This window comes from Streptomyces deccanensis (genome assembly GCF_022385335.1).
GTDB classification, from domain to species: domain Bacteria; phylum Actinomycetota; class Actinomycetes; order Streptomycetales; family Streptomycetaceae; genus Streptomyces; species Streptomyces deccanensis.
The window spans coordinates 344,666-402,117 of sequence record NZ_CP092431.1 but is presented as its reverse complement, the minus strand read 5'-3'; the positions used below and the strand labels follow the sequence as shown (position 1 = coordinate 402,117).

52 protein-coding genes (2 of these 52 running past the window's edge) are annotated in these 57,452 nt (G+C 71.6%); 33 read left to right on the top strand and 19 right to left on the bottom strand.

Features of this window, described 5'->3' with window-relative positions:
• Positions 1–213, bottom strand: partial view of an alpha/beta hydrolase gene (locus L3078_RS01880; RefSeq protein ID WP_239750197.1) — the 5' end (the start) only. Its footprint begins 564 nt before the window's first position; only the first 213 of its 777 coding nucleotides appear in the window; its start codon is at positions 211–213; its stop codon lies off the left edge, out of view.
• Positions 210–1,544, bottom strand: coding sequence for an MFS transporter (locus L3078_RS01875; RefSeq protein ID WP_239750196.1), 1,335 nt, complete (start codon positions 1,542–1,544; stop codon positions 210–212). Before L3078_RS01875 ends, L3078_RS01880 begins: the two co-directional genes overlap by 4 nt.
• A 217-nt stretch (positions 1,545–1,761) precedes the next feature.
• Between L3078_RS01875 and L3078_RS01870 the strand changes: the two genes are divergently transcribed.
• Together L3078_RS01870 and L3078_RS01865 are read left to right on the top strand one after the other, a co-directional pair.
• The gene (locus L3078_RS01870; RefSeq protein WP_239750195.1) at positions 1,762–2,781 is read left to right on the top strand and encodes a LacI family DNA-binding transcriptional regulator; all 1,020 of its coding nucleotides are present in this window, start codon (positions 1,762–1,764) and stop codon (positions 2,779–2,781) included.
• A gap of 483 nt (positions 2,782–3,264) precedes the next feature.
• On the top strand, positions 3,265–4,233 hold the full coding sequence (locus L3078_RS01865) for an alpha/beta hydrolase (RefSeq protein ID WP_239750194.1): 969 nt from the start codon (positions 3,265–3,267) through the stop codon (positions 4,231–4,233).
• Positions 4,234–4,237: 4 nt separating this feature from the next.
• Here the strand turns inward: L3078_RS01865 and L3078_RS01860 are convergent, their stop codons facing one another.
• Positions 4,238–4,714: a hypothetical protein gene (locus L3078_RS01860; RefSeq protein WP_239750193.1), complete on the bottom strand. Its 477-nt coding sequence runs from the start codon at positions 4,712–4,714 to the stop codon at positions 4,238–4,240.
• A gap of 121 nt (positions 4,715–4,835) precedes the next feature.
• Between L3078_RS01860 and L3078_RS01855 the strand changes: the two genes are divergently transcribed.
• Positions 4,836–6,044 (top strand): serine hydrolase domain-containing protein, encoded by a 1,209-nt coding sequence (locus tag L3078_RS01855; RefSeq protein WP_239750192.1) that lies wholly within the window; start codon positions 4,836–4,838, stop codon positions 6,042–6,044.
• A gap of 31 nt (positions 6,045–6,075) precedes the next feature.
• Here the strand turns inward: L3078_RS01855 and L3078_RS01850 are convergent, their stop codons facing one another.
• On the bottom strand, positions 6,076–6,570 hold the full coding sequence (locus L3078_RS01850; RefSeq protein WP_239750191.1) for a MarR family winged helix-turn-helix transcriptional regulator: 495 nt from the start codon (positions 6,568–6,570) through the stop codon (positions 6,076–6,078).
• A 272-nt stretch (positions 6,571–6,842) separates the two neighbouring features.
• Positions 6,843–7,886: a LacI family DNA-binding transcriptional regulator gene (locus L3078_RS01845; RefSeq protein WP_239750190.1), complete on the bottom strand. Its 1,044-nt coding sequence runs from the start codon at positions 7,884–7,886 to the stop codon at positions 6,843–6,845.
• A 350-nt stretch (positions 7,887–8,236) separates the two neighbouring features.
• Here L3078_RS01845 and L3078_RS01840 point away from each other — a divergent pair, with 350 nt between their 5' ends.
• The 5 genes from L3078_RS01840 (at position 8,237) to L3078_RS01820 (ending at position 17,670) form a co-directional block, all read left to right on the top strand.
• Positions 8,237–9,184, top strand: coding sequence for a carbohydrate ABC transporter permease (locus tag L3078_RS01840; protein ID WP_239750188.1), 948 nt, complete (start codon positions 8,237–8,239; stop codon positions 9,182–9,184).
• Complete coding sequence (locus L3078_RS01835; RefSeq protein WP_239750187.1) at positions 9,181–10,002, top strand: carbohydrate ABC transporter permease; 822 nt, start codon at positions 9,181–9,183, stop codon at positions 10,000–10,002. The genes L3078_RS01840 and L3078_RS01835 overlap by 4 nt, the downstream gene beginning before the upstream one ends.
• Positions 10,003–10,057: 55 nt before the next feature.
• Positions 10,058–11,329 carry an ABC transporter substrate-binding protein gene (locus tag L3078_RS01830; RefSeq protein ID WP_239750186.1) on the top strand — a complete coding sequence of 424 codons (1,272 nt, stop codon included), beginning with the start codon at positions 10,058–10,060 and terminating at the stop codon, positions 11,327–11,329.
• 97 nt (positions 11,330–11,426) lie between these two features.
• Entirely contained in the window at positions 11,427–14,570 is a 3,144-nt protein-coding gene (locus L3078_RS01825; protein WP_239750185.1) for a family 78 glycoside hydrolase catalytic domain, read from the top strand.
• Positions 14,571–14,622: 52 nt separating this feature from the next.
• Positions 14,623–17,670 (top strand): alpha-L-rhamnosidase, encoded by a 3,048-nt coding sequence (locus L3078_RS01820; protein WP_239750184.1) that lies wholly within the window; start codon positions 14,623–14,625, stop codon positions 17,668–17,670.
• 209 nt (positions 17,671–17,879) lie between these two features.
• Here the strand turns inward: L3078_RS01820 and L3078_RS01815 are convergent, their stop codons facing one another.
• The 8 genes from L3078_RS01815 to L3078_RS01780 form a co-directional block, all read right to left on the bottom strand.
• Positions 17,880–18,710 carry a hypothetical protein gene (locus L3078_RS01815; protein ID WP_239750182.1) on the bottom strand — a complete coding sequence of 277 codons (831 nt, stop codon included), beginning with the start codon at positions 18,708–18,710 and terminating at the stop codon, positions 17,880–17,882.
• A 135-nt stretch (positions 18,711–18,845) separates the two neighbouring features.
• Positions 18,846–19,670, bottom strand: a complete 825-nt coding sequence (locus L3078_RS01810; protein WP_239750180.1) for a DUF1684 domain-containing protein — start codon at positions 19,668–19,670, stop codon at positions 18,846–18,848.
• A gap of 151 nt (positions 19,671–19,821) precedes the next feature.
• Complete coding sequence (locus tag L3078_RS01805; RefSeq protein ID WP_239750179.1) at positions 19,822–20,706, bottom strand: TauD/TfdA dioxygenase family protein; 885 nt, start codon at positions 20,704–20,706, stop codon at positions 19,822–19,824.
• Positions 20,707–20,733: 27 nt separating this feature from the next.
• Entirely contained in the window at positions 20,734–21,552 is an 819-nt protein-coding gene (locus L3078_RS01800; RefSeq protein ID WP_239750178.1) for an ABC transporter ATP-binding protein, read from the bottom strand.
• The gene (locus tag L3078_RS01795; protein ID WP_239750177.1) at positions 21,539–22,603 is read right to left on the bottom strand and encodes a taurine ABC transporter substrate-binding protein; all 1,065 of its coding nucleotides are present in this window, start codon (positions 22,601–22,603) and stop codon (positions 21,539–21,541) included. The genes L3078_RS01800 and L3078_RS01795 overlap by 14 nt, the downstream gene beginning before the upstream one ends.
• A gap of 110 nt (positions 22,604–22,713) precedes the next feature.
• Positions 22,714–23,475 carry an ABC transporter permease gene (locus L3078_RS01790; protein ID WP_239760168.1) on the bottom strand — a complete coding sequence of 254 codons (762 nt, stop codon included), beginning with the start codon at positions 23,473–23,475 and terminating at the stop codon, positions 22,714–22,716.
• Between the two features lie 514 nt (positions 23,476–23,989).
• Positions 23,990–24,883 (bottom strand): class I SAM-dependent methyltransferase, encoded by an 894-nt coding sequence (locus tag L3078_RS01785; protein WP_239750176.1) that lies wholly within the window; start codon positions 24,881–24,883, stop codon positions 23,990–23,992.
• A 111-nt stretch (positions 24,884–24,994) separates the two neighbouring features.
• On the bottom strand, positions 24,995–26,170 hold the full coding sequence (locus L3078_RS01780) for a ligand-binding sensor domain-containing protein (protein ID WP_239750175.1): 1,176 nt from the start codon (positions 26,168–26,170) through the stop codon (positions 24,995–24,997).
• A gap of 233 nt (positions 26,171–26,403) precedes the next feature.
• Between L3078_RS01780 and L3078_RS01775 the strand changes: the two genes are divergently transcribed.
• Together L3078_RS01775 and L3078_RS01770 are read left to right on the top strand one after the other, a co-directional pair.
• On the top strand, positions 26,404–27,945 hold the full coding sequence (locus L3078_RS01775) for an AMP-binding protein (RefSeq protein ID WP_239750172.1): 1,542 nt from the start codon (positions 26,404–26,406) through the stop codon (positions 27,943–27,945).
• Positions 27,946–28,272: 327 nt separating this feature from the next.
• Entirely contained in the window at positions 28,273–29,199 is a 927-nt protein-coding gene (locus L3078_RS01770) for an ADP-ribosylglycohydrolase family protein (protein ID WP_239750170.1), read from the top strand.
• Positions 29,200–29,215: 16 nt separating this feature from the next.
• On the opposite strand, the gene L3078_RS01765 is transcribed toward L3078_RS01770, so the two are convergent.
• Both L3078_RS01765 and L3078_RS01760 read right to left on the bottom strand, forming a co-directional pair.
• The gene (locus L3078_RS01765) at positions 29,216–29,677 is read right to left on the bottom strand and encodes a pyridoxamine 5'-phosphate oxidase family protein (protein ID WP_239750166.1); all 462 of its coding nucleotides are present in this window, start codon (positions 29,675–29,677) and stop codon (positions 29,216–29,218) included.
• 96 nt (positions 29,678–29,773) lie between these two features.
• The gene (locus L3078_RS01760; RefSeq protein WP_239750164.1) at positions 29,774–31,021 is read right to left on the bottom strand and encodes an MFS transporter; all 1,248 of its coding nucleotides are present in this window, start codon (positions 31,019–31,021) and stop codon (positions 29,774–29,776) included.
• Between the two features lie 116 nt (positions 31,022–31,137).
• Here L3078_RS01760 and L3078_RS01755 point away from each other — a divergent pair, with 116 nt between their 5' ends.
• Entirely contained in the window at positions 31,138–32,103 is a 966-nt protein-coding gene (locus tag L3078_RS01755; protein ID WP_239750162.1) for a D-2-hydroxyacid dehydrogenase family protein, read from the top strand.
• On the opposite strand, the gene L3078_RS01750 is transcribed toward L3078_RS01755, so the two are convergent.
• Entirely contained in the window at positions 32,031–32,594 is a 564-nt protein-coding gene (locus tag L3078_RS01750) for a rhamnogalacturonan lyase family protein (protein ID WP_239750161.1), read from the bottom strand. The two genes, L3078_RS01755 and L3078_RS01750, sit on opposite strands and share 73 nt — an antisense overlap.
• Before the next feature lie 285 nt (positions 32,595–32,879).
• On the opposite strand from L3078_RS01750, the gene L3078_RS01745 reads away from it, so the two are divergent.
• The 21 genes from L3078_RS01745 to hypE all read left to right on the top strand — a co-directional run bounded on the left by L3078_RS01745 (position 32,880) and on the right by hypE (position 52,129).
• The gene (locus L3078_RS01745) at positions 32,880–33,569 is read left to right on the top strand and encodes a M24 family metallopeptidase (protein ID WP_239750160.1); all 690 of its coding nucleotides are present in this window, start codon (positions 32,880–32,882) and stop codon (positions 33,567–33,569) included.
• 115 nt (positions 33,570–33,684) lie between these two features.
• Positions 33,685–34,134 (top strand): spore-associated protein, encoded by a 450-nt coding sequence (locus L3078_RS01740; protein ID WP_239750159.1) that lies wholly within the window; start codon positions 33,685–33,687, stop codon positions 34,132–34,134.
• Between the two features lie 137 nt (positions 34,135–34,271).
• Entirely contained in the window at positions 34,272–35,240 is a 969-nt protein-coding gene (locus L3078_RS01735) for a TIGR01777 family oxidoreductase (RefSeq protein WP_239750158.1), read from the top strand.
• A 154-nt stretch (positions 35,241–35,394) separates the two neighbouring features.
• On the top strand, positions 35,395–36,012 hold the full coding sequence (locus tag L3078_RS01730) for a TOPRIM nucleotidyl transferase/hydrolase domain-containing protein (protein ID WP_239750157.1): 618 nt from the start codon (positions 35,395–35,397) through the stop codon (positions 36,010–36,012).
• Positions 36,013–36,128: 116 nt separating this feature from the next.
• Entirely contained in the window at positions 36,129–36,443 is a 315-nt protein-coding gene (locus tag L3078_RS01725) for a DUF6400 family protein (RefSeq protein WP_239750156.1), read from the top strand.
• The gene (locus tag L3078_RS01720) at positions 36,430–36,687 is read left to right on the top strand and encodes a hypothetical protein (protein WP_239750155.1); all 258 of its coding nucleotides are present in this window, start codon (positions 36,430–36,432) and stop codon (positions 36,685–36,687) included. Before L3078_RS01725 ends, L3078_RS01720 begins: the two co-directional genes overlap by 14 nt.
• 174 nt (positions 36,688–36,861) lie before the next feature.
• Entirely contained in the window at positions 36,862–38,712 is a 1,851-nt protein-coding gene (locus tag L3078_RS01715) for an enoyl-CoA hydratase-related protein (protein WP_239760167.1), read from the top strand.
• A gap of 63 nt (positions 38,713–38,775) precedes the next feature.
• Positions 38,776–39,864, top strand: coding sequence for an NADH-quinone oxidoreductase subunit B family protein (locus L3078_RS01710; RefSeq protein WP_239750154.1), 1,089 nt, complete (start codon positions 38,776–38,778; stop codon positions 39,862–39,864).
• A gap of 87 nt (positions 39,865–39,951) precedes the next feature.
• Positions 39,952–41,736 (top strand): nickel-dependent hydrogenase large subunit, encoded by a 1,785-nt coding sequence (locus L3078_RS01705; RefSeq protein WP_239750153.1) that lies wholly within the window; start codon positions 39,952–39,954, stop codon positions 41,734–41,736.
• Entirely contained in the window at positions 41,733–42,266 is a 534-nt protein-coding gene (locus tag L3078_RS01700) for a hypothetical protein (protein ID WP_239750152.1), read from the top strand. The genes L3078_RS01705 and L3078_RS01700 overlap by 4 nt, the downstream gene beginning before the upstream one ends.
• Entirely contained in the window at positions 42,263–42,919 is a 657-nt protein-coding gene (locus tag L3078_RS01695; RefSeq protein ID WP_239750150.1) for a DUF5947 family protein, read from the top strand. Before L3078_RS01700 ends, L3078_RS01695 begins: the two co-directional genes overlap by 4 nt.
• The gene (locus L3078_RS01690) at positions 42,916–43,608 is read left to right on the top strand and encodes a DUF6084 family protein (protein ID WP_239750148.1); all 693 of its coding nucleotides are present in this window, start codon (positions 42,916–42,918) and stop codon (positions 43,606–43,608) included. The genes L3078_RS01695 and L3078_RS01690 overlap by 4 nt, the downstream gene beginning before the upstream one ends.
• Positions 43,605–45,092, top strand: coding sequence for a hypothetical protein (locus L3078_RS01685; protein WP_239750145.1), 1,488 nt, complete (start codon positions 43,605–43,607; stop codon positions 45,090–45,092). The genes L3078_RS01690 and L3078_RS01685 overlap by 4 nt, the downstream gene beginning before the upstream one ends.
• The gene (locus L3078_RS01680) at positions 45,089–45,643 is read left to right on the top strand and encodes a hydrogenase maturation protease (protein ID WP_239750144.1); all 555 of its coding nucleotides are present in this window, start codon (positions 45,089–45,091) and stop codon (positions 45,641–45,643) included. The genes L3078_RS01685 and L3078_RS01680 overlap by 4 nt, the downstream gene beginning before the upstream one ends.
• A gap of 11 nt (positions 45,644–45,654) precedes the next feature.
• Positions 45,655–45,759 (top strand): DUF6893 family small protein, encoded by a 105-nt coding sequence (locus L3078_RS44855; RefSeq protein ID WP_420864028.1) that lies wholly within the window; start codon positions 45,655–45,657, stop codon positions 45,757–45,759.
• Positions 45,760–45,916: 157 nt separating this feature from the next.
• Positions 45,917–46,315 (top strand): hydrogenase maturation nickel metallochaperone HypA/HybF, encoded by a 399-nt coding sequence (locus tag L3078_RS01675; protein ID WP_239750143.1) that lies wholly within the window; start codon positions 45,917–45,919, stop codon positions 46,313–46,315.
• 3 nt (positions 46,316–46,318) lie between these two features.
• A complete protein-coding gene (gene hypB / locus L3078_RS01670) occupies positions 46,319–47,152 on the top strand; it encodes a hydrogenase nickel incorporation protein HypB (RefSeq protein WP_239750142.1) in 834 nt (277 codons plus the stop codon).
• Positions 47,149–49,539 (top strand): carbamoyltransferase HypF, encoded by a 2,391-nt coding sequence (hypF, locus tag L3078_RS01665; protein ID WP_239750141.1) that lies wholly within the window; start codon positions 47,149–47,151, stop codon positions 49,537–49,539. The genes hypB and hypF overlap by 4 nt, the downstream gene beginning before the upstream one ends.
• A gap of 31 nt (positions 49,540–49,570) precedes the next feature.
• Positions 49,571–49,936: a HypC/HybG/HupF family hydrogenase formation chaperone gene (locus L3078_RS01660; protein ID WP_239750140.1), complete on the top strand. Its 366-nt coding sequence runs from the start codon at positions 49,571–49,573 to the stop codon at positions 49,934–49,936.
• Positions 49,933–51,060, top strand: coding sequence for a hydrogenase formation protein HypD (hypD, locus tag L3078_RS01655; protein WP_239750139.1), 1,128 nt, complete (start codon positions 49,933–49,935; stop codon positions 51,058–51,060). The genes L3078_RS01660 and hypD overlap by 4 nt, the downstream gene beginning before the upstream one ends.
• Positions 51,053–52,129 (top strand): hydrogenase expression/formation protein HypE, encoded by a 1,077-nt coding sequence (gene hypE, locus L3078_RS01650; RefSeq protein WP_275593113.1) that lies wholly within the window; start codon positions 51,053–51,055, stop codon positions 52,127–52,129. Before hypD ends, hypE begins: the two co-directional genes overlap by 8 nt.
• A 100-nt stretch (positions 52,130–52,229) precedes the next feature.
• Here the strand turns inward: hypE and L3078_RS01645 are convergent, their stop codons facing one another.
• From L3078_RS01645 to L3078_RS44500, 3 genes are all read right to left on the bottom strand, one after another.
• On the bottom strand, positions 52,230–52,595 hold the full coding sequence (locus L3078_RS01645; RefSeq protein ID WP_239750138.1) for a hypothetical protein: 366 nt from the start codon (positions 52,593–52,595) through the stop codon (positions 52,230–52,232).
• 117 nt (positions 52,596–52,712) lie between these two features.
• On the bottom strand, positions 52,713–53,408 hold the full coding sequence (locus L3078_RS01640) for a hypothetical protein (RefSeq protein WP_239750137.1): 696 nt from the start codon (positions 53,406–53,408) through the stop codon (positions 52,713–52,715).
• Positions 53,409–53,591: 183 nt separating this feature from the next.
• Positions 53,592–54,425 (bottom strand): calcium-binding protein, encoded by an 834-nt coding sequence (locus tag L3078_RS44500; RefSeq protein WP_275593112.1) that lies wholly within the window; start codon positions 54,423–54,425, stop codon positions 53,592–53,594.
• 550 nt (positions 54,426–54,975) lie between these two features.
• On the opposite strand from L3078_RS44500, the gene L3078_RS01625 reads away from it, so the two are divergent.
• Positions 54,976–57,452, top strand: the 5' portion of a protein-coding gene (locus tag L3078_RS01625; protein WP_239750136.1) for a HAMP domain-containing protein. Its footprint extends 1,792 nt past the window's final position; 2,477 of the gene's 4,269 nt are visible here — the first part of the coding sequence; it begins with the start codon at positions 54,976–54,978; its stop codon lies off the right edge, out of view.

Genomic DNA, 57,452 nt, shown 5'->3' with positions numbered 1-57,452 from the left:
CCCGTGGCCGGAGAGGTCGAACCGCACCGACGCGATGCCCTCGGCCGCCAACAGCCGTGACATGGCGACGAAGTTCGGCAGTTCGATCCGGTTGGAGGTGAAGCCGTGGACGAACACCACAGTGGGGTGGCGGGCCTCCGGCGGGCCTGCGGGGATGTGCAGCGTGGAGCGCAGTGTCAGGCCTGCGTGGCGGAAATCGTGGTGACGGATCAAGGCGCGGCCTTTTCGGTCGTGTCGGGAGTGGGAGCGCCGCTCGGGGCAGCGGGTTCCTCGGACGGAGCGGCGTCGGCGGGCCCCTCGGACCGGGCGGCCCGGGCCAGGCGTGGCACCCAGACCAGACCGATGGCCGCGGAGAGCACGGCGGTGCCGAGGAGCAGGCCGAAGAACAGCCCGGTGTGGCCCAGCGCGAGAGCGGGTGTGCCCAGGGCGGCCAGTCCGGCGAGAGCGCGGGTGAAGGCCATGGTCACACCGGTCGCGGTGGCCCGCAGCAGGGTGGGGAAGAGTTCCTGGGACCAGACCTTGTAGATGGACTCGCCGGCGAAGGCGTTGCCCAGGCCGGAGACGAGCATGACGGCGACCAGGGTGAATTCGCCGGGTCCGAACAGCGCGGGCAGGGCCCAGGCGATGACGATCAGTGCGGTCCCGGCGGCGAACCAGGCATGCCGGGCGGGCCGGTCGACCACGCGCATGAACACCAGTCCCGCGACGAAGCCCACCGGGAGTCCGAGGAGCGTCAGCTGCGAGTACCGCGCGACCTCCCCTCCGGCCAGCGCGGTCCACAGGAAGGTGCCGAACTGACCGAGCGTGTTCGCGCCGAGGTTCCAGGTGGCGTAGTAGAGGCCCGTCGCGAGCAGGGCGTAACCGGTCGGGGCCCGGAAGAGATCCCGGACGCGGCCGAACTCGACGTCCGCGGAAGGGGAGTCGGGCCGGGTGTCGGCGGCCCGGCGCGCGGCGGCCCACTCGGCCGACTCGCTGAGGGTGAGCCGCAGGAGCAGGACGACGACGGCCACGACCAGCAGATGGGCGAAGAGGATTCGGCCCCCGAGCATGCCCTGCGCTCCCATGAAGGAGCTGAGCAGCAGGACGGCCACGATGCCGGCGAGCCAGAGCATGCCGGAGAACACCACCATGGTGCCCTTCCTGCCCTCCGGCGCCTCCTCGTTGACGAGCGCGAGCGACACGGGCAGGTCCGCGCCGATGGCGAGACCGGTGGCGATCACACCCGCGAACAGCAGCGCGGGGCTCGCCGCCGCCAACAGCAGCAGGACACCGACCGCGTACAGGACGAGCGAGCAGGTGAAGACCGTCCGGCGGCCGAACCGGTCGCCGAGCCGCCCGCCGAACAGCGCACCGGCGGCGAACGCCATGGTCTGCAGTCCCAGCAGCGATCCGATGGCCCCGGGCGCGAGTTGCAGCGGTGCGGCGTAGTAGCCGCCGATGGCGATGCCCGACGTCACCAATGCGGCGGAGTCCAGATAGGAGGCCATGCCGGCGAGCGTCGCCGTCTTCCAGGGATTGCTCGTGCGGAGTGTCGGGCCAGACATGGGTCCTCTTCACTGAGTACCGGGGACTGCGCCGGTGAGGGACTGTGCCGGTGGGGGGACTGCGAGTGTGGGGAGTGCCGAGTACGGCAACGGAAAATGGCTACACAGTGTTACTTAAACGCGCCACTTAAACGTGTAGGTTGACTGAGCGGGTAAGCTAGCCCGCGATCGCGGGGTTTGGCAAGAGGTATGTCAGAGGGTGTCGGAGGGGGAACGCATGGCCGGGACGTCCAGAGGCAGACGGGTGACGAGCGGCGACGTCGCGAAGGAGGCGGGAGTTTCGCGGGCGACGGTCAGCTACGTCCTCAACGACTCCCCTCACCAGAAGATCGCCGAGGCGACCCGCAAGCGGGTGTGGGAGGCTGCGGCCCGCCTCGGGTACGCGCCCTCGGCGGCGGCCCGCGCGCTGCGCACGGGACGGTCCGACATCGTGCTCGGGGTGCTGCCGGACTGGCCGATCCACCATGTGCTCGGACGCCTCATCCAGCAGCTGACCAACGCCTTCGCCGAACACGAACTCACCTTCCTCGTGCACTCCTCGGCGGGGCCCGCCCGCCCCCTGCGGGACGTCTGGAAGGCCCTGACGCCCGCCGCGGTCCTCGCCCTGAACGAGTTCCCCCAGAGCGAGGCGGAGGCCATGCGCGCGGTCGGCATCGAGGTCGTCATGGCGATGCACGGCTCGCCCACGGAGGAAGCCGACCCCCCGCTGGGGACCCCACTTGTCTCCGAGGAGCCGATCGGCGCGCTCCAGGCCCGCCATCTCGCCGCCTCACACCGTCGCCTCGGCTACGCCTACCCGGACCTGCCACGGCTCGACGTCCTCGCCCAACCCCGGCTGGACGGCGTCCGGCAGGTCTGCGAGGAGCGCGGCCTCCCCGAACCCGTCGTCCGCAGTGTCCCGCTGGAGCTGGACGGTGCCACGGAGGCGGTGAAGGCCTGGCTGGCCGCCGACCCGCCGGTGACGGGCATCTGCGCCTTCAACGACGACATCGCCATGGCCGTGCTGCTGGGCGCGCAGGCGCTCGGGCTGAACGTCCCACGGGACCTCGCGGTGATCGGCGTCGACGACATCCCCAGCTCCGCCCTCCTGCGACCGTCCCTGACCACGGTCGTCCGCGACACGGACACGCTCGCGCGGGGCCTGGCCCGCCGCGTGGTCGACGCGATCGACCGGAAGGAGCCGCACATCGGACGGATCGAGGATCCGCTCAGCATCGAGCTACGGGAGTCGGGCTGAGGGGGCCCTTGCGGGGGCGGAAGGCGGGGTTGGGGGGCCTGCGTCGGTGTGCGTCGGCCTAGGTGGGATGGGAGGACTGGGCGGCACCGACTCCGGTGGTCGGTGAGGTCCGGTTTCGTCGCGCTCCGTGAGGGGGTGGACGGTGGACGGCGCGGGCGGTTACGGTTCCGCCCGTCCTGCTTCGGCGCCCGGTGTTCGTGCCGGGACGGAACGGAACGGCTGGGGTGTGCTCGGCTGTTCGGTCGGAGGGACACGTCCGTACGGCCCTGGTGGGAACGAGCCCACGAGCGTCGGGCCGCACCACCCACCACTCGGCGTTTCCGGCGCGCGGAACGCACTTCTCCGGGGCCCGGGAGTGACGCCGCCGCCACGGCCCTCGGCACCGCCCCCTCCGCACCAACCGAACCGAACCGTCGCCATATGTCGGTGCCCTTGCCGACGGAGGGCGCGTGCATGTCGACGATCAACTTCCAGGAGGTTCAGATGACCACACCCCCTCCGCCCTTCGACCCGGAGCTGGCCGCCGCTCTCGTGGAACTCGGCGACCAGGTGCCGACGAGCGCGACCCCGGAGGACATCCCCGCGGCGAGGGAGCGGCTCAACGGCGACGTCCCCCTCCTGTCGAACGACGAACTGAGCTGTGGCGGGCTCTTCGACGTCCACGAGCGGGCCGTGCCGGGCCCTCCGGGCGCGCCGGACGTCTCGTTGCTCATCTGCCGGCCCACCTCCGTGCCCGGCCCCCGCCCGATCGTCTACTTCACCCACCCCGGCGGCATGATCGTGGGCAACAACCGGCTGGGTCTGCCGCTGGACTGGGCCGAGGAGCTGGGCCTGGTCGTGGTGTCGGTGGAGTACCGGCTCGCTCCCGAGAACCCGCACCCGGCATCCGTCGAGGACTGCTACGCGGGTCTGCTGTGGACGGCGGCCCACGCCGAGGAGATCGGCGGCGATCCGGACCGCATCGTGCTGGCCGGCGGCAGCGCAGGCGGTGGACTCGCCGCGGCCCTCGCCCTCCTCGCGCGAGACCTCAAGGGCCCCCGCGCCATAGGTCAGTTGCTGATGTGCCCGATGCTCGACGACCGCAACGACACGGGGTCCGCCCACCAGATGGCCGGGCTCGGCGTATGGGACCGGACCGCCAACGAGACCGGCTGGAACGCCCTGCTGGGCGACGCGCGCGGCACCGACGACGTGTCGCCGTACGCCTCTCCCGCCCGCGCGGTCGACCTCTCGGACCTCCCGCCGGCCTTCATCGACGTCGGGTCCGCCGAGACCTTCCGGGACGAGGACGTCATGTACGCCTCCAGGATCTGGCAGGCCGGAGGACGCGCCGAACTGCATGTGTGGCCGGGCGGTTTCCACGGCTTCGACGGCCTCGTGCCGCAGGCCGCGCTCTCGGTCGACGCCCGCGAGGCCCGACTGCGCTGGCTCCGGCGGCTCCTGGGGGAGTGACGGCTCAGGAGCGCGGCTGACGAAGTGACGTCCCCGTCTGTTCGACCTCCACGTCGTCGCTGAAGGCCCCGGCCGTCGACACGCCCCCGAGGAGCGCGGTGGCCAGTGCCACCGCCATCGCGAACGTCCGACGGCGTGGCCACGAGGGCCGCCTGCTCCCCGGCGTCGGCGTCGGCGTCGGCGTCGGCGTGGGCTCGGCGGGCGGCCCGCACGCGATGGCCACGCGCGCGTCCAGCCACGCCTCCGCCTCCTCGCCCCGCACTCCGCAGGCCGCCACGAACGCGGCGACGAGCTCCTCGCGCGGCAGGCTGTCGCGGCCGAGCATGGTCGCCGCCGTGGAGTAGGGCAGGACGTGGCCCGCTTCCGTCGCCCGGTGTTCCAGCCGGCGGTAGCTGAGACCCGACCACGCCTTGAGGCGGCGGAGCGCCGCCACGAAGGCGACCGCGTCGGTGTCCGGCGGTGTAGGCGGTGCTGTCGTCATCCTGGTTCCCCCTGTTGACCTGGACGTACACGGGCTCGCACAAGCTCGAACACCATCATGGCTTGAGAAGCGGCGGGAGCGATGGCCAACCTCGGGACGGATTCCCGATGTTGGAGGTCACATGAGTACGACTCCGTTCCGCCGCCGGCGCGACTGCACCCGAAATCGCGATCGCCCCGGCCGCAGCCGCCGTACGGCCCTCGGCACCGCCTTCGCAGCCCTGCTGATGCTCGGCGGGTGCGCCGAAGGACGCGGCGCCGAGGAGTCGGCGGCGCGCACCCCGAAGCCCCGGCACCGCACCGGAGAGTCGGTCGCCGACTTCCTCCGCCGTACGCTGCCCGCCGGGCCAGGCGGCTCCGTGGTCGCCGCTCGCGGCGACCGGCTGGTGCACTGCGGGGGATTCGGAGCGGCGGACCGCGCCGCGGGCACGCCCGCGAGCTGCCGGACCGTGTACGACGTCATGTCGATCACCAAGCAGTTCACCGCGGCCGCGATCGTGAAACTGGAGGTGATGGGCCGGCTCCGGGTGAGCGATCCGATCAGCCGGTTCCTCGGACGCGGGCAGGCCGTGCCCGAGGACAAGCGCGGCATCACGGTCGAGCACCTCCTCACCCACACCTCGGGTCTGGTCGAGGAACTGGGCGACGACTACGACCCCGTGTCGCGTGAGGAGTTGGTGCGCGGGGCCCTGTCGTCCGAGCTGCGGTCCGCCCCCGGCGAGGCGTTCCACTACTCCAACACCGGCTACAGCCTGCTCGCGGCGATCGTCGAGGAGGCGTCCGGGGAGACCTACGAACGGTTCCTGGCCCGGCACCTGTTCGCCCCGGCAGGGATGGAACAGACCGGGTACGTTCTGCCCCGCCGGCCCCGGCACCTGGTCGCGGTCGAGTACGACAGCGAGGGACGCGCCCAGGGCAGGCCCTTCGACCATCCCTGGGCCGCCGACGGACCGTACTGGAACCTGCGCGGCAACGGCGGCATGCTCTCCACCGCCCACGACATGTTCCGGTGGCACCGCGCGCTGCTCGGGGACGAGATCCTGCCGGCGAGGGCCAGGGACAAGCTCTTCGAGCCTCGCACGGCGGAGCCGGAGTCGGAGAACTGGTACGGGTACGGCTGGAGTCTGCGCGACACCCCGGCCGGTCGGCTCGCCTGGCACGACGGCGGCAACGACTGGTCCCTGGGGCTCCTGAGCCGGTCCCTGCGCGACGGCGTCCTCGTGTTCTGGATCAGCAACCACGCCTACCGCGACGGTAGATGGAACCTGGAGGACCAGGCGGAGGCACTGACCGTGGGCATCGCGGACCGCGTCCGCGCGGAGGGCGACTGACCGATACCGGGTCGCCGTCGCGCCGGAGTGGTCAGGGCAGCCGGGGGAGCACGTCCCTGGCCGTGTGGCTGAGGATGCGCAGGTCCTCCGCGAACCGCGCGCGATCCGCCTCCGGCAGCGGGCTCAGGAAGTACTTCTTGATGTTCTCGACGTGGACCTCAGCGGCGCGCACCGTCGTCTCCTCACCCAGCGGGGTCAGCCGTACCAGCTTCCCGCGCCGGTCGGCGGGGGACTCCGCCCGGGTCACCAGCCCTGCCGCCTCCATGCGGTCCACCAGGCGGGTGGCGCCGCCGGTGGTGAGGACCTGCTCCTGGGCGACGGCCCGCATGGACAGCCCCGGCTCACCCGCTCGCCCGAGGATCAGCAACACCTCGAACATCAGATGGCTGATGCCGCACTCGACCTCGAGTGCCCGTCCGAGGATGTACTCCAGCCGGTTGGCCGCCCCCTGCAGCCGCCCGAACGCGAGGACGAGTTCGTGGTCGGCGGCCTCCTTCGCCGTACTGATGCCTGCTTGTCCACTCACGGCCGCGCCGCCCCTCTCCCGATTCCGATCCCGATCCGGACCCCGATCCGGATTCCGGTCCCGACAGCCACCGTACCGATCATGCCGGGGCGAGGAGGACGGCGGAGACCCGGCGCCCGGCTCGGCCGCGGCCGCCGCACGTCCCCCGTCCCGCCGCCGCTGTCGTCGTCCCGGCTTCGCCCTACGATTGGGTAACGTTTCCCACGACGGGCGACGGGCGACGGGCTCCGAGCGGCAACCGGCGATCAGCGGACCGGTGACGCCCCCCCCAGTCACCCCGCGAAGCGGGCCGTGGACCGGCGTGCCACCAGCCTGGGGGAGAGGACGACCTTGGTCGACGGGCGGGCGCGGTCGGCGATCCGTTCCAGGAGGAGGCGTACCGCGTTCCGGCCCATCTCCTGGCCCCGCTGGTCGACGCTGGTGAGCGAGATCGGGCCGTAGGCGGCGAACGTGGTGTTGTCGTACCCGGCCACCGAGAGGTCGCCGGGTACGGACAGACCGGCCTCGGCCATCGCGTCGAGGACGCCCATCGCGGCGATGTCCGCGCCGGCGAAGAGGGCCGTGGGCCGGGCCGGGGCGGGACGGGCCAGCAACTCCCGCGCCGCCCGGTGGCCGCCCTCCTGGCTGTAGCTGGTGGAGATCACGTCGATGAACTCCTCCAGCCCCTCCACCCGCATGGCCTGCCGGTAGCCGTCCGCGCGCCGGGCGTTGGGCATCTCCGCGAGACGGGTCGGATCGGTCTCGTGGTGCTCGATGTGGGCGATCCGGCGATGACCGAGACCGACCAGATGCCGGACGACCAGGGCCGCGCCCTCGGTGTCGTCGTCGGCCACGGTGTCGTAGGCGGGCGAGGAGCCGTGACGGCCGACGACGACGGTGGGGACCACGCCGGCGACGTGTTCCAGGTGGGCGCGGGACGAGACCGGGGCGACCAGCACGAGACCGTCCATGCCGCGGTCGATCATCGCCTCGGTGACCCGGGCCTCGGCCTTCTCGCCGTTGCAGCCCGGCCCCAGGAAGACCTGGTAGTCGGTCTCCTCCAGCGAGTCGGTGATGCCGTCGAGGATCTCCGGGAAGAACGGGTTGCGGATGTCGGGCAGCATCACGCCGATCGTGTACGTCTGCCCCCGCAGGCCCCGGGCGCCCGCGTGCGGCCGGTAGCCCAACTCCTCGATCGCCCGGCGCACTTTGTTCTGCATCTCGGGGCTGGCCCCGTAGGCGTTGCGCAGCACCTTGGACACGGAGGTGACGGACACCCGGGCGTGTCGCGCGACGTCGACGATGGTGACCCTGCGCTGCGGTGCTGTCGGCTCCATCCGGTCCTTGCCTCTCGGGAGATCGTCCGGCCGAGTGTAGGCCGGAACGCGCAGGTCGAACGAGGGTCCGGGTCTCGTGGGCCGAGAGTGCCGGGAGGTGCGGGCGGCCGTGCCGGTGACGTCGCCGCAGTGTGCGCGACATCTTGACGTCACGCGGGACGCTCCTTAAGGTCTGGCACACCCTTTGGGAAACGTTACCCAAATCCGTAGCGCTTTCTCGTGGCCCGACAGCGGGCCGCTTCTCCAGTCAGCTCCGAACACCGTCGGGAGAGCCGACGCGTCCCGCGCGGCGCGGATCGGCGGATCGGCACACACGTGATGTGAATCGTTTCAAGAAAGGGGGTTCGTCGGTGGCTCTGGCCCCGCACAAGCGGCTCGTCGACAAGGACCGGCCTCCGGTCGCGGCACCGGATCCGCGGCCCCGGCCCGCGCGCACGGCCCCGCCGTGGTGGTTCGCCCTGCCGGCGATGCTGCTGTTCGCCTTCGTCGTCCTCGTGCCGAGCGTCCGCGGCGTGTACTACGCCTTCACCGACTGGGACGGGCTCGACCCCGACTTCTCCTTCGTCGGCCTGGACAACTTCGCCGCGATGCTCGACGACCCGGACGCCAAGCAGGCCGTCTGGCACACACTGCTGATCGCGGTGGCGATCACGGTCGTCCAGAACGCGGTGGGGCTGCTGCTGGCCCTGGGGGTCAACTCCGCCATCAAGTCCCGCAACCTCCTGCGGGTGTTCCTGTTCGCGCCGGCCGTGATCACCCCGATCGTGACCGCCTACCTCTGGCGGAACCTGCTCGGCCCGGACGGCGCCGTCAACAGCCTGTTCGGTGCGGTGGGCCTCGGCGGATGGCGGCAGGACTGGCTCGGTGACCCGGAGCTGGCCCTGTGGTCGGTGGTCGGGGTAACCGTGTGGCAGTACGCGGGCTACTCCATGGTCATCTTCCTGGCCGGGCTCCAGTCGGTGCCCAAGGAGATCCACGAGGCGGCGTCCATGGACGGGGCGGGCCCGGTGCGCCGTTTCTGGTCGGTGACCCGGCCCCTGCTCGCCCCGGCCCTCACCATCAACCTGATGCTGTCGATCATCGGCGGGATCAAACTCTTCGACCAGGTCTACGCGTTGACGGGCGGCGGGCCCGGCCACGCCACCGACACCATCTCGACCCTCATCTACAAGGACGCCTTCACCCTCGGCGAGTTCGGCTACAGCATCGCGCTCGCCGTCGTCCTCACGATCATCGTGGCGGTCGTCTCGGCCGGTCAGTACGCCGCCCTGTCCCGCAACGAGAGGGCCGCGTCATGAAGCGCTACGGCCGCCGCACCCTGGCGCTGGAACTGGCGATGATCGCCGCCGCCCTGTTCGTCGGCTTCCCGGTGTACGTCCTGGTCAACCTCGCCGTGCGCCCCACGTCGGACACCTCCTCGCCGATCAGCCCGACCACCTCACCCACCCTCGACAACTTCACTCAGGCCTGGCAACAGGGAGCGCTGGGCGGGGCGTTGGCCAACAGCCTGCTGGTGACGGTGTGCAGCGTCGTCGTCGTGCTGGCCGTGTCGTCGCTCGCCGCGTACCCGCTGGCCCGGATCACCGCCCGCTGGTCCCGGGGGACGTACCTGACGATCCTGCTCGGTCTCGCCCTCCCCTTCCAACTCGCCTCCCTGCCGCTGTACCAGACCATGCGCGACCTGGGCCTGCTCGGCACCCCCTGGGCCCTGGTCCTCTTCTACGCCGGCCTCCAGGTGCCGTTCACCGTCTTCCTCTACGTCGGCTTCCTGCGCGCCCTGCCCGGCGACTTCGAGGACGCGGCCCTGATCGACGGCTGCACACCCCTGCAGAGCTTCCGGTACGTGGTCCTGCCGATGCTCAAACCCATCACCGTCACGGCCCTCGTGCTCAACACGGTCGCCGTGTGGAACGACTTCTTCACCCCGTTGCTGTACCTCAGCGGCAGCGCCCAGCAGACGCTGCCGGTCGCGATCGCGGGCTTCGTCGGCCAGTACGTCACCGACTGGAACCTCATCTTCGCCGCGCTGGTGATCAGCATCCTGCCCGTCCTGCTCGTCTACTTCCTGCTGCAGCGCAGCATCATCAACGGCTTCGCGGGAGGGCTGAAGGGATGACCCCGACGCCCGACCGTCCCTCAAGTCCGGTGGCACTTTCCCCGAGGGGGACCTCATGAAGACACGCACACTCCCGGTCACGGTCGCCGCGGTCACGTCCATGGCGGTGCTCGCCGCCTGCAGCGGCGGCACCAAGGCGGGCACCGAGAGCGGCTCCGGCGGCTCGAAGACGCTGACCGTCGCCTCGGTCGACCAGGGCTCGATCGAGGACGTCGTCAAGGCGTTCGAGAAGGCCAACCCGGGCGTCAAGGTGCGGTACACCACCAGCGGCGCCGACCAGTACCAGCAACAGATCCGCACCCAGCTGTCCTCGGGCACCGCGCCCGACGTGCTGTCGGTCTGGCCCGGCAACGGCAATCCGGCCGCCACGTACGTGCTCGCCAAGCCGGGCTATCTGCGCGACCTGTCGGACCGGCCGTGGGCGGCGAAGCTGCCGGACGCGATGAAGTCCGTCGCCCAGTACGAGGGCAAGACCTACAACGCGGTCTTCGGACAGAACGGCATCGGCGCCGTCTACAACGAGCAGGCCCTGAAGAAGGCCGGGCTCACCGCGCCCGACACCTGGAAGGACCTGCTGGCCTTCTGCAAGGCCGCCAAGGCCAAGGGCACCCCCGCCTTCGCGCTCGGCAACCAGGACAACTGGGTCACCCAGCTCGTCCTGTACGCCCTGGTCGCCACCACCGTCTACGGCGAGGACCGGGACTTCGACAAGAAGATGCAGGCCGGCGAGGTCACCTTCGCGAAGTCGTCGTGGGCCACCGCCCTCGACAAGTACATGACGATGGAGAAGACCGGCTGCTTCCAGAAGAATCCGCTGGGCACCAACTACGAGGCCAGCCAGCAGCTCGCCGCCACCGGCAAGACCCTCGGCATCGTGCAGGGCAACTGGGTGATCGCCCTCCTCCAGCAGAAGAACCCGAAGGGCACGTTCACGCTCAAGGCGCTCCCGGCCACCGACGACCCGGCCCAGACCCTGGTACCCGCCGCCGCGGGCGCCGGGTACGGCGTCAACGCGAAGGCGAAGAACGAGGAACTGGCCCTGAAGTTCGTGGACTTCGTGATGTCGGCGGGCGGCATGAACACCTTCGTCAAGAAGCAGGGCGGTCTGCCGTCCCTGTCCGACACCGGCTTCGCGGCGGACCCCTCGCTCGCCGAACTGTCGGAGTTCATCGAGTCGGACCGCACGGTCCCCTTCATGGACCAGCTCTGGCCCAACCCCAAGGTCCAGCAGACCATGCTGAGCGGCCTCCAGGAGATCTTCAGCGGACAGTCCACGCCCGCGAAGCTCCTCGACGAGATGGACGCCGACTACAAGTCCGGCAGCTGACCGACGCGCCGTCGGCCGCGCCCCGCGGCCGACGGCTCTCTCCGCCGACTGAATGAAACGTTCAAACCGACAGTGAACAACCGATCGGAGGTTCGGCATGCCCGATGTCCCGAGTGAGGCGTTGAGCCGTAGACAGGTGGTGGGCACGATCGCCGTCTCCGCGGCGGGTCTGGCCTCGCCCGTCGTTCCCGGGCTGCCCGTGGCGGCGGCCCGCGCCGACGGGGAGGACGACCGCCGTGGAGCGAGAGTCACCGGGCTCGCCGTCGACGGCCGTGAGGACAGTCCGCTCGGCGTCGACGACCCCGCCCCCCGGCTGAGCTGGCGCGTGACCGGAGCCCACGCCGGCTGGACCCAAGCCGCCTACCGCATCCGCGCGGCACGCTCGGAGAAGGACCTGGACCGGGGCCGCCTGCTCTGGGACAGCGGCAAGGTCCGCTCCCCGGACCAGACCGACATCGCCTGGCACGGACCCGCGCCCGCCTCCCGCGAGCGGGTGGTGTGGCAGGTGCGGGTCTGGAGCACCGACGGCCACGCGACACAGTGGAGCCGGCCCGGCACCTGGGAGACGGGCCTCCTCAAGCGCTCCGACTGGGGCGACGCCCGCTGGATCGAGTACCCGGGCCGCACCCTCGACCAGCCCCTGCCCGTCTTCGCGCGCGCCTTCCGGGTGAGCCCGCGAGGAGGGAAGGTCGTCCGGGCGAGGCTGTACCTCTCCGGCATCGGACTGCACGTGGCCCACCTCAACGGCGAACCCGTCACCGACGAGGTGCTCGCCCCCGGCAACTCCAACTACCAGCTCTCCACCGAGTACCGGACGTACGACGTCACGCGCCTCGTCCGCACCGGCGACAACACCCTCGGTGTCGAACTGGGCCACGGCACCGCCCTGGTGACCCGGTCCGTCACCAACCCCACCACCGGCCGCACCGCCCCGTACAGCTGGTGGCAGAGCCAGACCAAGGGCGCCGGCACCCTCGTCGAGCCCGTCGCGCGGGGCGCCACCACGGTCAAGGTGAGCAGCGTCGCCAACTTCCACGTCGGCGGCACCGTCAGCATCGACACCGGCGACGGCGGCGAGCGGCTGGAGTCCCGGACGATCACCGCGATCGGCACCGCGGGCGCCGACGGCACCGGCATCACCTTCGAGCCCGGTCTCGACGCCGGGCACGACAGCGGCTCCGGCGTCGTCGGCTCCGGCAACCCCCTCGCGAGAACCGACCCGAGCGCGGGCGCCGCCGTCCCGCCCCGGCTGATCGCCCGCCTGGAACTCACGAAGGCCGACGGCACCGTCGAGACCGTCGTCAGCGACCGCTCGTGGCGGGCGGCGCTCGGCCCGAACGTCACCGCCAACTGGTACTCCGGCTCGGACTACGACGCCCGCCGCGAACAGCCCGACTGGACCGCGCCCGGCGCGGACCTCGGCGCGTCGGCACGCCGGCGCGACGGCACGGGCATGGGCTGGACCGACGCGGGCATCGCACCGCCGCCCAACCTCACCACCGAACTGGTGTGGCGGTCCGCCGAGCCGCTCAGGATCGTCGACAGGATCCGTCCGGTCGCTGTCACCCAAGCGCGTTCCGGCGTCTGGGTCTTCGACTTCGGACAGAACTTCGCCGGCTGGCCACTGCTCGACCTCGACGGCCCGCTCCCGGCCGGGACCACGGTCAAGCTGTACCCCGGCGAGTCGCTGAAGGCCGACGGTACCGTCGACCAGGCGTCGCTCATGGGCGGCGGCCCCGCCCGCGGCACCGACCTGTTTGCCACCTACACCACGTACGGCGATGAGCGGGGCGAACGCTGGCATCCGCAGTTCCACTACTTCGGCATGCAGTGGCTCCAGGTGACCGGCCTGCCGGAGGACTACGTCCCCACCCTGGACACCGTGACCGGGCTGCAGATCCACGCGGACGTCCCGGACGCCGGCTCCCTGCGCACCTCCGACGACCGGATCAACCGCGTCCACCGCATGTCCCGTTACTCGATCATGAGCAACGTCATGTCCACCTTCACGGACTGCCCCGGCCGGGAGAAGCTCTCCTACCCCGCCGACTACGTCCAGCCCTTCGGAGCCGTGCACCGCACCTTCGGCTACGCGGCCTACCTGCGCACCACCCAACGCCACCTGGTCGAGGGCCAGTCCCGCGCCGGGGACGACATCGGCAACGTGGCGCTGAAGACCCCCGTGTACGACTGGGGGTACACCGGCCGGTTCGGCGACGAGATCAACTGGGGCAACGGCATCGTCCTGGTGCCCTGGCTGGCGTACGAGACGTACGGCGACACCCAGACGATGCGCCGCCACTACCCCCGGATGCAGGAGTTCCTGAACTACATCCGCACCAGGAAGGCGGGCACCGGCGCCGACGCCCACCTCGTGGACGCGGCCCTCGCCGACTGGATCGCCGACGAGAACACCTCGGGCCGCATCACCGGAACCTGGGGCTACCACCAGGTCGCCGACCGCATGGCCCGGATGGCCGCCCTGATCGGGCGCGACGCCGACGCGGCCGAGTACCGCAACCTCGCCGCCAACATCAAGGACGCGTTCAACGACGCCTTCTACAACACGGCGCTCGGCCGGTACACCGCCGAGGGCGACCGGGGCGCCGCCGGCGCCACGCAGGCCGCGCAGGCACTCGCGCTCGACGAGGGCCTCGTCCCCGACGGCGAGCGCGGCAGGGTCCTTCAGGCACTCGTCGAACTGGTCCACGCCCACCGCCCGTTCGGCGGCGGACCCCACTTCAGCGGGGGCACCATCGGGCTCGCCCCGACGGTCAGGGCCCTGCACGAGGGCGGTCACGACGACCTCCTGTGGGAGGTCCTCCAGGAGGACACCCGCCCCAGCTACGGCCACTTCATGGCGCCCACCACCGCCAACCCCCGGGGCCTGACTACCATTCCGGAAGACTGGGACATCGGCGCCTCCAAGAACCACATGATCCTGCTGCAGATCGAGGAGTGGTTCCACAGCGGCGTCGTCGGCATCCGCCAGGTGCCCGGCGGCGCCGGATACCGTGAACTGGTCATCGACCCCCGCCCCGTCGGCGACCTCACCCACGCCGAGGGCAGCTATCGCACCCCGTACGGCGTGGTGTCCGCCCGTTGGACCCGCGAGGACGGACGCTTCCGACTCGACGTGGAGCTCCCGCCGAACACCACGGCGGAGATCCGGTTGCCCGCCCCGGACCACCCTGCCCGGGTCGTCGGCTCGGGACGCCACACGTTCACCACCCGCTTGTGACCAGAACCCGAGAGACCGAACAGCCGGTGCCATGTCGATAGGAGCCAGTGTCATGGCCGAAGGAACGAGCGCTGCGGAGGAAGCGTCCCCCGCCCGCCCGCAGGAGGGCCCCGTACGGGGACTCACCGTGGAACACCGCACCGCACCCCTCGGTGTGGACGCCGACCACCCGCGCTTCGGGTGGCACACGCGGTCCGACACCCGGGGTTGGCGGCAGGGGGCGTACCAGATCCTCGTCGCCAGTTCCGCGGACCGGCTGACCGCCGGCCACGCCGACGTCTGGAACAGCGGACAGGTCCCATCCGCCGACTCCGTCGCCGTCCCCTACGCGGGCGAGCCGCTGCGGCCCTCGACCCGCTACCACTGGTCCGTCGCCGTCTGGGACGCCGAGGGCCGCCGGGCGGGCAGCGAGACCTCCGTGTTCGAGACCGGCCTGATGAGCACCGACGGCGTGACAGGGTGGGACGGCGCGCAGTGGATCGGGATGCGGGGGAAGACCCCCGGCTCGCCCGGCGCGCCCATGCTCCGCAAGGAGGCACCCCTCCACTTCGGCGGAGACCGACGGGTGCGCGAGGCGCGGCTGTACCTCTCGGCCCTCGGCGTCTACGAGGCCCACGTCAACGGGGAGCGGGTGACCGTCGACCACGACGGCGCCCCCACCCTCGAACTCCTGCCGCCGGGCTGGACGAACTACGACACCCGCGTCGACTACCTGACCTACGACGTCACCCGCCACCTGCGCCACGCGTCCGACGTCACGCTCGCGGTCGTCCTGGGCAACGGCTGGTACAACGGCCGGGTCTCCGACGGCAGCACGTACTACTCCGAGGACGGCAATGCCCTCACCGTGAAGGCGAAGCTGCTGGTCGAGTACACCGACGGCACGACGCAGACCGTCGTCACCCGCCCGGACGACGGCTGGCGGGCCACCGACACCGGACCCCACCGGGCCGACGACATCTACGACGGCCAGACCTACGACGCCCGCCGCGAGCTGACGGGCTGGACCGCGCCCGGATTCGACGACAGCACGTGGGCGGACGTGGAACGCGTCGCCTTCGAGGACAGGTACCCGGACGTGCGGCTGATGGCCTACCCCGGGGAGAGCGCGCGCTTCGTCGACCGCTGGGACCAGCGACCGCGGTCCGTGACCGTCGCCACCGGAGTGACCGGCGAGGACGTCAGTCCGGGCGGCCGGGGGCGCGTCGTCGTGGACCCGGACCGCACGGTGACCGACCCCGCGCGGGCGGCCGGCGCCGAGGTCACCCTCTCCGCCGGTGAGACCGCCGTCTACGACCTCGGCCAGAACATGGTCGGCGTGGCCCGCTACGGGGTGCGCGGACCGGCCGGTGCCCGGGTCGAGTTCCGGTTCGGCGAGATGCTCAACGACGACAGCGCCGGCGCGGACGGCCCCGAGGGCTCGCTCTACCGGGCCAACCTCCGCAGTGCCGAAGCCACCAGCACCTACATCCTCAAGGGCGACCCGGAGGGCGAGACCCATCAGGACACGCTGACCTTCTACGGCTTCCGCTACGTGTCCGTGACGGCGTCGGAGACCGTCACCATCACCGGGCTGACGGGCAAGGTCGCCACCTCCGCCCTCCGCGAGACCGGGACCGTCACGACGAACGATCCGGATGTCAACCAGCTGGTGAGCAACGTCCGTTGGGGACAGCGCGGCAACTACTTCTGGGTGCCCACCGACTGCCCGCAGCGCGACGAACGCCTCGGCTGGACCGGCGACACCCAGGTCTTCGCCACCACCGGCCTCTACAACGCCGACGCGAGTGTCTTCCTCAGCCACTTCCAGGACACCGTCGTCGACTCCCAGGCCATCTACGGCGCGGACCGGGCGCAGTACACCGGCGTAGCCCCCGGCGGACGGTACAACTTCCCCGGCGGCGGCAGCGGTTGGGCGGACTGCGGGGTCGTCCTGCCATGGACCGTGTGGCAGATGACCGGCGACACCACCGTCGTGGAGCGCAACTGGCCCTCGATGACGCGCTACCTGGACTGGATCCGGCAGCAGACCGGCGACACCTACGCCGGCCAGGGTTCCCTCACCGGCGACTGGCTCGCCCCGCAGAAGACCAGCACGCAGCTGATGAGCGACGTCTACTACGGCTACTCCACCCAGTTGATGGCGAGGATGGCCCGCGCGACCGGCAGGGCGGCGGAGGCCGAGGAGTACGAGCGGCTCTTCGGGAACATCAAGCGGGCGTTCGTCGCCAAGTACCTGAGCACCGACGGCGATCGCGTCACCGTGAGGTCAGGGCTGGGCAAGGCCTCCCCGATCGAACCCGGCTCCGACCCGGACGAGAGGACCGAGGACAACAGCCAGAGCGCGCTACTGTGGATCCTCAAGCTCGGCTTCTACGAGACCGAGGCCCAACGCCGAGCGCTCGTCGGTCACTTGGCGGACAACATCGGCAACGACGCCGCCTACAAGAAGGCGCACCCGGACAGCGTCCGCGTCCACCATGCCGAGAACACGCTCTCCGTCGGCTTCCTCGGCGTCAACGTCCTCGCCCCCGTCCTCACCGACGAGGGCCGCGCCGACCTGGCGTACGCGCTGCTGTACCAGGACGCGCTGCCGTCCTGGCTGTTCTCGGTGCGGAACGGCGCCACCACGGTCTGGGAGCGCTGGAACTCCTACTCCGAGGAGGCCGGCTTCGGCCCGGTCGGGATGAACTCCTTCAACCACTACGCCTACGGCGCGATCATGGAGTGGATGTACGCCTACATGGCCGGCATCGCCCCCGACCCGGAAGGCCCCGGCTTCCGGCGTTTCCTCCTGCGACCCCATCCCGACCCCACCGGGCGGATCACCCGCGTCTCGGGCGCGTACGAGTCGCCGTACGGCGAGATCCGCAGTGGCTGGGAGGTCGAGGACGGGGGCCGCACCCTGGCGTACGAGGCGGTCGTGCCCGCGAACAGCGAGGCCACCCTGCGTCTCCCGGCCGCCTCGGCGGACGCCGTCCGCGAGGGTCGCACCCCGCTGGCGCGCGTGGACGGGGTGCGGTTCCTCGGCCACGCGGACGGCGTGTCCTCGTACCGCCTGCCGTCGGGCCGCTACCGGCTCACCACAGACCTGCGCTGAGGGGCGGAGGACAGGAGGCCCGGCACCACGCTCCACGGTGCCGGGCCTCCGACGATCCACCGCCGCGTCCGGACCGACGCGGGAGCGGTCCGACCAAGTCTGGAAGATCGCCCGCGTCAACTGACGGGCGAGCGAATCACTCGTCGGCGGGAGGCCCGAGCGGTGGAGACGGGCTCCGAGGAACCTCGGGGAGAGGGGCCCGCCCCGCCTCAGTCGGTCGCCTGCGCGGGCTCGGAGGAGGACTGAGGCGGGACGGTCGGCTCCGGCGCGTCGGGGCCCGTGTAGTACACGGAGGATCCCTGCTTGACCCGCTGGGCGTTGCTCTTGGCCACGAGCCCTTCGAGGGTGGTGCGCACGACGTTGGTCTGGATGCGGCGGTCCGGGTGGGCCTGGGTGAGCGCGGTGGCCACCTCGGCCGCGGAGCGTGGTTCGCTCTGCTCGGTGAGGTGCCGGCGGATGAGCTCGACGAGGGTGGGCTGAGCCTTCTCGGCGGCCGCGCTCTTGGTGGCCGCCGACTTGGCCGCCGTCTTGGTGGCGGCCGTCTTGGCGGTCGTGGCCTTGCCTTCTCCGGACTTGGCGGTCGTGGCCTTGGCGGTCCCGCCCTTGGTGGTCGTGGCCTTCGCGTCCGTCGGGGCCTTGGCGGTCGCGGTCTTCGTGGCCGTGGTCGCGGTCGCCGTCTTGGCGGTGGTGGGCTTCGTGGCGGTCGACTTCCTCGTCCGCTTGCCGTCCTGCGGGGGCTCGGCCTTCTTCGCCCGGGTGCGCTTGCCGGCTCCCGGGGTGGAGGCGGTCTTCTGCCGGGGCACGGAGGGCGTCGCGACCTCCTCGGCCACGGGCGCGGCCACGGATGCCGCTGCGCCCAGAGCCTGCTGCATGTTCACCAGCACGGCGTGGTCCTGCCGCAGACTGAGGAGTTGCTCCTGCAGAGCGTCGATCTCCCCGATGAGCCGCTCCTGTTCCTTGGCGTTGCGCTCGAGGTCGGCGGCGACCTGGGCGGTGTACTGCGTCTTGAGGTCGGTCGACTCTGACGGAGTCTCGGTCATGGCGGTTCCCTTCCCGACAACGAACGTGCTGTGTGCGGATGTTACTCATCGATCCGCGAAACGTCGGCGGTAGGCACATTCCCGGTGCCGCTCACTCCAGGCGCCCGATAATCCGCGAGAGCCGACCGACGGCACTCAGGAACCGCCCCGCTCGCGAGGGATCTTCTCCCCGGCCTCGATCGCCACGGGCAGCCGGTTCTCGGCCGGCGGCAGCGGGCAGGTGGCCAGGTCGGTGTACGCGCACGGCAGGTTCGTCGCCCGGTTGAAGTCCAGGACGACGGTGCCGTCGGCGGCGGGTGGGGCGAGGGCCAGGGACCGGTTGGCCGCGTAGGTGGTGACCCCGGACGTCGCGTCGGTGAACAGCACCAGTAGACCGCCCGGTCCGTGTCCGGGGAACGCGGTCAACGTGAGGGGACGCCCGTCCAGTTCGAACGCGACCCGGCCCGGCGCGTCGTACACATGCTCAAGGCCCTCCACCGCCGCACCCACGGTCGTCGGCCGGGGCTCGTCGAAGGCCGTGTAACGGCCGGTCACCACCCAGCGGGGGTGTGGGGCGTAGGCGGGGGTGCCGGTGTACGCGGTCCGCAGCGGCGCGTCCGGATGCCGTGGGCGGACGATGTCGTGTCCGCCGCGCTTGGCCACCTCGATCACGGCCTCGCCCCAGACCGCCTCCACCCCGCCGCGCTCCGGGAGCACCCCGAAACGGTGCTCGCCGTGGACGGGGACTCCGTCCACGACCAGTTCCTCCCCCTCGTCGAGCAGTACGACGACCCCGTCGGCGCCGGTCGACCAGGCGCCCGGCGCGTCCGGGAAGCGCTGCGGCTCCTCGCCGAGCCAGTGCAGTCCGGTGACGGCGAGGAAGCCGTGCGGGTCGGCGAGCCGTTCCTCCTGCCCGGTGTGCCACTCCTGCCAGTCGCGGGTGAAAGCGGCCAGATCCTCGGTGGTGTCCTGAACAGACATATGTGCTCCCTCGTCCTCGGTGGTCGGTGGTCGGTGTTCAGTGGCCGTGGGTCGTGGGTCGTGGGCCGTGGGCCGTGGGTCGTGGGCCGTGGGTCGTGGGTCGTGGGTCGTGGGCCGTGGGTCGGTAACCGGAGACCGGTGTCGACGTCGGTCAGCGCGGCGCGGTCGCGGGGCCGACGGGTGTGTCGCCGCGCAGCGTGATGCGGTGCATGACCCGGTGCCGGTCGCCGTAGTCGCGATTGGCGTAGTGGGCCGTGCTGCGGTTGTCCCACAGGGCGACGTCGCCCGGCTGCCAGCGGTGCCGCACGACATGTTCGGGCTTGGTGAGATGGGCGTAGAGGATGTCGAGGACGCCCCGGCTCTCGTGCTCCGAGACACCCACGATGTGCGAGGTGAAGCCGGGGTTCACGAACAGCCCCTTGCGGCCGCTCTCGGGGTGCACCCGCACCACCGGGTGCTCGACCGGGGTCAGCGCGGTGAACACCTCGCCCTCCCACAGGTTGCCCCGGCCCTGCCGCCGCTGCGCCAGGTAGTAGCCGAACTCCCGGGTGCCGTCGTGGACGGCGGTCAACGTGTCCACGTACGCCCGCAGTCCCGGCGACAGTGACTCGTAGGCGAGCTGGCTGTCGGCCCAGTTGGTGTCACCGCCGTGGGGCGGCAGCACCACGGCTCGCAGCACGGAGATCGCGGGCGGCCGCTGTACGAACGTCACGTCCGTGTGCCACACGTCGGCGAAGCCGTTGTCCTGGCTGTCGAGCGAGTACACCTCGGGCGCCACGTCACCGGAGTCGTGCACCGGATGCCCGACGGTGACCTCGCCCAGTCGTCTGCCGAACTCGATCTGCGCGGCGTCGTCGAGACCGTGCTGGCCACGGACGAACAGCACCTTGTGGGCCACGAGTGCCTCGCGCAGGGCGAGCACGTCGTCGTCGCGGAGGCGGGCGAGGTCGACGCCATGGATCTCCCCACCGAAGTGCGGGCCGAGCGGGATGACGGGGATACGGGCCACGGAGGTCCGTTCATGCAGGATGCTCACCGGGATGTCCTTTCGTGAGTACGGTGATCAGGCCGCGGCGGCGGCCTTGACGGCGTGCGCGACCTGGGCGCGCAGCTCGGCGAACTCGCGCGAACCGCGCAGTTCCTCGGCGTCGACGTCGCCGCGCGGCAGGGTGATCGGCAGATCCAGGGCCACGGTCCCCGGGCTCCTGGTCAGCACCACGATGCGGGTGCCGAGGAACACCGCCTCGTCGGCCGAGTGCGTGACGAACACCGTGGTCCGCCCGGTGTGGTCGGTCACCCGACGGACGTCCTCCTGCAGCCGCTCCCGGGTCAACGCGTCCAGCGCCGCGAACGGTTCGTCGAGCAGCAGGAGGGGGTTCTCGGCGGCCAACGCCCGGGCGATGGCGACACGTTGCTGCTGGCCGCCCGAGATCTCCCAGACCCGCCGCCGCTCGGTGCCCTCCAGGCCGACCCGGGCCAGCAGCTCCGCCCGCCGCTTCGGCCACCGGGCACGGTCCACCCCCGCGTACCGCAGCGCCAGGTCGAGGTTGCCCCGTACGGTCCGCCACGGGAACAGCCGTGGTGTCTGGAACACCACGCCGGCCGTCCGACCGGGGTGCGGCTCGCCGCCGGAGACCCGCACCGAACCGAGCGTCGGCTGCTCGAACCCACCGATCAGCCGCAGCAACGTGCTCTTGCCACACCCGGAGGCACCCACCAGGACCAGGAACTCCCCGGCCGGGACGGACAGATCCACCGGCCCGACAGCGGTGACGGCCTCGCCGCCCCGGCCGTACCGGTGGGTGACACGGTCGAGGCGGACGGTTCCGGCGTCCGCCACGGGCTCCGCCGCCGGGATCGCGGCGAGCTCACTTGAGGACATCGGACAGCCCCTTGAGGTAGAACGCCTCGCGCACGGCGTCCGCCGACGGGGCGGCGTCGATCTGCTGCTGGGCGGCCAGGAACCGGGCCGTGTCGGTGACGTAGGTGAGCAGCTTTCCGGGGGTGTCGTCGGTGCCCAGCCAGTCGGCGGACACCACCTGCTCCGGAGTGAGGAACACGCCCTGCGAGAGCTGCGCCTCGGCGTCCGCCGCGCTGATACCGAGCTCGGCCGCGACGGCCTTCACCGCGCCCTTCGGATCGGACTTGAGCAGGCGCAGAGCATCGGCCTCGGCCTTGCGCCAGGCGGCGATCGCCTTCGGGTCACGGGCGATCAGGTCGTCGGACACCACGGCCAGGTCCAACGTCGGCTTTCCGGCCGCGCCGACCTCCTTGCTGCTGGTCAACTGGGTCCCGGACGTGCGCAGTTCGTCCAGGGTGGGCAACCAGACGTAGGCGGCGTCGATGTCGCCCCGCTGCCAGGCGGCGAGGATCGGCTGAGGCTGGAGGTCGATGAGTTGGACGTCGGACGCCTTGAGCCCGGCCGTCTCCAGCGCCGCCAGCAGACTGTAGTGCGACGTGGACGCGAACGGCGTGGCTATCTTCTTGCCCCTCAGCCCGGCGACGTCGGAGATGCCGGTGGCCCTGCGCGCCACGAGGGCCTCGTTCTCGCCCGCGACGTCGAGGATCCACGCGACCTTGTACGGGATGGGCGAACCGCCGGAGATCCCGCGAGCGAACGGACTGGAGCCCAGTGCCGCGATGTCGAGGGACTTGCCGATGAAGGCCTGGTTGACACTGGCGCCGGAGTCGAACTTGATCCAGGTGATGTCGTGGTCCGGGAGCGCCTTTTCCAGCAGTTTTCTGTTCTTCACGATCAAGTCGCCGCTGGGGAAGGCGAAGTAGCCGATGCGCAGTTTCTTGGAGCGGCCGGACGTCGTCGCCGCGCTGTCCGTGGAGCAGCCGGTGACGGCGGCGGAGACGGCGACGGTGACACCGGCCAGGGCTCCGGTGAGGAGGCGTCGACGGGACGGGCCTTGAGGAGCACGGGACATGGCGGAGCCGTTTCTGTGCAGGGGGAGGTACGGAAAAAGAGGGGGGTGTTGGTCGGTCGTCGGTCGTCGGTCGTCGGTCGTCGGTCGTCGGTCGTCGGTCGTCGGTGGCGCTAGGCGCGACCGCGCCACGGCACCACCGTGCGTTCGAGACGCAGCAGCAGGCCGTCGATGATCAGGCCGGAGACTCCGATGGCGATGATCCCGACCAGGACCACGGGGGTGTTGTTGTAGTTGGCGGCGTCCTTGACCATGCCGCCGATGCCGGGCAGACCGTTGACCAACTCGGCGGCGACGAGGGAGGAGTAGGCCACCCCCACGGCGAGTCGGACCCCGGTGAGCGTCTCCGGCAGCGCGGACGGCACCACGACGTCCCGGACCACGTCCCACCGAGACGCGCCGAGTGCCCGGGCGGCCTCGATCAGGCTCTTCGGTACGGCGGTGACGGCCGTGGTGGTGGACACGGCCACGGGCGGGAAGGCGGCCACGGCCAGCAGCGTGATCTTCGGCTCCTCGTCGATGCCGAGCCAGATGATGAGCAGCGAGAAGTACGCCAGGGGCGGCAGCGTCCGCAGGAACGTGATCCAGGGCTCGAACAGCGAACGCATCCAGCCGACCGTGCCCATGAGCAGCCCGAACAGTACTCCGAGCGCGATGCCGATGCCGGCTCCGACCGCGATGCGCCGCAGGCTGATGCCCAGATGCTCGACGAGGTAGGTGCCGTTGTAGCCCCGGACACCGTCGTGCGTCGTGGACACGGTGACGAACGCGTCCCACACCTTCGCCGGTGACGGTACGAGCGTCTCGCTCCACGTTCCGCTCGCCGCCACCACCTGCCACAGGAGGAGGAAGAGCAGCAGCGAGCCGACGGGCAGGACGACGTGACGGGCGCGCGCCCATGAACCACGTGTGGACGAACGGGGCGACTGGGCCGGCTCGGGCGGTACGTCGGCGGGTGCGGATGCTGGTGCTGGTGTGGGCGCGTCTGAGGGTGCGGTTGTCGGTTGATCAGGCTTGGAAAGAGGGGGAGTTGCGGACACGTGGCGTCCTCCAGGGGGCGCCGGGACATGAGCGGCCGCCGCCGAGCGACGTGGGCGGCCGGCCCCGAGCGAGAGCGGTGCTGGACCGAGCGGGAGTAAGCACCCCGCGACAGCGCGCGGGGATCGCCCGCGCCGGGTGGGTCACCGGACGGCGGGGCGGGCGGGGGAGCGTCGGCTCAGCAACAACACGAGCCCGGGCGTCGGCACAGGTCGATGACCAGGCGTCGCACCAGGGGCTCGGGATTCATGGCCCATTTCTACCGCAGCCGCAACCCGACACCAAGAGGCGTCCACTCTCTGGAACATGGGGCGCGCGGGTCTCTGGAACACGAGGCGAGCAGGCACACGGCTACGCGGGGGCCGCGTCCGGGCCGCTCGCGGGTTTCCGTCCCCAGACGGTGAGCATGCCGGCCGACACCGCCGCGCACTCGTCCGAGGACAGATAACGGATCGCCGCGTCGACGGCCGTGTCGTCGACCAGTCCGGTGGCGACCATGGCCGTCCTGCTCCGGTCCCAGGTGTCAGCCCAGAAGCGGCTGATGGGGCTGCCCGGCACCAGCGGCGGCACATGCACCTCGGCGGCGACGGACCCGAGCCCCGCGGCCCGCAGCAGTTGTGGGTACGACGGAACCCAGGAGACATCCGTGCCGATGGTGTCCCGCAGCCCCTCCCACATCGCCCGCATCGCCACGCTGTACGGCGTGTCGGGCGTCCGGTCGCTCGTCAGTCCGCTCGTCAGTCCGCTCGTCCGGTCACTCGTCAGGTCGATCGCGTCGCTGAGCACCAACACCCCACCGGGTGCGACGAGTTCGGCCAGCGCTGTGATCAGGCGGTCGTGCTCGGGGAGGTGCATCAGCACGAAGCGCGCGTGGACGAGCCGGAACCGGCCGGGGGCGAACGACGGGGCGGAGACGTCGGCCTCCAGGACGTCGAGCCCGGGTATCGGCCGAGCTTCGAGGAACCGTACGTCGCGGTCCACGGCGAGCACGCTCGTCACCCCGGCCTCCTCCAGCAGCCGACGGGAGACCGTGCCCGTGCCGGCACCCACGTCGAGGCAGCGCCACCCCGGGCCGACCCCGAGTTCCCGCAGCCGCGCCAAGGTGATGTCGTCGTAGGCGAGGGCACCGAAATCGATCCGCTCGCCCTCGCCGACCTGCTCCGGACGGAAGACGGCCTCGCCGTACCGCCCGCCGTACCGCCCGCCATCGTCCGCACCGGCCGGCGAGTCGTCGGACGCGGTCATGGCGTACCTCCGCACACGAGGGACAGGTGGCGGGCGGCTCCGCACGAGGTCGCCGCCCCACCCGATCCTCCCCGGCGTCGCCGCGAGGCGCGATCCGGAGTCCGCCGCCGATCAGGCCCCGAGGTGTTCGCTGTATGCCTCGGTCGGCGGATACGGGGCGGAGTGCGTCATGCCCACCGACCAGAATCCCCGGGTGCCCGGAACGGACGTCACGTCATTGAGGTAGGGCGCCGGGGCCGGGCCCGCCGGGCCCCGGGCGAGCGTCCAGGTGTCGCCGTCCCGGCGAAGATACGTACCGCGGGTCTGGTCCGAGAAGTTCCAGCCCGAGATCCATGCTGCGCGGCCCCGCGCGTCGCTCGCTATCCCGGTGAGCGACCCGAGGGTGAAGCCGGGTTCCACCCGGGTCCAGGCCGTGCCGTCCCAGTGGCTCAGCGCGGGGTTGCCGGGACGGCCGATCGGCCCGCCGACACCGGCCTCGGTGCCCACCGCCCACACGTCGTCCGGACCGGCGGAGTGCACGTCGGCGATGCCGAGCCGTAGGCCCACGACAGGGGGGAGCACCGTCCACGCACCGTCCCAGCGGGCCACGAGGCCCGACCAGCCGCCGCCGTTCGACCGGTCTCCGCAGACCCACACCTCGCCCGGCCGGCGCACGACGACCCGCCAGAGGTTCACGCTCTCGACGGGCAGCGGGTCCAGCCAGCGCCACCGCCGCCCGTGGCCGTGCAGCAGGCGGGCGGCGCCGTCCCGGGTCCCACAGACCCACACCTGCCGGTCGCGGCCCACCGCCACCGAGGTGAGCCGGACGTCCGGCTCGCCCCGGCCGGGGAAGTCGGCCTCGCGCCATGTGGTGCCGTCCCAGCGCAGCAGGGGGGTGGTGTCGCCGGTGGGATGGCCCACGGCCCACGCGGCGGACGTGTGGACACCGGCGACATCGACGATCCTCGTGTGCGTGAGGTGCGACAGGTCGGACTTCGTCCAGACGCTTCCGTTCCACACCATGGACAGGGCCTGCTGCTGGGTCTGCGCGCCCAGGTTCTCCTCGCCCACGGCCCAGGCCAGTCGCGGCCCGGCGGCGGCGACGCGCCGCAGTTGCGCGGCGGGGAGGCTACCGGGTGCCGGCACGGCCTGCCAGCCCCGCGCACGCGGCGCCGGTACGGTCTGCCGGTCCTGTGCGCGCGGCGCCGGTACGGTCCGTCGGTCCTGTGCGCGGGCCGCCGGTACGTCGGCCCGGGACGCGGAGGGGCCGAGCGCCGTCCCCGCCAGGACACCGATGGTCCCTGCCACAAATCGCCTTCGTCTCACTGCTGGATCCCTCCGGGCGGATCAGGTGGACAGGAGGAACCACCGTGAACCAGCCCACCCCGGAGTTCTAGCCACCCACATGACAAAACGCGTGGAGCGGCCTACCCGATCGGGTGACCGGCCAGTGGCGCACGCGCTCGGGAGGGGAGTAACAACTCGTAGGAGACATGAGACGTGGCGTACGCGGCGTGCGGACAGGGCGAGTGGGGAGACACATGCGTGTTCCGATGACGGTGGCCGACTTCCTGGACCGGGCGGAGGCGGGTTTCGCCGACAGCCCCGGGGTGATCGACGAACCGAGTCAGCCCGCGGCGCCGGTGGCGCCGTCGACGTACGGACGACTGGGGGAACGGGTGCGGGCCTGGCAGGCGGGACTGGACGCGCTCGGGGTGGGGGAGGGCGAGCGGGTGGCGGTGGTCAGCCACAACTCGGCCCGACTGCTGGAGTTGCTGTTCGCGGTGCCGATGAGCGGGCGGATCTGTGTGCCGGTCAACTTCCGGCTGAAGGCGGAGGAGATCGAGTACGTGGTGCGCCAGAGCGGTGCCTCCGTGCTGCTGGTCGACCCCGAGGTGCGGGACACGGTCGCCGACGTCAAGGTGACGCACCGGTTCACCCTGGGGGAGGAGACGGACACCGGGCTGATGCGGTTCGGGGTCGAGCCGAGGCCCTGGTCGCGCCCGGACGAGGACGCCACAGCGACGATCAACTACACCTCCGGAACGACCGCGCGCCCCAAGGGGGTTCAGCTCACGCACCGCAACATCTGGGTGAACGGGCTGACCTTCGGCCTGCACACGCGGGCCTGGGAGCGGGACGTGTATCTGCACACGTTGCCGATGTTCCACTGCAACGGGTGGGGGATGCCGTTCGTCATGGCCGGGCTCGGCGCCCGGCAGGTGGTTCTGCGCAAGGTCGACGGCACCGAGATCCTGCGCCGGGTCGACGAACACGGCGTGACGCTGATGTGCGGCGCGCCGGCGGTGTGGAACGCGGTCCTCGACGCGGCGACCGGCTGGGAAGGGCCGGTGCCGGGGCGCGACCGGGTGCGGATCGTGTGCGCGGGAGCGCCGCCCCCGAGCCGGATGATCCAGCGCGTCGAGGAGGAACTGGGCTGGGAGTTCACCCAGATCTACGGCCTGACGGAGACCTCGCCCCTGCTGACGTTCAACCGCGCGCGGCCCGATGACGACGCCCTGCGGGGTGAGGAGCGGTCGCGGAAGCTGTCACGCGCGGGTCTGCCGGCGCTCGGGGTGAAGCTCCGAGTCGCCGACTCCGGTGAGGTGTTGGCGCGCTCGAACGTGGTCCTGGACGGGTACTGGGAGAAGCCCGAGGAGACCGCCGCCGTGCTGGAGGACGGCTGGTTCCACACGGGCGACGGCGGGACCCTGGACCCCGCCGACGGACATCTGACGATCTCGGACCGGAAGAAGGACGTCATCATCACCGGCGGCGAGAACGTGTCGTCCATCGAGGTGGAGGACACGATCTTCAGCCACCCCGGGGTCGCCGAGGTCGCGGTCATCGGGGTGCCGGACACGAAATGGGGCGAGACGATCAAGGCGCTGGTCGTGCGGGCCGGGGGAGCGGCCGTGAGCGAGGCCGAGATCATCGCGTACTGCAAGGAACGGCTCGCCGGGTACAAGGCCCCGACGAGCGTGGAGTTCCGGGAGACCATCCCTCGAACGGCGACCGGAAAGGTCCAGAAGTTCAAACTGCGCGAGCCGTACTGGTCCGGACGGCCCCGGGAGGTCAACTGACCGGCCGCGTCCGCCGACGGCGCCGTCGCGGAGCGCGGCGCACGAGGACGCACGTCCGCCGCACCTCCCGGGTGCGTCAGGTGCGAGCACCAGCACCCTCGACTCCCGTGCGGTGCGCCCGCTCAGGCGCGTCCAGTCCTCCTTGGGGAACGTCCCGGTGTGGACGAAGTTCGAGGCCGCGAGCACGCGTTGCAGCCGGGTGGCCGGAATCAGGCGGGGCACGGCGAGCGCGGAAACACACTCGCACGCTCGTCGCCCGCCGACGACAATGCTCTGGCCACCCCCCTCGTCCCCATCCCCATCCCCATCGCCCGGAGGAGTCTTCCGATGACCAGCCGTTTCCACGCCCACGCCGGTCTCGACGGCCTGGTGATGGGTGACGCCTTCGGCGACAGCTGGTTCACGCGGTCCGACGAGGACGCGGAGGCGTTGTGGGCCGCGCGGGAGCCGCGTCCCGGGCCGTGGTCGTGGACGGACGACTCCGCCATGGCCTTCGTCGTGTTCGGCCACCTGACGACCCACGGGGAGGTCCTCCCGGACACCCTGGCGGTGGAGTTCGCCGCCGAGTACGACCGTGACCCGGGGCGCAAGTACGGGCCGTCCATGCACGGTGTGCTCCGGGGCATCCGCGAGGGCGGTGACTGGCGGGCCGTCACCACCGAGCGGTTCGGCGGCCAGGGTTCCTACGGCAACGGGGCCGCGATGCGCGTCGCACCCCTCGGCGCGTGGTTCCGCGACGACCTGCCGGCAGCCCGAGAGCAGGCCAGGCTGTCCGCGCTGACCACGCACGCCCACCCCGAGGCCGTGGCGGGCGCCGTCGCCGTGGCGGTCGCGGCGGCACTGGCGGCCGCGACCGAGGGCCACGACGCCCCGCCTCGCCCGGAGTTCCTGCGGGAGGTCGCCGACCATGTGCCGGACAGCGACGTCCGCTCCCGCCTCCTGGTGGCCGCCGCGTTCTCCGACCGTGCGTCGGTCCGCCACGCGGCGTCCGTCCTGGGCTCGGGAACACTGATCTCGGCCCCGGACACGGTCCCGTTCGCCCTGTGGTCCGCCGCGGGCCACCTGAACGACCTGACCGAGGCGCTCTGGCAGACCGTCGCCGGATGGGGCGACCGCGACACCACCTGCGCCATCGCGGGCGGCGTCGTCGCGTCCCGCACCGGCACGGCCGGCCTCCCGGCACCCTGGCACGAGTCCCGCGAGCCCATCCCCGACTGGAGCCACTGGAAGCCGGTCCACCAGCCGCGCCGGTGAGGGTCGGCCGTCGTCGTCATTCCGACCACACGCCGTCCCGCATGATGACTCGCCCGCGTAGTTCCGGCTCGCCGCGCCAAGCGCGTACGGTCGTCGGGACCACGCGGACGTACACGAAGGCACCGTCCTCCACGCGCGGATCCCACCCGAACTTCCCCGCGAACGCCTCCGCCGCGTCCCGGGGCACCTCCTGGTCGGCGAAACACTCCGCCTCCCCCTGGAGCAGCACCACGTCGAACGTGTCCGGCAGCGACAGGCGCACGCGCGGCTCCTCGCGGACGTTCCGTACGGTCACGGACGCGGCGCCGGTGCACATCCACACCGCCCGCCCGTCCCACGAGAACCACAACGGCACCTGGTGCGGCCCGTGTTCGGGGTGAGCCGTCGACAGCCAGACGTCCCGCTCGCCGACGAGCCGTTCCAGAGTGTCGCGCACACGCTCAGCCGTCCGACGGCGAACGATTCCCGTGGTCTCCATGAGGACGGACCCTAGCCACTCGGGTGCGAACCGCACCTGGGGCGCGGGACCTACTCCCGGCGACGCGGGACCTACTCCCGGCGACCGATGAACCCCTCAGCCCGATCGCTCCGCCTCCGCCTCCGCCTCCGCCTCCGCCTCCGCCTCGGCCTCCGCCTTCGGAGCCGGTACCGGACGTCGCAGCAGATACACGGCCGCGGACGACACCAGCACCGCCATGCACGCGATGAAGACGAGCCCCGCGCCTTCCAGACCCATCGGCTCCGCCAGGAACCCCACCCCGATGACCGGCACCGAGATCCCCGTGTAGGCCACCACGAACAGTGACGAGATCACGGCCGCCCGGCGATCCGGCGCCGACGCGGCCGCCACGGCGGACAGCGCTCCACGAAACGCCAGACCCTGCGCGGCCCCGCCCACGACGGCACTGAGTACCACCAGCGCCAGCAGTTCCCAGTGCAGCGCGCCCGCCAGCAGCGCCAGCCCGGCCAGCAGCCCGGCGCAGCCCAGCGGCAGCGACCGGCGCACACCGACACGTCCGACGGCCAACTGCCCGGCCGTGGAGGCGAAGAAGGCCAGCGCGACGACCAGCCCGCTCACCGCGTGATCGCGCACGTCCAGGGACTGGGCGAGGAAGGCCGGGCTGACCGAGGTGAAGACCCCGAACAGGGCGAACCCCACGAAGGAGGCGGCCGCCGCCGGCCCGAACACCGTCCGCACCGACGGCGGCAGGCTGGGCCGCCCAGGTCGTACCGTGGCCGGCGGCCGTCGCTCCCGCACGGTTTCCGGAAGCCCCAACAGGACGGCCGCCGCGCAGGCCACCAGGGCGAGATGGACGGCGAACGGCAGATACAGCGGCCACGGGGCGTACTGCGCGAGCACCCCGGCCAGCAGCGGACCGCAGCCGAGCCCGCCCATGTTCGCGGCGGTCGCCACGAACGTGGCCCGCGAGACACCACCACGCGGCGCCAGCTCCATCACGTACGCCGTGGCGGCCCCGGTGAACAGGCCGGCCGACAGCCCCGACAACAGCCGCCCCGCGTAGAGCCAGCCCAGCGCGGTGGCGCACAGGAAGCAGACGGCACTCGCCGCCGCGAACCCCAGGCCCCACCACAGCACCGGGCGCCTGCCCACGGCGTCCGAGACGTTGCCCGCCAGCAGCAGCACACCGATGACCCCGAAGGCGTAGACGGCGTAGACCACGGTGACCGTGAGCTCCGAGAAACCGAACTTTTCCTGGTAGAGGCCGTACAGCGGGGTCGGCAGTGTCGTGCCGGCCATGCACACGGCGAACACCGCGCCGCCGAGCGCGCACCGGCGCCGGCTCCCGAGATCACCGTCCATACCGCCGAAGGTAACCCCGCCCCTCGCGGCACGCGCCCCGACGACCGCCGCCAGTCCCCGGCACCCGCCGCCCACCCGCGCCCGAGGCGGCCGCCGACGAACGGCACACTGTCCGCATGACCCTCCACTGCACCGTGCTGGACGACTACCAGGACGCCGCCCTGACCCTGGCGGACTGGAGCCCCCTCGCCGACCGGGTCGAGGTGCGCACGCTCCGCGAGCACATCACCGACCGGGACCGGCTCGTGGCCGAACTCGCCGACTGCGAGATCGTCGTGGCCATGCGGGAACGCACGCCCTTCGACGCCGACCTCCTGCGCCGACTGCCCCGCCTGCGCCTGCTGATCACCACCGGCATGCGCAACGCCTCCATCGACCTCGCGGCGGCACGGGCCCAGGGCGTGACGGTCTGCGGTACGGCGAGCAGTCCCACCCCTCCCGTCGAACTGACCTGGGCGCTGCTCCTCGGTCTGGCCCGCCAGGTCACCGTCGAGAACCGGGCCCTGCGCGAGAACGGCCCCTGGCAGTCCACCGTCGGCCAGGACCTGCACGGCCGCACCCTCGGTCTGCTCGGGCTGGGCAAGATCGGCAGCCGGGTGGCCCGCGTCGCCACCGCCTTCGGCATGGAGGTCCTGGCCTGGAGCGAGAACCTCACCGCCGAGCGGGCGGCCGAGGTGGGCGCCCGACTGGCTGAGGACAAGCGGGACCTGCTCGGCCGCAGCGACTTCGTCTCCGTCCACCTCGTCCTGTCCGACCGCACCCGGGGCCTGCTGGGCGAGCCGGAACTGCGCGCCATGCGCCCGCACGCGCATCTCGTCAACACCTCGCGCGCCGCCATCGTCGACCGGACGGCACTGCTGCGCGCCCTGCGCGAGGGGTGGATCGCCGGCGCGGGCCTCGACGTCTTCGACAGCGAGCCCCTCCCCGCCGACGACCCCTTCCGCACCCTCCCCAACGTCCTCGCCACCCCGCACCTCGGCTATGTCACCGAGCGCAACTACCGCACCTTCTACGGGGAGGCGGTGGAGGACGTCGTCGCCTTCCTCGACGGCGCCCCCGTCCGGCAGCTGACGGGCGGGTAGCGACCCGACGGTGGCGCGTCGAGCAGGCCCACGGGGCGGGACCACGTGAGCGGACCGCCTCCCGCGTAGGCGATGTCCGGCCGGGGCGGCCGCGTCATGCCGGCGCCGAGGAAGTTGTCGACGTGGTGGGACTGCAGATAGCCCTTGAAGGTCATGGCGTTGCGGTAGGCGGGGTCGTGGGCCGGTGTGTGGAGCCGGGTGGCGGTGGGCCGGTCGGTGGTGAAGACGATCAGCTCGTCGTGGGAGGCGTTGGTGTGGACGGCCTCCTCCCGCCAGTCGCCGAGGATGTCACCGACCAGGGTGGGACCGCCCTGCGCGGCGGTGACGGCGCCGTGGTTCCAGGTGCTGACGAGCCGGAGCGCACCGCCACCACCCCGCGCCCGAGGTTCTCCATCACCCGCGCGGCCTGAACCCTCGGCGTGTCGTCGGCCACGGCCGTGCCCGCGCCGGGCGAGGTGAGTCCGGCCGCCCCGACGGCCAGCACGGCACACACGGCCCTGTGAAAGTCATGCGCATGACAATCACACCCTCCTGTGCCGGAACGGAACCGTCGACGAGTCGTACCGCGGGGACTTGAACCGTTTACACGCCTGTGATGGAAGCACCGCCCGAGACGACCGTCAAGGCTGACGAAGCGTCAATATTCCGCGAGTACACAGGCCTTGGCGCATCGGAACACCCGCGCGGACACTCCTGGAAACGCTTCCAGAAACGCCCCCGAAGCCGGTCGGTGAAATCCCGTTGCCGGAAGCGATCTCTCTCACTACGGTCGGCTCATGGCGGACGACGAACCCACGCGCGCGGCACGGCTCCTGGACGCCCAGGCGAAGGCGGTACGGCTCTTCGCGGAGATGGAGGAGCGCGGTCTTGTCGCCCCCGGCGAGAGCGAGCGCGCGGTCAGTGACCGGGTCAGGGACCTGGCGAACGAACTGTTCGGCACGACCCGCCACTGGCACAAGAGGATCGTCCGCTCCGGCCCCAACACGCTGAAGCCCTACCGGGAGAACCCGCCGGACCGGGTGATCACCACGGACGACATTGTGTTCGCCGACTTCGGCCCGATCTTCGAGGAGTACGAGGCCGACTTCGGCCGGACCTTCGTTCTCGGCGACGACCCCGTCAAGCACCGACTCCGCGGCGATCTGTCACGCGTCTTCGCGGTCGGCCGCAGGTTCTTCGAGGCCGACCCGTACATCACCGGAGCGCGGCTGTACGCCGAGGTGGAGAGGCTGGCCGCCGAGGCGGGGTGGGAGCTGGGCGGCTGGCACGCCGGCCACCTGGTCGGCGAGTTCCCGCACGAGTGGATCGACGGCGCGGACGTGGAGTCGTACATCGCCCCCGCCAACACCACCCCGATGCGCCGCACCGACAAGGCCGGGCGCCGCTGCCACTGGATCCTGGAGATCCATCTCGTCGACCCCGAGCGCGAGTTCGGCGGTTTCCACGAAGAACTTCTCACCCTCTGACCAGGGCCGCGCACACTCTCGCGAACCTCAGTGGAAGACCGGGGCAACCATTCGTCCCCCTCGTGGGTCACATCCTGTGAGAGCAAAGGCGCTCTCATGGCTACAAGGGGGAAATATGAGAAAGGTACGTAATGTCGTGACGATGGGGGCCTTAGCCGCACTCGCGGTGGGCGCCTCGACCGCCTTCGCCACGGCGGCCTCCGCCGCGCCGAACGTCACCCCGCAGGGTGTCTGCGGCAAGGCCTACAAGACGGTGAACTCGGCGCCCGTCGGCTCGCTGGGCACCGTCTACCTGACCTACAACGCGTCGAACGGCGAGAACTGCGTCGCGACCATCCGCAAGAACCCGGGCACGCTCAAGCCCATGTCCACGTGGGTCTACATCCCCGCGACGGACGAGTACGCGGGCGACGCCGACGACTACAGCTCGTACGCGGGACCGGCCTACGTCTACGGCAGGAACTTCTGCGTGAACTGGGGCGGCAGCATCGACAACGTCTACGTGTCGGTGGAGAACTCCAACTGCGGTTCCCTGAAGGAACAGCGGGTCACCGAGATCCGCTGATCCGGCACCCCGTCCAGCCGTGAGTTCCCGCACCGCCGCGCCTTCCTGAGTCGCACCGGGAGCGGGAACTCACGGCACCATGTTGAACGCGTTCAAAAAGCGGTTACCCTGGAGTCGAGCCGAGCGAGGAGGGTTCGATGAAGGTGGTGCTGCCCGGGGGGACCGGACAGATCGGCGCGGTTCTCGACCGTGCGCTGACAGCGGCCGGTCACGAGGTCACCGTGGTGACGCGGCGACCCACGCGGGCGCACGACGTCGGCTGGGACGGGGCCACGCTCGGCCCCTGGGCCACGGCGGTCGACGGCTGTGACGTCGTGATCAACCTGGCCGGGCGCAGCGTCTCCTGCCGCTACACCCCCGAGAACCTGCGGGCCATGATGGACTCCCGGGTGGCCTCGACGCGGGTCGTCGGCGAGGCGATCGCCGCCGCCGCGCGACCGCCGCGCGTCTGGCTCCAGATGAGTACGGCGACGATCTACGCCCACCGCTTCGACGCGCCCCACGACGAGGCAACCGGCGTCATCGGCGGCGCGGAGACCGGCGTGCCGGACTACTGGGCGTACAGCGTCGAGATCGCGAAGAACTGGGAGCGGGCGCAGGCCGAGGCGCCGACCCCCGCCACCCGCAAGGTGGCCCTGCGCTCGGCGATGGTCATGAGCCCGGACCTGGGCGGTGTGTTCGACGTCCTGTCACGGCTGGTACGCCTCGGGCTCGGCGGCCCGGTGGCCGGCGGCGCGCAGTACGTCTCCTGGATCCAGGACGAGGACTTCGTGCGGGCCGTCGAGTTCCTGATCGCCCGGGACGACCTCGACGGTCCGGTGAACCTCGCCTCGCCCCACCCCCTGCCGCACCGCGCGTTCATGCGGGCGCTGCGCACGGCCTGGAACGTCCCGGTGGGTCTCCCGGCGACCCGGGGGATGGCCGAGCTGGGCGCCTTCGCCCTGCGCTCGGACACGGAACTGCTGTTCAAGAGCCGCCGCGTGGTGCCGGGCCGGTTGCGCGACGCAGGATTCTCCTTCGCGTACCCCGACTGGGACAGCGCGGCGGCATCCCTGGTGCGGCGCGCCCGACCGAAGCGTCCCGCCGCGCTCCGCGAGGCCGCATGACGGGCCCGCGGGCTCCCGGGCCCGCCGACCGGAGACCGGGCCCGCGCTCGGGGGCCGATCCCGTCAACTCCACGGTGATTCCGCCCTGATGACGGCGCTCGCGCCGCCGAATATCGCGTGCGGTGGCAACGGTGGGCGTAGCAGACTCCCAGACATGGTGGACATGAGCATGTTCCGGGACGAGGTCACCCGCTGGGCCGGCGGAGGCGCCGGCGGGTCGGCGAGGGGCCTGGCGGAGCCGGTGGGCGTGCACACGGTCGTCCTGCTGGAAGGGCTGAGCGACCTCGCCGCCGTCGAGGCACTGGCCGAGAGGCGCGGACGTGACCTGGCCGCCGAGGGGGTGTGCGTCCTGTCGATGGGCGGTGCCATGAGCGTCGGCCGCTACGCCGCGCTGCTCGGACCCTCCGGCCTCGGTCTCCGCCTCCTCGGTCTGTGCGACGAGCGCGAGAAGCCGTTCTTCGACCGGAGCCTCGCCCCGTCCTCGACCCCGCGCCACGCCGTCTTCGTCTGCTCGGCGGACCTGGAGGACGAGCTGATCCGCGCCCTGGGCACCGAGCGGGTCGAAGAGATCGTCCACGCCGAGGACGAGTCCCGCCCCTGGCAGACCTTCCTGCAGCAGCCCGCCCAGCACGGCCGCCCCCGGCATCAGCAGCTGCGGCGCTTCATGAGCACCAGAAAGGGCCGCAAGATCCGATACGGCCGCCTCCTGGTCGAAGCCCTCGCCCCGGAGCAGGTGCCCGCCCCGCTGGATGACCTCTTCGCCCACCTGTAACCCGGGAACACCACGCCCCCGCCCCGGCCCGAGGCCGCCTCGCACGCCCCGGACCTGCTGTGACTTCCCCCACCTGCCCTTGCCGGAGCGCGCGCCGCTTCCCTACGTTCGGTCGCATGTCCCTCCATGACCGCGCCCTTCCCGGCGAACCGGACGAGCCCGACACGGCGAGCGATGCCGCCGCGGGTCGCCCCGACGCCTCTCCGACGGCCGATCTGGACATCGACCTCACCTCGCACGAGATGCTCCGGCGCGCCCACGTCCTGGACGCCCTCGGCGACGACTGGGACCCCGTCGCCGCCCTGCGCGACGAGGACACGGCGTACCGACTGCTCTACTCCGGCCTCGACGCGGAGCAGCGGCGGGTCTACGACGAACTGGTCGCGGCCGGTGTGCTGCCGCGAGAGGGCGGCGGTCATGCTGCCGCTTGACCCGCAGGCCGACATCGGGCGCCGCGCCTGGGTGGCCTGCCCGAGCTGCGCCGACCACCAGGGATGCGGAGCCTGCGAGCAGGGCCGCACCTGTTCCGACCACTGGCGCTACCTGCTCTCCAACGTCGGCAGCCTGCTGCACCTGCAGTGCCCGTCGTGCACGCACATCTGGACCCACGAGACCCACTTCGGAGCCACCCGCACCCCCTGGGAGCGCATCACCAGCGGTCTGCGCCGGCGGTGACCCGCCCCCGTCGCCGAGCCGACGGGGGAGGGGCGGCCAGGTGAGGCCGGACGGCGGATGGGCGCCCGCTTTCGGATGACCTCACCGTCTGTCGCCGGGGACGGCGGGCAGCCCTGGCCGAGGATCTCGGTCGGCGGTCATCCCTGCCTGCCGTTCGTCCGCCCGGAGGCAGCCGTGCACATCCTGCTCCTAGCCAGCGCGTTCAACAGCCTCACCCAGCGCACCCACGCCGAACTGCGCGACCGTGGCCACACCGTGGCGGTCGAACTGGCCCTCCCCGGCGGCCACTTGCCGGAGGCGGTGCGACGCCACGCGCCGGAGCTCATCGTGTCGCCGATGCTCCGGACGGCGATCCCCGAGGAGGTCTGGTCGGCGTACACCTGTCTCGTCGTCCACCCCGGCCCGGTGGGCGACCGGGGGCCGTCCTCCCTGGACTGGGCGATCCACGAGGGCGCCGACCGGTGGGGCGTCACCGTCCTCCAGGCCGACGCGGAGATGGACGCCGGCGACGTGTGGGCCTCCGTGCCCTGCCGGGTTCCTCCGGTGCCCAAGAGCGAGCTGTACCGGGGCGAGATCGCCGACGCCGCGATCGAGGCCGTGCTCCTCGCGGTGGAGCGCTTCGCGGGCGGCACCTACGCACCGCTGAAGCAGGACCGGACAGATGCCGCAGCCGACACCGCCGCCGATGCCGCCGCCGATGCGGATGCCTTTGCCGCCGCGGACGTCGGCGCCGTGCCGCACCCACGTCCCCGCACCCGTCCCTACCTCGACCAGAGCGTCCGCCGCATCGACTGGGCCGACGACGCCACCCAGGACGTCCTGCGCAAGCTGAGGGCGGCGGACTCGCAGCCCGGAGTGCTGGACGTGCTGCTGGGCGGGGAGTGGTACCTGCACGGCGGCCACGCCGAGGGCGTGCTGCGCGGACGGCCGGGGGAACTGCTGGCCACCCGCGCCGGAGCGATCTGCCGGGCCACCAGGGACGGCGCCGTGTGGATCCCCGAGCTGCGGCCCCGGCGGGTGCCCGGACAGCCGCCCACCTTCAAGCTGCCCGCCGTACGGGCCCTGGGCGACCGGCTGCCCCCGCTGCCCGAGCACCCCCTGCCCCGCCTGCCCGAGAACACGCACGGGACCTGGTCGGACATCCGCTACCGGGAGGACGGGAACGTCGGGCACCTCGCCTTCTCCTTCCCCGGCGGCGCCATGAGCACGGAACAGTGCCGCCGTCTCCTGGACGCCTACCGGGAGGCCTGCGCACGGCCCACGACGGTGCTGGTGCTGGGCGGCGAGCGGGACTTCTTCTCCAACGGCATCCACCTGGGCGTCATCGAGGCCGCCGCCGACCCCGCCGCCGAGTCCTGGGCGAACATCAACGCCATCGACGACCTGGTCGAGGCGGTCCTGACGACGACCGACCGGCTCGTGGTCTCGGCGGTCGCCGGCAACGCCGCCGCGGGCGGTGTGATGCTCGCCCTGGCGGCCGACGAGGTCTGGTGCCGCTCGGGAGCCGTCCTGAACCCGCACTACCGGCTGATGGGCCTGTACGGCTCGGAGTACTGGACCCACACCCTGCCGCGCCGGGTGGGGCCCGCGACGGCCGAACGGCTCATGGACGAGGCACTCCCGGTGAGCTCGGCGACCGCCCTGCGGCTCGGGCTCGTCGACCGGGTCGTGGACAGCGGCCCGGACGCCTTCGCGGGGCAGGTCGGCGACCTGGCCGCACGGCTGGCCTCCCTTCCGGCCACGGCGTCACGGATCTCCGCCAAGAAGACGGAGCTGGACCGGCTGGAGAGCACGACCCCACTGGCCGGCTACCGCGAGCGGGAGCTGGCCGTCATGCGCCGGACCTTCGACGACCCGGACGCCCCCTACCACGCGCTGCGCCGTGCCTTCGTCCGTAAGGAACGGCCGTCGCACACCCCGCCGCACCTCGATCCGACCCGGGTTGCGCGCACCGCCCCGATGCCCTCCTCCACCGCAGTCACCGGAACGGCCCCCGCTGCCGTCCCGTCGCGGTCGAACCGCTGATACGAAGAAGAGCGACGGTCGACATACAGGCTTTCATCCCTTACCTCCCCAGGAGGCGGTCCCATGACTGAGGCGACGCCGGGCACACTCGATGCCGCGGAAGCGGGCGGCACGCCCGCCGACGAAACGCCCACGATCCACATCCTCTGGATCAACGCGGGCCTGAGCTGCGACGGCGACTCGGTCGCGTTGACGGCGGCCATGCAGCCCAGCATCGAGGAGATCGTGCTCGGTGTGCTGCCAGGTCTTCCGAAGGTCGCCGTGCACTGGCCGCTCATCGACTTCGAATGCGGCCCCATCGGCGGCTCGGACACGTTCATCGAGTGGTTCTTCAAGGGCGAGCGCGGCGAGATCGACCCGTTCGTCCTGGTCGTCGAGGGCTCCATCCCCAACGAGGCGATCAAGCCCGAGGGCTACTGGTGCGGTTTCGGGGACAACCCGGAGACCGGTCAGCCGATCACCACCAGCGAGTGGATCGACCGGCTCGCCCCCAAGGCCCTCGCGGTCGTCGCCATCGGCACCTGCGCCACCTACGGCGGCATCCACGCCATGGCGGGCAACCCGACCGGCGCCATGGGCGTCCCGGACTACCTCGGCTGGGACTGGAAGTCCCACGCGGGCATCCCCATCGTGTGCGTCCCGGGCTGTCCGATCCAGCCGGACAACTTCTCCGAGACGCTCACCTACCTGCTCTACCAGGCGGCCGGCGCCGCCCCGATGATCCCCCTGGACGACAAGCTGCGCCCGACGTGGCTGTTCGGGGCCACCGTGCACGAGGGCTGCGACCGCGCCGGCTATTACGAGCAGGGCCAGTTCGCGACGTCGTACGACTCGCCGACCTGTCTGGTCAAGCTCGGCTGCTGGGGGCCGGTCGTCAAGTGCAACGTGCCCAAGCGCGGCTGGATGAGCGGCATCGGCGGCTGCCCCAACGTCGGCGGCATCTGCATCGCCTGCACCATGCCCGGCTTCCCCGACAAGTTCATGCCGTTCATGGACGAGCCGCCCGGCGCCAAGGTGTCCAGCGGCACCAGCACGGCATACGGCGCCGTGGTCCGCAAACTGCGGTCGATCACCGCCAGGACCGTGGACAAGGAGCCCAAGTGGCGCCGCACCGGCGAGAAGATCACCACCGGATACCGGCCCCCGTGGTGAACGGTCCCCACGCATAGCGGCTCCCCGCCTCGTGCACCCCCACCCCCCACCTCCCGCGCAATGACGCAACGAAGGGCACGCACCCAGATGGCACCGAAGACGAAGACGGCCGGCGACGGCAACGGCCTGGTGGAGATGGCCTGGGACCCGATCACCCGGATCGTGGGCTCCCTGGGCATCCACACGAAGATCGACTTCAAGCAGAAGAGGGTCGCCGAGTGCTACAGCACCTCGTCGGTCTTCCGCGGCTACAGCGTCTTCATGCGCGGCAAGGACCCCCGCGACGCCCACTTCATCACCAGCCGCATCTGCGGCATCTGCGGCGACAACCACGCCACCTGCTCGGTGTACGCGCAGAACATGGCGTACGGCGTGAAGCCCCCGCACCTCGGCGAGTGGATCATCAACCTCGGTGAGTCGGCGGAGTACATGTTCGACCACAACATCTTCCAGGAGAACCTGGTCGGGGTCGACTACTGCGAAAAGATGGTCAAGGAGACCAACCCCGGGGTCCTCGAACTCGCCGAACGCACCGAGGCCCCGCACGCCGCCGAGCACGGCTACCGCACCATCGCCGACATCATGCGCTCGCTCAACCCCCTGGAGGGCGAGTTCTACCGCGAGGCGCTCCAAGTCAGCCGCTACACCCGCGAGATGTTCTGCCTGATGGAAGGCCGCCATGTGCACCCTTCCACGCTCTACCCGGGCGGCGTCGGCACCATCGCCTCCGTCCAGCTCTTCACGGACTACATGAGCCGCCTCATGCGGTACGTCGAGTTCATGAAGCGCGTCGTCCCCCTGCACGACGACCTGTTCGACTTCTTCTACGAGGCCCTGCCCGGCTACGAGGAGGTCGGCCGCCGCCGCGTCATGCTCGGCTGCTGGGGCGCGCTCAACGACCCCGAGTACTGCGACTTCACCTACGCCAACATGACCGACTGGGGACGGAAGATGTTCGTCACCCCCGGCATCGTCGTGGACGGCAAACTCGTCACCAACGACCTCACCGAGATCAACCTCGGCATCCGCATCCTGCTCGGCAGCTCCTACTACGAGGACTGGCAGGGACAGGAGCAGTTCGTCACCCACGACCCGCTCGGCAACCCGGTGGACCCGCGCCACCCGTGGAACCAGCACACCATCCCGGCCCCGCAGAAGCGGAACTTCGACGACAAGTACAGCTGGGTCATGTCCCCGCGCTGGTTCGACGGCAAGGACCACCTCGCCCTGGACACCGGCGGCGGCCCCATCGCCCGCCTGTGGTCCACCGCCCTCTCCGGCCTCGTCGACATCGGCTACATCAAGGCCACCGGCCACAGCGTCGTCATCAACCTGCCCCGCACCATGACCAAGCCGGAGACCACCTTCGAGTGGAAGATCCCGCAGTGGTCCAACGCGCTCGAACGCAACCGCGCCCGTACCTACTTCCAGGCGTACGCAGCCGCCGTCGCCCTGCACTGCGCGGAGAAGGGTCTCGCGGAGGTCCGCGCCGGACGCCTGCAGACCTGGGAGAAGTTCGAGGTCCCGGACGAGGGCATCGGCGTCGGCTTCACCGAGGCCGTCCGCGGCGTCCTCTCCCACCACATGGTGATCCGCGACGGCAAGATCGCCAACTACCACCCGTACCCGCCGACCCCCTGGAACGCCAGCACCAGGGACACCTTCGGCACACCCGGCCCGTACGAGGACGCCGTGCAGAACACGCCCATCTTCGAGGAGAACACCCCGGAGAACTTCAAGGGCATCGACATCATGCGCGCCGTCCGCAGCTTCGACCCCTGTCTGCCCTGCGGCGTCCACATGTACGTCGGCGACGGCCGAACCGTGAAGTCGATGCACGTGCCCACCGGCCTGAGCGGACTGGGCGGATGAGCGCGCCGACGGCGACGGCGCCGGTGACCGCGGAGCAGACCGGACGCAGGGTCGAGGAGGTGCTCGACCGACTGGCCGCGAGCGGCGACCCGGCCGTCACCGCGGCGGCCGAGGAACTGGTCCGTTCCCTCATGGACTTCTACGGTGCGGGGCTGGCCCGCATCCTCCACCTGCTGTCCTCCGCGCCCGGCGATCCGTCGGCGCGGCTGCTCGGCGACGAACTCGTCGCGAGCCTCCTCGTCCTGCACGACCTGCACCCCGAGGACCGCGACACCCGCATCGCCCGCGCCCTCGACACCGTCCGGGACCACACCCTGGACGTCATGGACCTCGACGAGTCGACCGGCACGCTGAGGGTGCGTGCCCGGGCGTCCGGCGGCTGCGGGTGCGGCTCCGGCGCGGACGCCCGGCAGGCGGCGGAGGCGGCACTGGCCTGCTTCGCTCCCGAGGTCATGGCCGTCCACGTCGAGACCGCCCCCGTGGAACCCCCGCTCCTCCAGATCGGCTCGGCGCCGGCGGGGGCCCGATGACCGCGACGAACGCGCCCACGCTCACCACCGGGCCCGGCGCCGGCCTGCGGCGGTTCCTCGCCGAGCGTCCACCGCCGCAGGAGCGCTGCGAACTGTGCGCGGTGGTGGTGCCCGAGGACCACCGCCACCTGGTCGACACCGACAAACGCGCCCTCGTCTGCGCCTGCGGCCCCTGCGCCCTGCTGATGGAACAGCCGGGCGCCGCCGCGGGCCGCTTCCGCACGGTCCCCGCCCGCTACCTCACCGACCCCGCACACCACCTGGACGACAGCGCCTGGGAGGCGCTGCAGATCCCGGTCGGCGTCGCCTTCCTCTTCCGCAACGCCGCACTCGACCGGCTGGTCGCCCTGTATCCCAGCCCGGCCGGAGCCACCGAGAGCGAACTCGACCCGGCGACCTGGGCGGACGTCCTCGCCGGCAGCCGCCTCGCCGAACTCCTCGAACCCGACGTCGAGGCGCTGCTGCTGCACCGCACCGACGGCCGCTGCGAGTGCCACCTCGTCCCCATCGACATCTGCTACGAACTCGTCGGCCGCATGCGCCTGCTGTGGCAGGGCTTCGACGGCGGAGCCGAGGCCCGCGCCGCCCTCGACGCGTTCTTCGCGGACGTCGCACGACGCGCCCGCCCCGTGGACGAGGCGGCGCGCCCATGACCGAGTTCTCCTTCGCCTGCACCGGCGTCCGCGCCGACCGGTTCGCCGCCGGACCCACGCTCGTCTTCCGGCTGCGCGTCACCGCCGCCGACAACGCGCACGTGCACGCCGTCGCGCTGCGCTGCCAGATCCGTATCGAGCCGGCCCGCCGGGCGTACGAGCCGGCCGAGGCCGACGGCCTGACCGACCTCTTCGGCGAGCGCTCACGCTGGGGCAGCAGCCTCCAACCGGTGCAGTTCGCGCAGGTCGCGCTCATGGTGCCCAGCTTCACGGGAGAGACCGACGTCGACCTCGTCGTGCCCTGCACCTACGACATGGACATCGCCGCCAGCCGCTACCTCGCCGCCCTCACGGACGGCGAGGTCCCGCTGCTGATGCTGTTCTCCGGTACGGCGTTCACCGGCGCCGGCGGTTTCCGGGTCGAGCCCGTCCCGTGGGACCGCGAGGCCGCCTTCCGCATGCCGGTCGCCACCTGGCGGGAGATGGTCGAGCAGCACTTCCCCGGTTGCGGCTGGATCCGGCTGCCCCGCGACACCATGGACGCCCTCCTCGCTTACCGCTCCCGGCACGCGCTGTCCTCCTGGGAGGCGACCCTCGAGGCCCTGCTCGACGAGAGCCGCGCCACGCACGTGCCCGCGAGGGACCCGTTGCGCGCCCTCACCGGCACCACCGGAAGGACCGACACGTGACCCTCACCGCGTTCGCCGCCGAGACCGAGGAGCGGTTCGCCCTCGCCCGGCAGGTGGCCGACGCCGTCCTCTTCGAGGGCTACGTCCTCTACCCGTACCGTGCCTCGGCGGCCAAGAACCGGCTGCGCTGGCAGTTCGGGGTGCTCGTGCCACCCGCCTGGGGCGCCGAGTGCGAGGAACACGACTTCCAGCACACCGAGTGCCTGATGGAGCCGAAGGCGGGCGCCACCCTCTCGGTCGAGGTGCGCTTCCTGCACGCCCGGCGGCGCACCGTGCAGCGGGCGCTCCCGGACGGAGGCTTCGAGACGGTCGCCGAACTCGACCTGGACGACCGGCTGTTGGTGCCCTGGGACGAGGGCGTCGAGGAACGCGTCGAGGTGATCGCGCCGGTCGAGCAACTCCTCGGCGACGGCGTCACCCACCCCTTCCACCGCCCGGCCCGGGAGGACACCGCACCGGTCCTGGACGCGGCGGGCCGCACCGTCGGCCGGCTGCTGCGGCGTCGTGAGGAGATCAACGGGACGGTGCGGCTGTCCGCCCGCGAACTCGACGGCCCCTACCGGGTGTTGCGCCTGACCGCCGTCGTCGAGAACACCAGCGGCTGGACACCGCCGGAGGGACACGGCGCCGACCGGGACGCGGCGCTGCCCCACTCCCTGGTGGCCACCCACCTGCTCATGGCCCTCGACGCCGGATCGTTCCTGTCGATGACCGACCCCCCGGAGTGGGCCAGGGACGCGGTCGCCGTCTGCCGCAACCTGCACACCTGGCCCGTACTCGCCGGGGAACCCGGCCGTGCCGATCTCGTGCTGTCCTCGCCGATCATCCTGGAGGACCATCCGGCCATCGCGCCGGAGAGCCCCGGCGCGCTCTACGACGCCACCGAGATCGACGAGATCCTCGCGCTGCGCACCGCCGCCCTCACCGACGAGGAGAAGCGCGAGGCCCGGGGGACCGACGAACGGGCCGCCGCCGTCATCGACTTGGCCGACTCCATGCCGGCCGAGGTCCTGGAGCGGCTGCACGGCGCGGTACGCAGCCTGCGCGAGGTGACCGGCCCCGACGCCGGCTCCCCAGGCCCCGCCGCCCCAGGCCCAGGCTTCGTGCCCCCCGACCTCGGTTTCGCGGCCCCCGGCGGTGGCTTCCCCGACGAGTACGGGGTCCAGCGGCCCGACACGCCCTGGTGGGACCCCGCGAGCGACGCGGGCTTCGACCCGACGCGGGACCGAGTGGTCGTCGACGGCCGGTCGGTCGGCAAGGGCAGCCGCGTCGAACTGCACCCAGGGCTGCGCCGCACCGACGCACAGGACATCTTCCTGCGCGGGCGCACCGCCGTGGTCGAGGCGGTGCTGCACGACGTCGACGGCGGGGTCCACCTGGCCGTCACGGTCGAGGGCGACCCGGGCGCCGACATCCGCCGCGAGCAGGGACGCTACCTGTACTTCCAGCCCGACGAGGTCACCCCGCTGGAGGACGACGCATGACCCCCTCCGCGCGGTCGAAGCCCAGAACCCTGGTCGCCGGCATCGGCAACATCTTCCTCGGCGACGACGGCTTCGGCGTGGAGACCGTGCGCCGCCTCACCGAGCGCGACCTGCCCGACCACGTCGAGGTCGTCGACATCGGCGTGCGGGGGGTGCACCTCGCCTACCAGCTCCTCGACGGCTACGACACCCTGATCCTCGTCGACGCCACGGCACGCGGCGGAGCGCCCGGCACGCTGTACGTGATCGAGCACGACGACCCCGCTCAAGCAGCCCCGGACCCGACGCCGGGCGCCCCCGCCCTCGACGGCCACCGGATGACCCCCGACACCGTCCTGGCGCTGCTGCACACCCTCTGCGTGGGGACCGGCGGCGAGCCACCCCGCCGCGTCCTGGTCGTCGGATGCGAACCGGCCTCGGTGGACGAGCGCGTCGGACTCAGCACACCGGTGTCCACCGCCGTGCCGGAGGCCGTCCGGCTGATCGATGAGCTGCTGCGGAACGGCGAGCCGTCCGTGGTGCGGGCCTCAACCGCTGAGGCCTCGACATGAGGAGAGACGGAATGAAGAAGATCGTCATCGGAGGAGCGGCCACGGCCGCCTTGGTCGCCGTCGCCGCCGGGGTCCTGCCGGACCTCAGGCGCTACCTGCGCATCCGTCGGATGTGAAGCCCGGTGCCGACCGGCGTGCCGTGCGGTTGTCGGTTGCCGGTTGCGTCGAACGGCGTACCCGGCGAGCCGTGACGGCGCGCCGGGCCGGGGGACCCGGACGCGCACGCCTGTAATGAACCCCGGCGAAGACAGGCGGCGGGAGGACCACAGACCCATGCACGAGATGTCCGTCGCACTGGCCGTCGTCGACCAGGTCGCGGAGGCCGCCGACCGGGCCGGAGACGTCACGGCGGTCCGTTCGGTACGGCTCCAGGTGGGCGAACTGGCCGGTGTCGTACCCGACTCCCTCACCTTCTGCTTCGAACTGGCCTGCGCCGGAACCCTGTTGGAGGGCGCCGAGCTGATCACCGAGGCGGTGCCGGGGCGGGCCCGCTGCACGCCCTGCGCACACGAGTGGGCCGTCGGCATGCCGCCGCTGCTCACCTGTCCCGCGTGCGGCGGCACACGCACCGATCTGCTGGCGGGCCGGGAACTGAGCATCGTCGACGTGCGCTGGGAGGACGGCGGCCCCGCGCAGCCACCCACCCGCGAACCGATCTCCGAGGAGAGCTGAACCATGTGCCGTGTCGCCGACCTGCGTCAGGCCGTACTCGCGAAGAACGACGCGAGCGCCCACGAACTGCGCGCCGCACTCACCGCCCGGGGCACCGCCGTCGTCAATCTGCTGTCCAGCCCGGGCAGCGGCAAGACCGCGCTGCTGGAGCAGGAACTGCTGCGGGCGCGTGAGCGGTCCGTCCCCGTGGCGGCGCTGAGCGCCGATCTCGCCACCGAGAACGACGCGATCCGCCTGGCGCGCTCGGGCGTCCCGGTCAAGCAGGTGCTCACCGACGGACTGTGTCATCTGGAAGCGGGCATGCTCGCCGGGCACCTGGAGGGCTGGCTGCCCGACGACGTGCGGCTGCTGTTCGTGGAGAACGTCGGCAACCTCGTCTGCCCCGCCTCCTACGACCTGGGGGAGACGCTGCGGGTCGCCCTCGCCTCCGTGACGGAGGGCGAGGACAAGCCGCTCAAGTACCCCACCGCCTTCGGCCTCGCCCAGCTGGTCGTCGTCACCAAGACGGACCTCGCGGAGGCCGTCGAGTTCGACGAGTTCGCGTTCCGCAAGAACCTGGAACAGGTCAACCCCGGCGTCGAGGTGATCCTGACCTCGGCACGCCGGGGCTGGGGAGTGGGCGCGCTGCTCGACCGGGCGTTGGCCGCCGCGGACGGCAGACCCGTCCACACACCGGTCATGGCCCGACAGCCCCACCACCACGGCCACGACCACAGTCACAGCCACGACCACAGCCATGGTCATGGCCACACCCATGAACACGCGCACGGCCACATCCACGGCGCCACCCCCGCGCATCCGGAGGCCGTCGAAGCCATGGCACACCCCCAGCCGTGACCGTTCCGCATGCCCCGGCCGCCGTCAGCGAGGACATCCGGCTGCGCCGCCGCGTCACCGTCCGGGGCGTCGTCCAGGGCGTGGGCTTCCGGCCCTACCTGTACGGCCTCGCCACCGAACTCGCTCTGGCCGGACACGTTTCCAACACTCCGGAGGGCGTGGTCGTCGAGGTGGAAGGCACCGCCTCGGCCGTGGCCCGGTTCTGCGCCCGCATCGCCGCCGAGGCGCCCCCGCTGGCCCGCGTCGACTCCGTCGACCACCGCGAGCTGGCCCCCGTCGGCGGGACGACCTTCACCATCCTCGCCTCCCACACCGGCGGACCCGCCCGCACCCTGATCTCCCCGGACTCCGCCACCTGCGCCGACTGCCTCGCCGAGCTGGCCGACCCCTCGGACCGCCGGTACCGCCACCCGTTCGTCAACTGCACCCACTGCGGCCCGCGTTTCACGATCGTCACGGGTGTGCCCTACGACCGGGCCCACACCACCATGGCCGGCTTCCCGATGTGCCTCGACTGCGCGCGCGAGTACGAGGATCCGGCCGACCGGCGCTTCCACGCCCAGCCGGTCGCCTGCCCCGCCTGCGGGCCCCGGCTGCGGCTGCTCGTCGGCGAGGAGGGCGGAACGAGGAGTGCCGACGGGGCGGACCCGGTCGTCGAGGCGCGCACCCTGCTGGCGCGGGGCGCGATCCTCGCCGTGAAGGGTTTGGGCGGCTATCACCTGGCCTGCGACGCGACGAACCAGGCCGCCGTGGACCTGCTGCGGCGCCGCAAGGCGCGCGGGGACAAGCCGTTCGCCGTCATGGCCAGGACGACGGACGACGTCCGGCACCTCGTGCGGTTGGGCCCCGAGGAGCAGAGCCTGCTCGAAAGCCGGGCCAGGCCGGTCGTCCTGATGCGGAGGCGCCCGCGGCCGTCGTACGCCACCGGGGACGTCCGGCCCGCCGAGGCCGTCGCGCCCGGCAGCCCCGACCTCGGCGTGATGCTGCCGTACACACCCCTGCACCATCTGCTGCTCGGCCTGCCCGGCGACGCGGACGGCCCTCGGCTGCTCGTCATGACCAGCGGCAACGTGTCCGGGGAGCCGATCGTCACCGACGACACCGAGGCACTGGAGCGGCTCGCGCACCTGGCCGACGCCTGGCTCACCCACGACCGGACGATCCACGTCCCGTGCGACGACTCCGTGGTCCGGGTCTGCGACGGGGAGCCCCTGATGCTCCGCCGCTCCCGTGGCTACGCGCCACTGCCGCTGGCCCTCCCGCTGCCCGTGCGGCCCGCCCTGGCTGTCGGCGGCGACCTGAAGAACACCTTCTGTCTGGGCTCCGGCCGCCACGCCTGGCTCTCGGCGCACATCGGCGACATGGACGACCTCGGCACGCAACGGGCCTTCGACCACGCGACGGCACAACTGGAGTCGCTCACCGGGGTGCGGCCCGAGGCCCTGGTCTCCGACCGTCACCCCGGTTACCGCTCCGCCCGGTGGGCCGACCGCGACCCGGCCCGGCGACCCGTCGTACGCGTCCAGCACCATCACGCGCATATCGCCGCCGCGATGGCCGAGCACGGGCTCGACGGCACCCGGCCGGTCATCGGCGTCGCCTTCGACGGCACGGGCCACGGCGACGACGGCGCCGTGTGGGGCGGGGAGTTCCTGCTCGCCGACTACGACCGCTTCACCCGGTTCGGGCATCTCGCGTACGTTCCCCTGCCCGGCGGCGACGCGGCCGTGCGGCGGCCGTACCGCATGGCACTGGCCCACCTGAGAGCGGCCGGCATCGGTTGGACCGACGACCTCGCCTGCACGGCGGCCTGCCCGCCCGACGAACTGCTGCTGCTGCGAAGGCAGTTGGAGCGCTCCTTGAACTGCGTCCCCACGTCCAGCATGGGCCGCCTCTTCGACGCCGTGTCCTCCCTCGCCGGGGTCTGCCACCGGGCCGGCTACGAGGCGCAGGCCGCCGTCGAATGGGAGGCCGCCGCCCTGTGCGCACCGGACGGGGACACCGCGGCGTACGCCTTCGCCCTCCACGACCCGGAGGACGGCGACGGCGGTGCCGTACGGGCCGATCCGGCGCCCGTGATCGCGGCGATCGTCGACGACCTGCGCGCGGGCGTCGAACCCGCACTGATCGCGGCCCGCTTCCACCGGGGCGTGGCCGCGCTGGTGCACGCCATGTGCCGACGGGCGCGGGAGCGGCACCGACTCGACACGGTCGTCCTCACGGGAGGCGTGTTCGCCAACACGCTGCTCTCGTCGGCCTGCGCCTCCGCCCTGCGCGGGGACGGCTTCACGGTCCTGCGGCACCACCTGGTCCCGCCGGGCGACGGCGGTCTGGCGCTGGGCCAGCTGATGGTGGCCGCCCGGACCGCATCCACTCCCACCGACTGAAGCACGCGCGACCCACAGCGAGGAGAGGCTCATGTGCCTGGCGGTACCCGGCAGAGTGCTGGACATCGAGGAACGGGACGGCACCCGGATGGCCACCGTCGACTTCGGCGGCGTGGTCAAGGAGGTGTGCCTGGAGTATCTGCCCGACCTGCGGGTCGGCGAGTACGCCATCGTCCACGTCGGGTTCGCCCTGCAACGACTGGACGAGGAGTCGGCCCGGCAGACGCTCGAACTCTTCGCCGAACTCGGCATGCTGCAGGAGGAGTTCGGCGATGCCTGGGAAATGGCGGCGGCGGAGGCGGGCGTGGATCCGGTGGGCGTGGGCCCGGTGACCGAGGCGCGGTTGGCGGAAATGTCGGCGGCAGAGGTGTCGGCGGAAGAGGTGCGTGACCGGTGAAGTACATCGACGAGTTCCAGGACCCGGAGCTGGCGCGACGGCTCCTCGACGACATCCGTGCCACGGTGACCAGACCGTGGGCCCTGATGGAGGTGTGCGGAGGGCAGACGCACAGCATCATCCGGCACGGCCTCGATCAACTCCTCCCCGACGAGATCGAGTTGATCCACGGGCCGGGCTGCCCCGTGTGCGTGACCCCGCTGGAGGTCATCGACAAGGCACTGGAGATCGCCTCACGACCGGAGGTGATCTTCTGCTCCTTCGGCGACATGCTGCGGGTGCCCGGCACCGGCCGGGACCTGTTCCAGGTCCGCGGGGAGGGCGGCGACGTACGGGTCGTCTACTCGCCGCTCGACGCGCTGCGGATCGCCCAGCGGAACCCGGACCGCCAGGTGGTGTTCTTCGGCATCGGCTTCGAGACCACCGCGCCGCCCAACGCCATGACGGTCCATCAGGCCCGCAAGCTGGGCGTCGAGAACTTCAGCATGCTGGTGTCCCACGTCCGCGTACCGCCCGCCATCGAGGCGATCATGTCCTCGCCGAGCTGCCGGGTACAGGGCTTCCTCGCCGCCGGGCACGTCTGCAGCGTGATGGGCGTGGGGGAGTACCCGGAACTCGCCGAACGCTTCCGCGTCCCCATCGTCGTGACGGGCTTCGAGCCGCTGGACATCCTCGAAGGCGTACGCCGGGCCGTGCGGCAGTTGGAACGCGGTGAGCACACCGTCGACAACGCCTACGCCCGCGCCGTCCGCCCGGAGGGCAACCAGGCCGCACGGGCCATGCTGGAGGACGTCTTCGAGGTCACCGACCGGGCCTGGCGCGGGATCGGGGTGATCCCCGACAGCGGTTGGCGACTGGCGCCGAAGTACCGGGACCACGACGCCGAGCACCGCTTCCAGGTCGGCGGGATCCGGACGGTCGAGCCCGCCGAGTGCCGCAGCGGAGAAGTCCTCCAGGGGCTGCTCAAGCCGCACGAGTGCGAGGCCTTCGGCACGCTGTGCACACCGCGTACGCCCCTGGGGGCCACGATGGTCTCCAGCGAGGGAGCCTGCGCCGCGTACTACCTCTACCGGCGGCTGGACGTGCCCGCCGTCAAGGCCCGGGAGGCGAGCCCCGTTGTCTGACACCACCGAACTCCCCGCCACCCTCGACATCGAAGGGTGGACGTGCCCGGCCCCCGTCCGCGACAGGCCCCGCGTCGTCATGGGCCACGGCGGCGGGGGAGCCCTCTCCGCCGAACTCGTCGAGCAGATCTTCGCGCCGGCCTACGGCGGAGAGGTGCTCGCCCAGATGGGTGACGCGGCCGTTCTCGCGCTGGGCGGGGCCCGGCTGGCGTTCTCCACCGACTCCTACGTGGTGCGGCCGCTGTTCTTCCCCGGCGGCAGCATCGGCGACCTCGCGGTGAACGGCACCGTCAACGACCTCGCCATGCGCGGCGCCCGCGCCGCCTACCTCTCCTGCGGGTTCATCCTGGAGGAGGGCGTCGAGCTGGACGTGGTCAGCCGGGTCGCCCGTGCGCTCGGCGCGGCCGCGCGCACGGCCGGGGTGGAGGTGGCCACCGGTGACACCAAGGTGGTGGAGGCCGGCCACGGCGACGGGGTCTTCGTCAACACGGCCGGCATCGGTCTGGTCCCGGCCGGCGTCGATCTGCGGCCCCAGCGGGTCGTCCCCGGCGACGTCGTGATCGTCAGCGGCGCCATCGGCGTCCACGGGGTGGCGATCATGAGCGTGCGGGAAGGGCTGGAGTTCGGCGTCGAGATCGAGAGCGACTGCGCGGCCCTCGGTGGTCTGGTCGACGCGATGCTCGCCGTCACCCCTGACCTGCACGTCCTGCGCGACCCCACCCGGGGCGGCCTGGCGGCGGCGCTCAACGAGATCGCGGCGGCCTCGGGCACCGGGGTCGTCGTCCGGGAGCGCGCTGTCCCGGTCCCGTCCGCCGTGGCCAACGCCTGCGCCATTCTCGGGCTGGACCCCATGTACATCGCCAACGAGGGCAAGCTCGTGGCCTTCGTCCCGCGCGAGCACGCCGACGCGGTGCTGGAGGCGATGCGCGCCCACCCCCTGGGCACCGACTCCGTGATCATCGGCGAGGCCGTCGAGGACCATCCCGGCATGGTCGTGGCCAGGACCGGGCTCGGCGGCACACGGGTGGTCGACCTGCCGATCGGGGAGCAACTGCCGAGAATCTGCTGACACGGCTGCACGGCTGGCGTGGGCTGACCGTGTCGAGGCGGCTCCGCGGGGCCTGGGGCCCGCGGAGCCGCCTCGACTTCAGTCGTCCGATCCCGCGGCTCTACGGGTCCTGCGGGTCCACGCCAGTCTTGCTGGCGGCGTCCTTGGTGCCGCTGGGGCGCTGGGAGCGGCCCTTGCGCCCGGTGTCGCGGCGGCCCTTCTCGTCGGCGTCGCCGTACTCCTCGCCGCGCGTCCCGTCACTCTTCACCGTGTCGCCCGGGACGGATTTCGTCTCCTCCGCGGACTTCTTCCGGCCCCGGCCCGCCGCTTCGGCGTGCTCGGCCGTACGGAAGGAGCGTGGGGCGCTCGGGTTGTCCTGCTGACGGGTCTCGTCCACATCGGGCGACCAGCCGTGGTGCTCGGTGCCCCGGTGACGGCTGGGGCCCTTGCCGTGCGGCGGCTCGGACGAACGTGGTTTCTTGGACATGGTCCGACCTGTCTGTTCGTGGGCGATGGGGACGGCGCTCATGCGTCGCCGCAATGGGTAAATTATCCCTCCTTGTCCTGTTTCGGGCGCGGCGAGAGTGCTCGATCGGGGGTGTGATCAGGGGGTGAAGACCTCGTCGAGGCGGTCGATGGCTCCGTCGTCGCCGAGGTGGTAGGTGAAGACGAGTCCTGAGTTCGGGTGGGCCTCGAGCCAGTCCAGGAACTCCTGGACGCCGATGGGCTGGTTCGTCGTGCTCTCCACGATGGGCGTGGTCACGGTGATGTCCGCGGCCTGGTCCAGCGGGATGTAGGTCTCCTTGCCGACCGTTTCGAAGGGGGCGCCGTCCGAGTCGGGGGTGCCGCACCCCCAGTTGCCGTGCTTGACGATCAGGCTCAGGGACCCGCCCTCGGGGGTGTAGCGGTAGACGGCGATCTCGTCGGGGGAGATGGGCATCTTGTGGTCGCAGTCGTCACCGGCGCCGCCGCCACCGTCCGGGCCCGTGGAGTCCGTCGCCTCCGAGGCGGGCGGCTCCGAAGGGGTGTCCGGGTCGGCTCCGGACTTGTCGGCATCGTCGCCAGGGCCCGCGGACGTCTTCGCGCCGGGCGTCCCGGCCGTACCCCCGCTCTTGCCGTCGGCCTTGTCCTGTGCCCCGCTCGTCGCCGTCGCGCTCGTCTTCACGTCCCCGTCGGCGGTCTCCGTGCCGCCGTCCCCCGAGCAGCCGCTGAGCCCCAGCGCTCCGGCGGCGCAGAGGCTCAGCAGCATCGTCCGGACGGAACCGGGTCTGCGGCGGGTCCTCCTCGGCGTCACGTTCATGGTTCGTCCCCCTCCTGCTGTTCGCCAACTCCGCGAGCCCCGTCGGCTCGGGAGAAAGGGACGTTTTCGGCCGTAGGCAGTCGCGTCCTGGCCGAATTCTGCACATCGGCTTCGGCGGCGGCACCAGCGGGGCCGGGTCGCGGCTCTGCGCGATCCGGCCCCGCCGCGTCACCTCACGTCACCTCACGCCTCGCAGGCGGTCTTCGTGTCGCTCGTGTCGGCCGTGCAGGTGTCGGTGTTGGTGCCCCCGTTGAGGGAGTCGTTGCCGAACACGCCGTCCACGGCGTCGAGGGTGTCGTTGCCGGCGCCTCCGCTGTGCGTGTCGCCGCCGGCGCCACCGACGAGGGTGTCGTTGCCGGTGCCGCCCACCAGGAGGTCGTTGCCTCCGAAGCCGGACAGGATGTCGCCCGCCGTACCACCGGTGAGCGTGTCGCCGAACGGGCTGCCGTAGACGATCTCCACGTCCGTGAGGACGTTGTCGCCCTCGCCGCCGATGCCGTCGTCGGCGGCGTTGTCGATGTCGACGACCACTCCGGAACCGCTCTCCAGATAGCTGGCGATGTCGCTGGTGCCGCCCCCGCCGCTGAGCCGGTCCGCGCCCGTGCCGCCGATGAGGAGGTCGAAGGTGACCCCGCCGTTCAGGGTGTCGTTCCCCGTGCCGCCGTTGAGGATGTTGCTGCCCGGGCTGGGGCCGCCGTTGATGACGTCGTTGCCGGACTCGCCCTTCAGGTCGCCGCGGACGTTGCCGGTCTTGGTGATGATGTCGTTGCCGTCACCGGCGTTGACCACGACCGTGTCGGTGTTGAGGTTCACCGGGCAGACCACCGAGCCGTTCACCTGGAGGGTGCAGCCGACGCCGGCGGTCAGCGTGTCGGCGGTGTCCTGGATGACGACGTTGCTCCCGGACAGGCCGACGGTGATGTTGTTGGCGCGCCCCGCCGCCGCGTTGACGACCACGTTGGTCCCGCTCTTGGACACGCCCGTGGCCGCGCTCGCGGGCCCTCCGGTCAAGGTCACCGCGGAAGCGGCCGTCGCCGCGACGACCAGGACCCTGAGTAACGCTTTTCTTCCCATGGACTCCCTCTCGATTGCGTCCGTCGATCGGCCCGGCGCACCGCCGGTGCGCCGGGCCGCCCCCACGGTGCCCGTCGGGTTCTCGGTGTCGCATGGGGGAAGGGCCCCCATATACGGCCCGCGTGGCGGGGTCGGCGCACCTTCCTCGCGAAGGTGGAGTGCTCGGTGAAGAGCTGGACAGAGAGCCGGAAAGCGGCGGAAAGTGCTCTCGGTGAGGTGCTCTCGGGGGTGCCTCGGGCGGCGGCGTGAAACCGTCCCGAGTGCCCCCGGTCCGGCCGTGTATGCCACCCGGGCAGGTATCTTTTCGGGGCGGCCGGGATCTTCGAGACCGGCTTTGGTTGTCGGACGACAACTGCGTTAACCTTCACCGGATTTTCTCATCCGGCCGTTCCGTGAACTGCGGAAATCCGGCCGGTGAGCGGGGCCTTCACGGCCCGGCGCGGGTTCCGAGTCCTCGGCGCGAGGGCTCTTGGGGAGCGGAACGAGGGTGCGCATGAGCGGCAAGACGACCGAGACCGTCGAACGGGCTCCGGGAGAGCAGGAGCTACGGCAGCTCCTGGCCGGACTGACCGCCGTACGGGACGGCGACTTCGGCACCCGGCTGCCCTCCGACGGCGAGGGGCTGCTCGGCGACATCGCCACCGTCTTCAACGGCATGGTGGACCAGTTGTCCGTGTTCACCTCGGAGGTCACCCGCGTGGCCCGCGAGGTGGGCACCGAGGGCACGCTCGGCGGACAGGCCGAGGTGCCGGGCGTCTCGGGCACCTGGGCCGATCTCACCGACTCGGTCAACGCCATGGCGGGCAATCTGACCACCCAGGTGCGCGACATCGCACAGGTGGCGACCGCCGTCGCGAAGGGCGACCTGTCGCAGAAGATCGACGTCCCGGCGCGTGGCGAGATCCTCCAGCTGAAGGAGACCGTCAACACGATGGTCGACCAGCTCTCCGCGTTCGCCGACGAGGTCACGCGCGTCGCGCGCGAGGTCGGCAGCGAGGGGCGGCTCGGCGGACAGGCCCAGGTGCCCGGCGTCGGCGGGGTCTGGCGCGACCTCACCGATTCGGTCAACTTCATGGCCGGCAACCTCACGTCCCAGGTCCGCAACATCGCCCAGGTGACCACGGCGGTGGCCGAGGGTGATCTGTCGCAGAAGATCACGGTCGACGCCCGTGGAGAGATCCTGGAGTTGAAGAACACCATCAACACGATGGTGGATCAGCTCTCCGCGTTCGCCGACGAGGTCACCCGCGTCGCCCGCGAGGTCGGCACCGAGGGACGCCTCGGCGGGCAGGCGGACGTCAAGGGCGTGAAGGGCACCTGGCGGGACCTCACGGACTCCGTGAACTTCATGGGGGCCAACCTCACCTCCCAGGTCCGCAACATCGCCCAGGTGGCCACGGCGGTGGCTCAGGGCGACCTGTCCCAGAAGATCACCGTGGACGCCCGCGGGGAGATCCTCGAGCTCAAGGACACCATCAACACGATGGTGGACCAGCTGTCCGGCTTCGCCGACGAGGTGACCCGTGTGGCCCGCGAGGTCGGCACCGAGGGCAACCTGGGCGGACAGGCCATCGTCCGGGGCGCGTCGGGGACCTGGAAGGACCTGACGGACAACGTCAACGTGATGGCGTCGAACCTGACCGGGCAGGTCCGCTCGATCGCCCAGGTCGCCACCGCCGTCGCACGCGGCGACCTCTCCCAGAAGATCACCGTCGAGGCCAAGGGCGAGGTCGCCGCCCTCGCGGACGTCATCAACACGATGGTCGACACGCTCTCCGCGTTCGCCGACGAGGTCACCCGCGTCGCCCGCGAGGTCGGCACCGAGGGACGCCTCGGCGGCCAGGCCCACGTCCCGAACGTCGCGGGCACGTGGAAGGACCTCACCGACAACGTCAACTCGATGGCCAACAACCTCACCGGCCAGGTCCGCAACATCGCCCTGGTCACGACGGCGGTGGCCAACGGCGACCTGTCGAAGAAGATCGACGTCGACGCGCGCGGCGAGATCCTGGAGCTGAAGACCACCATCAACACGATGGTCGACCAGCTGTCGTCGTTCGCCGCCGAGGTCACCCGCGTCGCCCGCGAGGTCGGCAGCGAGGGCCGGCTCGGCGGACAGGCCGAGGTGGAGGGCGTCGAGGGCACCTGGAAGCGGCTCACCGAGAACGTCAACGAGCTGGCCGGGAACCTCACCCGGCAGGTCCGCGCGATCGCCGAGGTCACCAGCGCCGTCGCCGAGGGCGACCTGACCCGCTCCATCACCGTGGAGGCGTCCGGCGAGGTCGCCGACCTCAAGGACAACATCAACTCCATGGTGGAGTCCCTGCGCGAGACCACCCGCGCCAACCAGGAGCAGGACTGGCTCAAGACCAACCTCGCCCGGATCTCCGGCCTGATGCAGGGCCACCGCGACCTGCCCGTCGTCGCCGAACTCATCATGGACGAGCTCGCGCCGCTGGCCTCCGCCCAGTACGGCGCCTTCTACCTCGCCGAGGACACCGAGCGCGGCCCCGAACTGCGGCTGGTGGGCTCGTACGGCTACCCCGACGACACCGACCGGCCCGAGCGCATCCCCGTGGGCCGCTCGCTGGTCGGGCAGGCCGCGCGCAATCGCCGTCCCATCAGCGTCGAGGAACTGCCGCCGGGCTACGTGACCATCTCCTCCGGCCTCGGACAGGCCGTGCCCAGCGCCCTGGTGGTGCTGCCCATCGTGGTGGAGGACCAGGTCCTCGGCGTCATCGAACTGGGCTCCGTCACCCCCTTCACCCAGATCCACCAGGACTTCCTCAGCCAGCTGATGCCGACCATCGGCGTCAACCTCAACACCATCGTGGCCAACGCCCGCACCGACGAACTGCTCGGGGAGTCCCAGCGGCTGACCGCCGAACTCCAGGCCCGGTCGGAGGAGTTGCAGGTCCAGCAGTACGAACTGCAGCGCTCCAACGCCGAACTGGAGGAGAAGGCCACCCT

Coding starts and splice junctions, on each gene's coding strand:
- L3078_RS01865 (WP_239750194.1), top strand. CDS start 3,265: ATGACCACACCCCCTCCGCCCTTCGACCCGGAGCTGGCCGCCGCTCTC.
- L3078_RS01830 (WP_239750186.1), top strand. CDS start 10,058: ATGAAGACACGCACACTCCCGGTCACGGTCGCCGCGGTCACGTCCATG.
- L3078_RS01760 (WP_239750164.1), bottom strand. CDS start 31,021: ATGGACGGTGATCTCGGGAGCCGGCGCCGGTGCGCGCTCGGCGGCGCG.
- L3078_RS01825 (WP_239750185.1), top strand. CDS start 11,427: ATGCCCGATGTCCCGAGTGAGGCGTTGAGCCGTAGACAGGTGGTGGGC.
- L3078_RS01855 (WP_239750192.1), top strand. CDS start 4,836: ATGAGTACGACTCCGTTCCGCCGCCGGCGCGACTGCACCCGAAATCGC.
- L3078_RS01645 (WP_239750138.1), bottom strand. CDS start 52,595: ATGTCCAAGAAACCACGTTCGTCCGAGCCGCCGCACGGCAAGGGCCCC.
- L3078_RS01745 (WP_239750160.1), top strand. CDS start 32,880: ATGGCGGACGACGAACCCACGCGCGCGGCACGGCTCCTGGACGCCCAG.
- L3078_RS01720 (WP_239750155.1), top strand. CDS start 36,430: ATGCTGCCGCTTGACCCGCAGGCCGACATCGGGCGCCGCGCCTGGGTG.
- L3078_RS01660 (WP_239750140.1), top strand. CDS start 49,571: ATGTGCCTGGCGGTACCCGGCAGAGTGCTGGACATCGAGGAACGGGAC.
- L3078_RS01725 (WP_239750156.1), top strand. CDS start 36,129: ATGTCCCTCCATGACCGCGCCCTTCCCGGCGAACCGGACGAGCCCGAC.
- L3078_RS01810 (WP_239750180.1), bottom strand. CDS start 19,670: ATGTCTGTTCAGGACACCACCGAGGATCTGGCCGCTTTCACCCGCGAC.
- L3078_RS44855 (WP_420864028.1), top strand. CDS start 45,655: ATGAAGAAGATCGTCATCGGAGGAGCGGCCACGGCCGCCTTGGTCGCC.
- L3078_RS01700 (WP_239750152.1), top strand. CDS start 41,733: ATGAGCGCGCCGACGGCGACGGCGCCGGTGACCGCGGAGCAGACCGGA.
- L3078_RS01770 (WP_239750170.1), top strand. CDS start 28,273: ATGACCAGCCGTTTCCACGCCCACGCCGGTCTCGACGGCCTGGTGATG.
- L3078_RS01860 (WP_239750193.1), bottom strand. CDS start 4,714: ATGACGACAGCACCGCCTACACCGCCGGACACCGACGCGGTCGCCTTC.
- L3078_RS01765 (WP_239750166.1), bottom strand. CDS start 29,677: ATGGAGACCACGGGAATCGTTCGCCGTCGGACGGCTGAGCGTGTGCGC.
- L3078_RS01640 (WP_239750137.1), bottom strand. CDS start 53,408: ATGAACGTGACGCCGAGGAGGACCCGCCGCAGACCCGGTTCCGTCCGG.
- L3078_RS01775 (WP_239750172.1), top strand. CDS start 26,404: ATGCGTGTTCCGATGACGGTGGCCGACTTCCTGGACCGGGCGGAGGCG.
- L3078_RS01730 (WP_239750157.1), top strand. CDS start 35,395: ATGGTGGACATGAGCATGTTCCGGGACGAGGTCACCCGCTGGGCCGGC.
- L3078_RS01690 (WP_239750148.1), top strand. CDS start 42,916: ATGACCGAGTTCTCCTTCGCCTGCACCGGCGTCCGCGCCGACCGGTTC.
- L3078_RS01800 (WP_239750178.1), bottom strand. CDS start 21,552: ATGTCCTCAAGTGAGCTCGCCGCGATCCCGGCGGCGGAGCCCGTGGCG.
- L3078_RS01680 (WP_239750144.1), top strand. CDS start 45,089: ATGACCCCCTCCGCGCGGTCGAAGCCCAGAACCCTGGTCGCCGGCATC.
- L3078_RS01870 (WP_239750195.1), top strand. CDS start 1,762: ATGGCCGGGACGTCCAGAGGCAGACGGGTGACGAGCGGCGACGTCGCG.
- L3078_RS01835 (WP_239750187.1), top strand. CDS start 9,181: ATGAAGCGCTACGGCCGCCGCACCCTGGCGCTGGAACTGGCGATGATC.
- L3078_RS01755 (WP_239750162.1), top strand. CDS start 31,138: ATGACCCTCCACTGCACCGTGCTGGACGACTACCAGGACGCCGCCCTG.
- L3078_RS01795 (WP_239750177.1), bottom strand. CDS start 22,603: ATGTCCCGTGCTCCTCAAGGCCCGTCCCGTCGACGCCTCCTCACCGGA.
- L3078_RS01675 (WP_239750143.1), top strand. CDS start 45,917: ATGCACGAGATGTCCGTCGCACTGGCCGTCGTCGACCAGGTCGCGGAG.
- L3078_RS01705 (WP_239750153.1), top strand. CDS start 39,952: ATGGCACCGAAGACGAAGACGGCCGGCGACGGCAACGGCCTGGTGGAG.
- L3078_RS01695 (WP_239750150.1), top strand. CDS start 42,263: ATGACCGCGACGAACGCGCCCACGCTCACCACCGGGCCCGGCGCCGGC.
- L3078_RS01815 (WP_239750182.1), bottom strand. CDS start 18,710: ATGACCGAGACTCCGTCAGAGTCGACCGACCTCAAGACGCAGTACACC.
- L3078_RS01710 (WP_239750154.1), top strand. CDS start 38,776: ATGACTGAGGCGACGCCGGGCACACTCGATGCCGCGGAAGCGGGCGGC.
- L3078_RS01875 (WP_239750196.1), bottom strand. CDS start 1,544: ATGTCTGGCCCGACACTCCGCACGAGCAATCCCTGGAAGACGGCGACG.
- L3078_RS01735 (WP_239750158.1), top strand. CDS start 34,272: ATGAAGGTGGTGCTGCCCGGGGGGACCGGACAGATCGGCGCGGTTCTC.
- hypB (WP_239750142.1), top strand. CDS start 46,319: ATGTGCCGTGTCGCCGACCTGCGTCAGGCCGTACTCGCGAAGAACGAC.
- L3078_RS01845 (WP_239750190.1), bottom strand. CDS start 7,886: ATGGAGCCGACAGCACCGCAGCGCAGGGTCACCATCGTCGACGTCGCG.
- L3078_RS01820 (WP_239750184.1), top strand. CDS start 14,623: ATGGCCGAAGGAACGAGCGCTGCGGAGGAAGCGTCCCCCGCCCGCCCG.
- L3078_RS01785 (WP_239750176.1), bottom strand. CDS start 24,883: ATGACCGCGTCCGACGACTCGCCGGCCGGTGCGGACGATGGCGGGCGG.
- L3078_RS01740 (WP_239750159.1), top strand. CDS start 33,685: ATGAGAAAGGTACGTAATGTCGTGACGATGGGGGCCTTAGCCGCACTC.